This is a genomic window from Collinsella aerofaciens (assembly GCF_015561195.1).
Taxonomy (GTDB): Bacteria; Actinomycetota; Coriobacteriia; order Coriobacteriales; family Coriobacteriaceae; genus Collinsella; species Collinsella aerofaciens_AC.
Map to the genome: position 1 here is coordinate 57672 of NZ_JADMSU010000007.1, position 57671 is coordinate 115342.

The following is a 57671-nucleotide window of genomic DNA, read 5'->3' on the forward strand; positions in this document are numbered from 1 at the left end:
GAACACCTGGAAACCGCCCGAGTCGGTGAGGATAGGACCGTGCCAGTTCATAAACTTGTGCAGGCCGCCCAGCTCGGCGATAGTGTCCTCGCCGGGACGCATGGACAGGTGATAGGTATTGGCAAGCACGATCTGGGCGCCGAGCTGTTTGACGGTCTCGGTAGGAATGCCCTTGACGTTTGCCTTGGTGCCCACGGGCATAAAGATCGGCGTCTCGATGTCGCCGTGCGGGGTGTGCAGCACGCCGGCACGCGCATGCGTCGTCGGGTCCTCGGCGATCAGATCGAATTTAAAAAGGCTCTGGTCCATAAACTGGAACTCCTTGGTTGCGGTTCATACGCAAACCATTATACGGGCAACCCGCAAGGAGCACCGACTCGACAGAAACTGGCGCATTAAACAACTAGTCGTTAGGGACATTCTTAAACGACTAGCCGTCGGGGACACTCTTCAACGCCATCTTACAAAGGAGCGTCCCAATCTGCCGGCACTTAGGAACTGTCCCCAAGTGCCGGCAAGAGTGTCCCTTGTGACTAGTCATTTAAGAACGTCCCCAACGGCTACATCAACAAAGGCAACGCCGATGCTCTGGCACCGACAGCGAAAACCCGCCAGAGCGAACAAGGTGCCCTCAAGCAAAATGGCGCTGCAGGTTGAGCATAAGTCAGCGAGCGGGTCGCATTTGAGACAAGGTGACGTGAAACGAAAGGGCGCTGACCTTTTGGTCGCGCCCTTGAAGTTGAACGTCAGATTGTCCAAATGCGGCCCACGCAGCGTCGGCCCGTTACGGCGTTTGGTAAAACGCCGTAACCCCTAAGGCCGCTGGCCCATGCCACCCTCGAGGGTGACGGTCTCGCCGTTCATGTACTTAAAGTCGGGACCGCAGAGCTGAACGACCACGCGGCCGATCTCCTTCTCGACGTCGCCGTAGTGACCAGCCGGCGGCATGTGGACGTTGGCCTTAAACGCCTCGGGATAGGCATCCTGGAAGTTCTCGAGCGCAGCGGTCCAAGCAAGCGGGCAAACGATATTGACGTTGATGCCGTCCTTGCCCCACTCGTTGGCGGCAACGCGGGTCAGGCCGCGGATGCCCTCCTTGGCGGCAGCATAGCTGCACTGGCCATAGTTGCCAAACAGGCCGGCACCCGAGGCAAAGTTGACCACGGAGCCCTTGGTCTCCTTCAGGTGCGGATAGGCCTTCTGCATGTACAGATAGGTAGCATACAGACCGGAGTAAATGGCCAGATTAAACTGATCCATGGTGTGATCGGCGATGGTCACGCCCGAGGCGCTGGCCTGAGCATTGTTGACGACGGCGTCGATGCGGCCAAACTCCTCAATGGCCTTGTCGATGACGTTCTGGACGACGGCTTCGTTGTCCTGACCGGCTGAAACATCGGCCTGAACAGGCAGAACCTTGACACCGTACTCGGCCTCGAGGGACTCCTTGGCGGCCTCGAGCTTGGCGACGTTGCGGCCGGTGATAACGAGGTTCGCGCCCTCCTTGGCAAAAGCGATATCGATGCCGTAACCGATGGAGCCAGCGGAGCCGTCCTTAAGCGTGGCCTTGCCGCCGCCGGTGACGATCACGGTCTTACCAGTGAAAAGTCCCATATAAAGTCCTTTCAAATCGCGACGGGCGCACCCGCCGACTGCGCGCATCCAAATAAACGCGCCAAAAGCTGAAATGCAACTTTAACGGGTTCAAGTGAAAAATAAAGCCCATGGCAGGCGAACGGCGCAACGTCTTTCGGCGAAGGGAATGTCAAGTAAAAATTGGATAGAGTGGCCGAGTTTTTGCTATCGTCGCGAGCCATCGAACACGTTTTGAAACTTTGCTGCGGCGCGCGGGAAGTCGGCGCGAGACTTTATCATAGGGTGACAAACAACGATGAGGAGCACATGCCTATGACAGACGAGCTGGACCCCCAGACTCAACAGCATATTGATGATCCCGCAGACGTCACCGCAGATACTGACGCTGTGACCTGCGATGGTATCGACATCGACGACCCCATCTTGGACGAAAGCGCTGCGGCGGAAACCCCCGAAACAGAAAACGCCGATGAGCAAAACGACGATGCGCCCGCTCAGGACGACGCCCCTGTACAGGACGACGCCCCGCAAGCAGCGGGCCCCATCGAGGTGTCTTCGGAAGAAGAGCTCGATGCCGTCATGGACTCCATGATGGATGCTGTCAAAGCGATGAAAGACGCCGTCGCCGATGCCGATATCGATGCCGAGGAAGAGGAGGCCGCCGAGGCGGCCTCGACCTTTGTGCCCGGCGAGACTCCGGTTGCCGACCAGGGCAGCACCATGCCCTCGTTTCTGCAGCTCGAGCACCCCACGATTGGCGCCGATGCGGTCGATCCGCACGCAGCAGGCTTTTCTGTGGTTGAGGGCGGTACCGGCAATATCGCCGCGCCGCAGGCTGCCGATGCGGACGCCGCCGACACCGCTCGCCCGACCGCCCCGCACTCCCCCGCCGCGAGCCGCGATCTGGGGACCGCTGTCTCGAACACTGCGAACGCCGTGGGCACCTTTATCGCCCAGGGCGCCTCGGCCATGCGCGAGATGAATGCCGCGAAAAAGGCACTTGCCGATGCCCGCGCCCACCTGGCCGAACTTGAGCAGCGCATTGCCGATCAGGCCGAGGAACTCGAGACGCGCCAGGATATCGCAGGCCGCTACGACCAGATCGTCGCCGACCAGCGCCAGGCGATCGCCACGGCGCAAAAGACCGCTGCGGCAGCCGAGATTGACCGTGATGCCCACGCCGCCAAAGCGACAGAGCTCAAGGGTCAGTTCGAACAAATGAAGACAGAGGATGACGCGACTGAGCTCCGCCTGAAGGCCGCGCTCGATGCCGTGGAGGCCCGCGAGGCGAGCTCGCGCGAGACCGGCAACCGCCTCGTTCGCCGTCTTGAGGATTCCAAGCGCATCCGCGACAAGGTGCAGGCCGAGCGAGACGCCGGCATTGCCGCCGCACAACAAACCGTCGACGCCGCGCGCGCCCAGCTCGAGACACTGCGTCATGAGTATGCCGAGCTGCAACGCAATCCCTCGGCAAATCCCGCCAACTATACGGTGCGCACCAGCGAGCTCTCGATGCAGATCTCCGACACGGCAGATGCCCTGCGAAAAGCCGAAGAAGATGTCCCGCGCATCACCGCCGACCTTGAGCACTCGCTTGCCGCAGCCGAGCAGGCCGTCGAACAGGCGCAGGCCCCCATCGCCGACGCCAAGCGAGCCCATCAGGCCGTGACGGCAGAGGCCGATGCCGCGCGCGACGAGCTGCAGACCGCAAAAACCACCGCCGCGACGCGCCAGCGCGAACTGCGCGAGAAGATCGCCGCCGAGGACAAGGCACGCCGCGACCAAGAGCAGAGCATAGCCAACGCCCAAGCAGATGCCGCGCATGCGCAGTCGATTATCGAACAGGCGACCGAAGTACACGACCACCCAGAGATTACTGAGTCGCTTGCAGGATCCTTGGCCCGAGACAAAGCCGAACACGCCGAGACCGAGCGAGAAGTTGCCCAGCTCGAGGCCACCGAGGACGCGGTGCGCGAGCGTACCCGCGACTCACGCATCAAATTCACCGGCGCCATCGTCTGCATCGTCGCCGCAATCCTGGTGATCATCCTTGTCTGGCTGTTCGCAAGCAAGTAGTCGTTTAAGAACGTCCCCAATGACTACAAAGGGGTCAGGTTAACATGCACCAACCTGGTGCAAAGTAACCTGACCCCTTTGCACCAATCTCTTGACAACCAAAGAAATGCCGATGTTATGGCAGAGTCAGCGAGCGGGTCGCATTTGAGGCAAGGTGACGTGAAACGAAAGGGCGCTGACCTTCTGGTCGCGCCCTTGAAGTTGAACGTCAGATTGTCCAAATGCGGCCCGCGCAGCGTCGACCGGTTACGGCGTTTGTAAAACGCCGTAACCTACAAGATGAGCATGGCGTCACCAAAGCTGAAGAAGCGGTAGCGTTCTTCGATAGCAGCGGCGTAGGCATCCATGATCTGGTCGCGGGTGGCAAGTGCGCTTACGAGCATCATGAGCGTGGAGCGCGGCACGTGGAAGTTCGTGATCAGCGCGTCGACCACGTGATAGGTCGAGCCGGGCATAAGGTAGAGCTGCGTCGTGGCGTTCTCGCGCACCACGATGTCGCCGCGGCCGAGCGTGTCGGCCCCGTCCTCGCGGCCCTCAAAATAGCGCGCCGTCACAGCCGGATCGGACACCGGCGCGTCCGCGTCAAACGCGCTCTCGAGCGAGCGCACTGCGGTAGTGCCGACGGCGATCACACGATGGCCCTCGGCCTTCGCCTTATGCACGGCGTCGACAACCTCCTGCGACACGTGGTAGCGCTCGGTGTGCATCACGTGCTGCGCGGGGTCGTCCTCCTCCACCAGACGGAAGGTATCGATACCCACCTCGAGCTCGACGGCGGCAAACTTGGCACCCTTGGCCTCGATGGCAGCCATGAGCTCGGGAGTAAAATGCAGACCCGCCGTGGGAGCAGCGGCCGAGTGCTCCTCCTTCATGGCGTAGACGGTCTGGTACTTCTCGGGATCGCCCTCGTAATCGGTAATGTAGGGCGGCAGCGGCACGTGGCCGGCAGCATGGATGGCCTCGTCGAGCGTGCGCGGGTCGCCGGCGGCATTGCAACCGGCCGGCTCAAAACGCACCAGACGGCCGCCGCGGCTATCGGTGACAAAGTCGACAACCTCGGCCGTCAGCACCACGGGAGCCCCCTCGGGCGCATGGGCGCCACCGGCGCGATACTCAATATGAGCACCGGGCTTCAGGCGCTTGCCCGGTTTGACCAGGCACTCCCAAACATGGCCCAGCGGATCCACGTCCTCGCGGCGCTTGAGCAGCAGCGTCTCGACCACGCCGCCCGAGCCGGCTTTGCGACCGATCAGGCGAGCCGGCATCACGCGCGTCTTGTTGATGACGAGCACGTCGCCCGGCTCGATATAGTCGATGATGTCGCGGAAGATGCGGTGCTCAACGGTACCGCCGTGCTCCAGCGGCGTTCCCGCCTGGGAGCCCTTGCGATCCACCACCAGCAGGCGGCAGGAGTCGCGCGGCTCGGCAGGAGCCTGGGCAATGAGCTCTTCGGGCAGGTTATAGTCAAAATCATCGGTACGCATCTTTGCCTCTTTCACAAAGCGCGTCAGTCGAAAAAATCGACTGACGCGCGCATCATTCTCCCCTGTATCCTATCAGCTTGTTGAGAGAAATATAGTATGGAAACAGATTTGCGACTGTTTTCTCAACGCCCCGCTACTTAAGCGTTGCGTACATCACCGCCTTAATCGTATGCATGCGATTCTCCGCTTCTTGGAAAACACGAGACTTATCGGACTCAAAAACCTCGTCCGTGACTTCCATTTCGGTAACTCCAAACTTCTCAGCAATTTCGGCACCAACAGTAGTATTAGTATCGTGGAAGCTCGGAAGGCAGTGGAGGAAAATCGCCTCGGGCTTTGCCATAGACATCACCTCAGCGGTCACACGATACGGCGACATGAGCTTAATGCGGCTTTCCCACAGCTCTGCGGGCTGACCCATGCCAACCCAAACATCCGTGTAAATTACATCGGCATCACGAGCGCCTTCCTCAATATCCTCTGTAATGGTAATCGTCGATCCATGCTCGGCCGCAATACGACTACATTCTGCAAGGAGTTCAGGATCATAGGATGTAGCCCCCTCCGAATTTCCCCCGATTGGGCCGCAAGAACAGTAGTTAATGCCGAGCTTAGCGCAAATGACCATGAGCGAATCAGCGACGTTTCCGGCCGCCTTACCAAAAAATGTAAGTTTCCTGCCCTTAATCTCTCCAAACTCTTCACGCATGGTCAAAATATCGGCAAGCACTTGAGTCGGGTGAAATTCAGTAGTCAGCCCATTCCAAACGGGAACCCCAGCTTTTGCAGCAAGCTCCTCAACCTTCGCCTGTTCAAAGCCGCGGTATTCAATTCCGTCATACATGCGGCCAAGGACGCGAGCCGTGTCCTCAATCGACTCCTTTTTGCCCATCTGGGACGAGCCCGGATCCAAATAAGTTACACCCATGCCAAGGTCAAGTGCACCAACTTCGAAGGCGCAACGAGTACGCGTGGAAGTCTTCTCAAATAGCAAAACAATATTCTTACCTTCAAGGTATTTATGCGGAACACCGGCACGCTTCATGCTTTTGAAGTTAGCAGAAAGCTCAAGCAGATACTCAATCTCTTCCGTCGTGTAATCAAGCAGCTTCAGAAAACTGCGCCCAGCGATGTTAACACCCATATTCGCCATCTCCTATCACAGTGGATTTGCAACTAAATATCTTCGCGCCAGAAGGGCATGCTCATGCAGCGCGGGCCGCCACGACCGCGGGACAGCTCCTCGGAGGGAACGACCAAAAGTTCCAAACCGTTCTTGTAGAGCTCATCATTTGTGACAACATTGCGCTCGTAAACACAGACTTTACCAGGAGCAACGGCAAGAGTGTTCGACCCGTCGTTCCACTGCTCGCGAGATGCCTCAACCATATCGCCGGCACCGCACTCAATAAGCTGCACCTTCTCCACGCCAGTAGCCATTTCAAGAATATGTTCAAGCGTGTCATCAATCTCTTGAACAGCGACCATTCCCTCAGAGTCACCACGAGTCAGACGATAAACACGAAGGGTCTCAAAAATACCGGGATAAACTGTGAACTTATCGAAATCCACCATGGTGCAAACGGTGTCAAGATGCATGTAAGCATAGCCGTTGGGGATTTTAATAGCGTAAACGGTATCGATCTCAGAATTCCCAGATCCCCAGAACAAATTCTTTGCAAGCTCCTCAATCGCAGCCGCCTCAGTTCGCTGGCTAATTCCAATAGCCAAGGTATGAGCGTTAATGTTAAGCACATCACCGCCCTCGATATGCCAGGGATTCTTATGGTCGTACCAAATCGGAGTCCCTACATAATCGGGATGGTATTTGAAAATCGCTTCATAGAAGGGCACTTCACGATCTCGCTGTTTCCAATACATATGGTGAAGCAGAACGCCTTTGCCCACGGAAGCAAGAGGATCGCGAGAGAAATACGAGCTCGGAAGAGGCTTCAACACCAAATCATCGGGCTTCGCATCCTCATTATCCATCATACTAAGCGTAGTCGAGACGCGAGGCAGCTCAAGGTCACGATAACGATACCCCCCCATAGCCTCAAGTACAAACTGATACGAATCTGAAATAGCGTCGAGCTTTTCACGAACAGCCTGCTCAAGCAGAGGATTGACAATCCCGCTCTCAGCCATAAATGTATCGGTAAACTCAGCGCGAGCCGAGGGGCATGCATCCAGCGCCTCAGCAACGAGTTTCTCCATATAGAGAACCTCAACACCTTCGCTCCTCAGAAGATCCGCAAAGGCATCATGCTCCTTTTGAGCCACATCAAGATAGAAACAGTCGTGAATCCAGACATCCTCGAACTCTTCCGCCTTTACGTTCACAAGGTCACGACCGGGGCGGTGAAGCACAACTTTCTTGAGCTTACCAATCTCGCTGTGTACATTCAGTCCTTTAGACATTCCTGTTACTCCATTTCAGCCATGAAACCTACAGGGCAATAAGTCCCGAGATTGCTACGAATACGATATTGATGAGCGACACGACCAGGAAGAATTTCCAAACGGTCTTCCACCACTGGCCAAGTTTGATCTTACACACGCCCAAACCCGCTACAAGAATGGCGCTAGTAGGACAGATCAAAGACATCGTCGCGCTACCCATGGAGAGAGCCCACACGGCAGCCTCGGGATTAAGGCCCATGAGTTCGGTCAAAGGTCCAAAAATGGGAGCGGTCAGTGCTGCAAGGCCAGATGAGCTGGGAACCAGAATCGTCAGGAGGTTCTCAACCGCATAAAGAAGCGTAGTAAAGAGAACCGCCGGGATGCCGCCCAGACCAGTAGCGAGCGCATTGAGGATGGTATCAATGATCATGCCGTCAGAGGCAATGACAAGGATGCCACGCGCAAGTCCAACGACAATTGCCGAGAAAGCAAAGTCAGCGATACCCGCAACAAATTCCTGAGCGATGACGTCCTGACTAAAGCCCGCAATAACACCAGCCAACAGGCCCATGGCCAAAAAGACCGCAGAAATCTCGTTCATATACCAGCCCTGGGTCACAAGTCCCCAGATGATAAGGCACATTCCAGCGATAAATACCGCAAGCACGCCTTTTTGACGACCCGTAAATTCCGCGTCAAGGGCAGATTCATCGGCAGCGAACTCGACTTTCTTGGCGATATCATCCTCAAATGTGATCGATGACTCAGGGTTCTTCTTTACCCTTCGTGCATAGAGGACAACCCAAGTAATTGCAACGGCGGTCAAAACAACCCAGGCAATCATACGCAGCCACAGCTGGGGGTTGCCCTGAATACCAAGAATACCTTGCGCAATGAGAACATTAAACGGATTAATCGTTGAGGCGATGTAACCCGTGCGCGCTCCAACGAACACGACCATGAACGCCGTCATCGAGTCGAAGCCCATAGCCATCATAATTGGCATGAAGATCGCAAAGAACGGGAGAGTTTCTTCCGCCATGCCAAAGCTCGTTCCGCCCAATGCAAAGAGAACCATCGCAATAGGAATAATTAGAATGTCTTTGTTCTTAAAGCGGCGAACGACACGGCCCATTCCGCTCGTGATAGCGCCCGTTTTAGTAATAACCTGAAACGAACCGCCCACAATCAAGATGAATGCAACGACCTCAATTGCCTCTTGTATACCGCGCGTTGGAGCCTGAAGAACATCGAAGACGCCTTGTCTGAGATCTACTTCATCCCCGGTTTCCTCGTCAATATATGTCTTTTCACTCTGCTCATACGTACCTGCGACAGTGACTTCACGACCGTTCACCTCCTGACGCTGATAGGACCCAGAGGGAACAATCCACGTGAGAACAGCGAAGATGACCATAAGTGCAAAGATGATCGCATATACGTGCGGGACCTTGAACTGCTTGATGCCTTTCGAACTTTCCGCTGCCATATCTCCTCCTTCATTCCTTTTCCCATCTATCCAGCTGGCACCATAAATGTATGAGGTTGCTCAGCGGTGTCGGCCAATCATCGCCATCGTGTCGCTTTTCACCTATGAACGGCAGCTAAAGTGACGTTATTAATCAATCTGATATTTTAAATTGATGTTATTTATCAATTACATACGTCTTTTAACTTTTCCTCAACACAACAAGGAACCTGCCTTAGCCTTATATAAAAACCAGTAGGACAGGAGACAGACATGCAAGGCATACACATAACAAATGAAATCGGTCATTTAAAAGCCGTACTTGTCCATCGACCAGGAGCTGAAACACAAAACTACCCTGATGCCGACTTCAGCCAAGTTTTCTCCCTGCGAAAATGGAGCGGTCGTTTTGACCTCGACAAAGCAATATATGAGCACGATTCCATGGTTCAATTGCTTGAGAAACATGGCGTAGAAACCATTGAAATTAGGGACCTTCTCGAAGACTCACTTGAAACTGAGCCCCAATCACTTAAATGTTTTATTGATGACTACCTCCGTTGCAGTGGGGCAACAGGCAGAGAGTTCCTCGAGACAATAACCCAGCTGTTTGAGAACGCTAAGAACACCCAGGAATTGGTGAATATAGTACTTAACGGCATTCGCTTTGGAGACACTGAGCTATGTTCAAACCAGTCGGAAACACTACGGGCGCTCGTGCACGAGCAATTTGACCCCGCCTCGCTCTTGGTCAATCCCCTCAACACGCTTTTTTTCACTCGTGATCCTGCTGTGGTAGTCGGAGACGGCATCATCCTAAATCATATGTATTGGCCTGAGCGTGATCGTGAGGTCGCCTTATACCGGCAGATATTCACCCACCACAAGATCATGGGAGAAACCCCGGTATGTGATTTGAACAGGAGTAGTTACCATATCGAAGGCGGAGACGTTCTTGTTATCAGTGCTAAGACATTATTAGTTGGAATCTCTGACCGAACTGAACCCGCCGCCGTCGAGTCACTTGCCAAAGAGCTCCTGACCTCAAATAAATTCCAGACCACCGAGCTAATTGCGATTCGAGTCCCCTCTGACGGGCTGCGTATCCACCTCGATACGTTCATAAGTAGAATTGATCACGACGCGTTCCTCATCGATCGTGAGATATGCAATGCCGTTGATGCATACAGCATTCAACTAAAACGATCCGGAAAGGGCCTTACGATCACTCCTATCGATCGCACGATTCCGGAAATACTCTCTGTAGCCTGTTGCGAACCAATTAAAGTAATTGACTGCGGAGGCGGGAATCAAACCGCCTACGAAAGAGAGCGCCGGAACAACGCAACGTCTATCCTTGCGCTCTCGCCAGGAAAACTATGCGTATATGAAGAAAACGTTTGGACCAACGAAGCGCTTGAGAAAGCAGGAATGGAATTATTCCCGTTATCCATTGACGAGCTCACCAAAGGCTATGGTGGCACAAACTGTCTATGCCTCCCTCTGTGGCGAGAGGATCTATAGCCATGGGCTTCGGGGCAAATATTCGTAAACTCCGCACCATGGAGCATCTTGGTCAGGCGCAACTTGCAGAGATGTTGGGGGTATCTAAAGAGACCGTTTGTCGTTGGGAAAAAAGTCGGTATGCCCCCCGTGAGCGCCATATTGAAAAGTTACAAGCGCTCTTCGGTTGCACCCGCGATGAACTTGTTGGCGAGGAAAACGGTTTGGCCGTAAAGCTCGCAAATAAAAGAATCGTCACCGACGAAAACCCTGCTATCCGCGAAATGGAGGGCGCATTTCCCGTCATCGATATCGAATCGCAAAAGCGCCGCATCACGCACAGCCAACAAAATGCTTGCGCGCCTGTAGACGTAGCCAAGCGTCACCCACATAGCGTTTTCGTTAAAATCAAAGGTGACGAAATGTCCCGCATTTACCCTCCCGGCAGCTTACTACTTGTCGATACCACCGCAAAGCCTTGGAACGGCTGTGCTGTATTGGCGCTCGCAGACGGTAAAACACCGGTAATTAGGCGATTTGCAGAAGGAAACGACATGATTGTGCTGTCGTCCCATTCATATGCAACAGCAAGTCCGGATCTGATGTTTAACAAACGGAGGATTAGAATCATAGGAGTCGTCGTTTGGTATCAAGCGAGCCACGATCACACGCTTAATTAAATCGACTTTCCCAAAAACGACCGTACCGCACAGACAGCTCAAAGCCCCAGCCCAAAAGAACTACTTTTTGGACGCTTTGCGCTCGTCGCGGATGCGGGCGCGGTCCATGGCCGCCTCGACGGCCGAGAAACGGCAGCCGCAGTAGTTCTGCCGATACATGCCCAGCTCGCGCGAACGACGTGTCGCCTCGGGGTAATACGTGCGAAAATCGCGAATCACCGGAGTGAGACCGCGGGCAGCAGCCAGACGCTCCAACACATCATTGCAGGTTTCGAACAACTGGTACGGCGAGACGGCGAGCGTCGTGCCCACAAACTCAAACCCGCGCTCCTGGGCCACACGGCACGCCTCGGCCAGACGCAGGGCATAGCATGCGCGACAGCGACGGGCTCGATCGGCGCCCAGCGGGGCCACGCCGGCCTCCCAGCGCTCCCGGTCCTCCCCCGCCTCGATAAGCTCGATGTCGCCATCGGCACACCACCGGCGCAGCTCGTCCAAACGCCGCTGCCATTCATCGTGCGGCTGAATATTGGGGTTTGTCCAGCAGATTGTGGGCTCAAACCCTTCCTCGCGCAGCAGGCGGACCGGCTCAAGAGAGCACGGCGCACAGCACGCATGCAGCAACAACGGCTTCATCGACATCTCCTCACCCGAAAAAGCGCACGCCAAAGGACGTATCCTCGCAGGCGACAATGCGGCGGTCGCGCAAAATGGTCCGCACGTAATACCAGTCGCCCACACAGCCCGACAAATGCAAGCCGGCCGCCAGGTAGCACAGCAGCGGATAGCCCGAAAACGCAAACCCCAGGGCAAGCGCCGCCGTCACAACAACCGTCGGCGCCAGGCAAACCGCCATGTACCGCCGGCGCGAATACACAACGCCCTCGGCGCAGGCATAGATCATCGCCGTCTCGCGATTCGCCCCAAAGGTCACCTTCGCGCCCGCAGGCGCCAGCAGCTTAAAAAACACACCGTGCACCAGCTCGTGCACGGCGAACGACGCCATTGAGATCGCAGCCAAGCCGACTATCCAGCCCAAGACGGCCATCCAACCGCCCGCGTCAGCCGCGTCCAGATCCGCGGGCCCACCCAGCAGCATAAACACCGGCACCAGGCACACGGCAAATGCACCAAGCACGGCCATCCCCCACACAAAGCAGGCGTGCAGGAAATCCTCGTCTTCAAACGCATGTATGTTGGAAATCTCATTCATAGCATCTTAGGATAGCGCCCCTGCCACGTACCCGTCCGCATGTGCGATAATGTCGAACGATATGCACGAATTGACCACCGCGCCGCCGAGCCCCGCGCCCGGCCGCGCCCTCACCATATGCGAAGGAGTCCCATGGCATCCAAATACTCCATGAATGACCGTCCCAGCTGGCCTCGCCGCGCCATCGTTACCGCCGGCGAGCCCTACGGCAACAAGGGCCTTCACTTTGGCCACGTTGGCGGCGTCTTTGTCCCTGCCGACTTCTTCGCCCGCTTCCTGCGCGACCGCCTGGGCCGTGAGAACGTCATCTTCACCTCGGGCACCGACTGCTATGGCTCGCCCATCATGGAGAGCTACCGCAAGCTCAAGGAGAACGAGGGCTACGACAAGTCCATTAGCGAGTATGTCGAGTCCAATCACTCCCGCCAGGCCGCGACCCTCAACAACTACAACATCAGCTGTGACATCTACGGCGGCTCGGGCCTTGAGCCGGCGGCCCAGATCCACAACGAGGTGACCGCCGAGATTATCGAGCGCCTGCACGAGCAGGGCACCATCTCCAAGCGCTCCACGCTGCAGTTCTACGATGCCAAGGCCGGCACGTTCCTCAACGGCCGTCAGGTGATCGGCCGCTGCCCCATCCAGGGCTGCAAGTCCGAGAAAGCCTATGCCGACGAGTGCGACCTGGGCCACCAGTTTGAGCCCGAGGAGCTCATCGCGCCCAAGAGCCAGCTCACCGGCGAGGTGCCCGAGCTGCGCCCGGTAGACAACCTCTACTTCGACCTGCCGGCCTACCTCGACTTTATGAAGACCTACACCGCCAAGCTCGCCCAGAACCCGCAGGTTCGTTCCGTGGTCTCCAAGACCATGGAGGAGTGGCTGCTGCCGGCTCAGCTCTATATTCAGAACAAGTTCCGCGAGGCCTTCGATGCCGTCGAGGATCAGCTTCCCGAGCACACCGTCCTGGAGCCCGAGGGCAACAAGAGCAGCTTTACCGTCACCTTCCCCAGCTGGAAGGAACGCGACGATGCCCACGCGGTGCTCGCCAACGGTGGCGTGCGTTTCCGCAGCGGCAAGGCACTCGTGCCCTTCCGCATCACTGGCAACATCGACTGGGGCGTTCCGGTGCCCGAGGTCGATGGCGTCTCCGACGTCACCTGCTGGTGCTGGCCCGAGAGCCTGTGGGCGCCCATCAGCTATACGCGTACCGTGCTCGCACGCGATGCCAAGGCCGCCGGCGTAACCGAGGGCGTCGCCGCCCAGGATGCCGCCCTCATGGGCGAGCCCGCTGCCGATTCCACGCAGGTACCCGCTCCCACCTACCAGCACAGCTCGCTCGACTGGCGCGACTGGTGGTGCTCTGACGACGCTCAGATCTACCAGTTCATCGGTCAGGACAACATCTATTTCTACTGCATCGCTCAGACCGCCATGTGGGAGGCCCTGGGTTGGGACCTTACGCAGAGCACCGTCAGCGCCTGCTATCACCTGCTCTACATGGGCAAAAAAGCCAGCTCGTCCTCGCAGACGCCTCCCCCGCCGGCAGACGACCTGCTCAACCACTACACCTGCGAGCAGATGCGCGCGCACTGGCTGTCGCTCGGCCTGTCCGAGAAGCCGGTGAGCTTTAGCCCCAAGGCATACGACACGCGCGTGACCGGCAAGGACAAGGACGGCAACGAGGTGCGCGCCTGCGACGACAAGCGCGTTATCGATCCGGCCCTTAAGGAGAGCGCCCTTTTGACCGGCGTATTCAACCGTCTGGCCCGCAGCTGCTTCTACGGCGTCGCCGTCAAGGAAGGCGACGAGAGCCCCTATCGCAACGGCTGCATCCCCGCCGGTGCCGCCTCTGCCGCCGTGGTCGAGGCTGCCGAGCAGGCAGCTCTTGCCTTTGAGCAGGCCATGTACAAGTTCGAGACGCACCGCGCGCTTGCCGTGTGCGACGACTACCTGCGCGCCGCCAACAAGCGCTGGAGCGATGCCTCCAAGGCCGCCAACAAGCTCGAGGGTAACGAGGCAAACGCCGCAATGACGCAGGCCCTCGTCGACGCCTTTACCGAGCTGCGCGTGGCGACCGTGCTCATGCACGGCATCGTCCCGGCCGGGTGCGAGCTCATCTGCGAGTACTTCGACGTCGATCCGGTCGCTTTCTTTAGCTGGAACAACATCTTTGCCTCCACGGACGAGTTCGTAGAGAGCCTGGGCGAGAAGCCCGGAGACCACCGCGTGAAGCCGCTGCCCCCGCGCTTCGACTTCTTTAGCAAGCACGAGAGCCAGTACTAAGCCAACACCAAGGCAGAGTAGTCAATTTGGGACGGGCTATTTTAGCTACCCCGTCCCAAATTTAACTGCAACGCCTGCCGAAACGGACGGGCAGCTAAAATAGCCCCGTCCCAAATTGACTACTTTTAATGGAATGGGAAGGAAAGACGGATGTCCAAGCCGCGTCGTCGTAAGCAGAAAAAGCAGGTCAAGCCCGAGATCAAGCTCAGGCAGTTTGCCTCCACCGAGCTTTCCGACCAGCTTGCCGCCCAACACTCCGCCGCCGACCTGCCGCGCTTTATGGTCGACACGGTCGCCGGCGCCTATGCGCCCGCCGATGCCGAGCTCATGATCGAGGGCTTCGGCGCCGCGGTCACACGCCCGGTCACACTGCGCGCCAACACGCTCAAGGCAACCGCCGAGGACATCGTTGCGGCGCTCGATGCCGCCGGCATCGCGCACCAAACCGTTACCTGGTATCCGGACGCCTTTATCCTGCCCGAGGCCCAGGTTTCCGACCTATGGGACCTCGACATCTACCGCGACGGCAAGATCTACCTACAGAGCCTGTCGTCCATGATGCCGCCTTTGGTGTTGGGCGCCCAGGCAGGCGAGGACATCCTGGACATGTGCGCAGCCCCTGGCGGCAAGACGACGCAGATCGCCGCCCTCACCCAGGGCCAGGCACACCTCACGGCCTGCGAGATGAGCATTCCCCGCGCCGAAAAGCTTGAGTCCAACCTCCACCGCCAAGGTGCCAAAAACGTACCCGTCATGCGCATCGACGCACGCGAGCTCGACGAGTTCTTCCGCTTTGACCGCATCCTGCTCGACGCTCCCTGCACCGGCACGGGCACCGTCATCAGCGGCAACGAGAAAAGTCTGCGCGGGCTCACCGAGCAGCTGCTTTGCAAGTGCGCCCGCTCGCAGCGCGCGCTTCTGGACCGCGCCATGGGTGCCCTCAAACCGGGCGGCACGCTCGTCTATTCGACTTGTTCGATCTTGCCGCAGGAAAACGAGGACGCCCTGCAAGAGGCCCTCGACAAGCACATGGACTGCGAGCTTATCCCCCTCGACGGCACACCGAGCGAAAGTGAAGCGCGTCGCGCCCAGGATGCCGGCGAGGAGCCGCATATCGAGTGCAACGCCCTCACCGAGGCCATCGCCGCCGGCCATGTCTCGGCCATCGCCAACGGTATGCCCGGCACGCTGACCATTCCGCCTAGCCGCGATTTTGAGGGCTTCTACATTGCCCTGATCCGAAAACGCAGCTAGCGCACGGATCAAAAACTCAACAAGCTATCTCTGTGCGCGTTTGCCCTGCTGGTCGCGATGCTGTTTAAGCATCGCGCGCTCCTTGCGATCGGCCCTTTTGCCCTTAATGGCCGTGACCACAAAGTAGATGACCGCGGCGGCAACGATTGCGCCCACGCACAGGCCAATCGAGCCAAACATTGCTGTCAATTCCATACCGCGTCACCTCTCTTTTAAACGGGACTTTCAAGATAGCACCTCGATCCTCGCCACCACAGCTCCTTCACGTTCTCCCGCCCTTCGGTCTAACGGATGGTGCGGCGGGGAAAAATCAACTCGTCAAACGATTTAGCATTCGCAATTCCGGCTGCATCGCGCCGGCCACCATCGCATAGAATCGAGCCTCCATGGATACCCTCAACGACCTAAACGAACGCGTCGACGCCTTTGTCGGCACCAGCTCCTTCGACACGCCTGCCGCGGCAAACGACCAAGCTCCCATCGATGTACCCGCCGAGGTTCACGAGGACATCGTCGCCTCGGTCGATTTCTCCGAGGTCGAGCTCGCAGACGAGTTCACCGAGCCCCAGGTAGCCGTGACCCCCAACGGACTGCTCCCCATGGAGCCCCTGCCCATCGACGGACGTCTGCGCAAGGCTGCTCTTCGCATGCCCGACGAGATCGAGGAGGCCAGCGGCTTCACGCTCTTCGGCCGCCGCATCAAGTCGCTCATTTACACTACCGATGTCGCGGTTATCCGCAACTCCAACGCCGATGCCGTTTTTGCGGTCTACCCTTTCACGCCGCAGCCCGCCATTACGCAAGCGCTGCTGACCGTCGCCGAGTGCCCGGTCTTTGTAGGCGTGGGCGGCGGAACTACGACCGGTAAGCGCTCCGTGCAGATGGCAGCCGTCTCCGAGATGCAGGGCGCGGCGGGCTGCGTGGTCAACTCCCCCGCTACTGCCGAGATGGTCGAGCACATCACCAACATCGCCGACATCCCCGTCATCGCCACGGTCGTACGTTGCGACGACGATGCGCATGCCAAAGTGCGCGCCGGAGCCAAGATTCTCAACATCGCCGCCGGCAAAAACACGCCCCAGGTCCTGCGTGAACTGCGCGAGCACTATCCCAACCTGCCGCTCATCGCGCCGGGCGGCAAGACGCCCGAGAGCATCCGTGAGACCATCGCCGCCGGCGCCAACGCCATCATCTGGACGCCGCCTTCGGCACAGCAGCTACAGGCCGACATGATGCAGCGTTATCGCAAGATGAAGGAAGACGCCACACCTGTCATCTCGCGCGACGATGTGCCCATTATCGACCAGGTCGCCGCCGCCGAGGTCAGCCAAGTCGAGAACATGAATCCCGATGTGCCGATTCCCGACGAAGTCATCGAGCGCGTCGCTTCGATCCACGAGCGCGTCGAGGAGCATCGCGCCAACCGCGGCCTCAAGCCGTCACTGCACGGCTTTTTCTTCCGCGGAAAGAAACGCTAGCAAAACATCTTGGCCCGCCCCACAAACGTGAGGCGGGCCGTTTTCGTTTGAGCAATCATGCAGCGACGTGATGGGGCAAATTAATCCACGCGCTTGTCGCCCATAAAGAAGAGCGCCACCGTACCAGGTCCAGTATGCGAGCCAATCAGAGTACCGATGTCATTGATCTCAATCTTGCCTTTAAGCTGCGGAACCTGTTCCTCAATCAGCGCCGCGACCGCCTCGGCATCCTCGCGGCACGCCGACTGCGACATGATGCACTTACCCGAATAATCTGCACCGTCCTGTACGTGTGCCATCATGGTCTTAGCCATCTCGGAAATCGCGCGCTTCTTAGTGCGAATCTTCTCACGTGGCGACAGCTTACCTTCGCAATCGACCGTCATAAGCGGGCAAATCTTAAGCGCCGTGCCGATGATCGCGCTCGCGGCCGAAATGCAACCGCCGCGCAGGTAGCTCGACAGATCGGTCGAGAAGAACCAGTGGTGCAGGTTGAGCTTGTGCTCCTCGATCCAGGCAGCCGTCTCGTCGAGTGAAGCCCCACTATCGCGCACATCGGCGGCATATTCCAACAACAGGCCAAAGCCCGAAGACGCCGCCAGCGAATCGATGACGCGCACCTTGCCGCCCTCGGGATAGCGATCCGCAAGCATCTGCGCCGCGACGCAGGCCGATCCATACGTGCCCGAAATACCCGACGACAACGTCAGGTGCAGCACGTCTTTACCCTCGGCAACAAACGGCTCCCAAAACTCCTCGTACTCACCCACGCTCACCTGAGACGTCTTGGGCATGGCGCCCGCGGCAATCTGGGCAAAAAACTCGTCCGGCGTAATCGACTGATACAGATCGTCCGTATAGACAACATCGTCGATCTCGTAATGAAAACACACGACAGGGATATTGCGCGACGCAAAGAACTCACGGGTTCGATCGGCGGCGGATTCACAGGTCAGGACAAAATCACTCATATGAGGCTCCTTACTCATTGCTGCGCAAATTATTGCACAGTGAGCCTACATGCGGTACATATGTCCACTATTTACCAAATCGAACCAAAAATAGTGAACATCTTTACCACCATCGTCTCCACCGACCCGACGCATAAATATCTGAGAAAACACCCTCTGTCGTCTCCACCCGACCAACACATCTACCTTCACTAAATCGATTTACCAAACCGTTCAGCCGACAATTCAGCCGCTGGCGCAAAATCGAAACAAAAGCGGCGCATACTGGTAAACGTTTGACGCTGTTTATCAGTTTTACCAGCCCCATCGGAAGGTGTTTCATGGTCGCATTCGATCGCAACCCGCAAGACTTCAAGTATCTGCGCCTGCTGTCGAGACAGTTCCCCACCGAACAATCCGCGTTTACCGAGATCATCAATCTCTCGGCCATCCTCAACCTGCCCAAAGGCACCGAGCATTTTATGAGCGACGTGCATGGCGAGTACGAAGCCTTTATGCACATCCTCAACAACTGCTCGGGCGTCGTGCGCGAGCATGTCGACGAGATTTTTGGCGACACGCTCACCTTTGACGAAAAGGGCGAGCTGTGCACGCTCATCTACTACCCGCGCGAGAAGATCGAGCTGGTCCGCAGCCAGCGCGAGGACTCGCCCACCTGGTACAAGACGATGCTTGACCAGCTCATCATGGTCGCCCGCTCGCTTTCGAGCCGCTATACGCGCTCCAAGGTGCGTAAGGCCATCCCACGCGATTACGCCTACATCATCGACGAGCTGCTGCACACGCATCCGGACGAGAACAACTATCGCGTGCGCTATCATGAGCGCATCGTGGAGTCCATTCTGGAGACCGCCAGCGCCGACGACTTTATCGAGTCGCTCGCCTCGCTCATCAAGCGCTTGGCCGTCGACCACCTGCACCTGGTGGGCGACGTCTTCGACCGCGGCGGCGGCGCGGCCAAGATTATGGACCGCCTGCTCACCTACCATTCGCTCGACATCCAGTGGGGCAACCACGACCTGCTGTGGATGGGCGCTGCGGCCGGTGAGCCCGCCTGCATCGCCACGGTGCTGCGCAACAACCTACGCTACGACAACTACGAGATCCTGGAGAACGACTACGGCATCTCGCTGCGTGAGCTTGTCGCCTTCGCCGACGCCACCTACACCGCCGGTGAGTCCATCACCCCGCTGATCAAGGCCATCAACGTCCTGCTCTTTAAACTCGAAGGCCAGATTATCCAGCGCCACCCCGAGTTCGATATGACCGACCGCCTGCTACTCGACAAGATCGATCATGACACCGGCACGGTCACGCTCGCCGACGGCAGCGTGTGGCCGCTCACGACCAACGACTTCCCCACCGTCGATCCGGCGGACCCCTACACGCTCACGCCCCAAGAGCAGCACATCATCGACAAGCTCGTGTCCGAGTTTGTCACCGCCGATCACCTGCATCGCCATATCGATTTCCTCTATACCCACGGCTCCATGTACAAGGTCGCCAACGGCAACCTGCTGTTCCACGGCTGCGTGCCACTCAACGAAGACGGCACCTTTAGCAGCATGAACTGCCTGGGCACCTGGCACACTGGCCGCGATTATCTCGATTTTTGCGACCACATCGCCCGCCGCGCCTGGCGCGTGGGCGACCGCGACGCTCTCGACTGGATGTGGTACCTGTGGATCGGCTTTAACTCACCCGCCAGCGGACGCCTGGTGCGTACCTTCGAGCGCGCCTATATCGCCGATAAGAGCACCTGGGTCGAGCCGATGGACCCGTACTTTACGCTTACCAAGTCGCCCTCGGTCTGCGACGACATCATGCGCGAGTTTGGCGTCACGCCCATGGCATGTTCACCGACCGGCCACATCATCAACGGCCACACGCCCGTTAAAACCACCAAGGGCGAGCAGCCCATCCGCGCCAACGGTAAGCTGCTGGTCATCGATGGCGGCTTCTGCCGCGCCTACCATCCCAAGACGGGTATCGCCGGCTATACGCTTATCTCGAGCTCGCGCGGCTGCCGTCTCAAGTCGCACCGGGCCTTTACGACGGTTGCCGAGGCACTCACACGCAACGTGGACATCGAGAGCGAGACCAACCGTTTTGACCAAGCAGACCGCCGCCGCATGGTCAGCGATACCGATACGGGCGCCAAGATTCGCAGCCAAATCCAGGACCTGCGCCAGCTGCTCGATGCATATAGAAACGGTGCTATCGAGGAGCGCGCCTAGCACCACCCGTGGGGATTGGCTAAACTTGCTGAGTTTGTCATCCCCACGGCGCCCCGGCGCCACCATAAGGCAGGTACCATGCAAAAGCTCCTTGCGCAGATCATGAAGTTTGGCGTCGTCGGCGTCATTGCCACGGTCATCGACTTTGGCATTATGAATCTGCTCCACTACGGTCTGGGCCTCAACATCCTAATCGCCAACACCAGCGGCTTTATCATCTCACTCATCTTTAACTACCTCGCCAGCATGAAGTACGTGTTTGCGCACAAGGAGGGCATGAGCCGCCGCCGCGAGTTCATTATCTTTGTCGTGCTGTCCGTGATCGGCCTGGCACTCAACGACGGTATCGTGTTGACACTCAACGCCGGTCTGGGACTCGAGGCCAATATCGCCAAGATCTGCGCCACCGCGCTTGTCATGGTCTACAACTTTGTGACCCGAAAGATCTTCCTGGAAGGCGACGAGACCAAGTAACTCGCAACCTTACAGCCTTACGATGCCCACGGATGACGCGCGTCGAGCGCTGTGTTGTTCGTGGGCTTTGCTCGTTTACGGGCAAATTTTCAACGTTTGCGGATTAGCTCTTGAAAATTTGGCGAGTTCGTATAGTTCTTGGCAAAGACCTTACGTTTCCCTTGCAAAAGCTCTAAAGTATCCTCTGCTCGATTCATCAACGCATTGGATGTGATTACGTGCGCAAGGCACTGGCACAACCTCATACCAAGCAGTTCCTCAAGTTCGCTGTCGTGGGTCTTATCTCCTTTGGCATCGACTGGGGTATGCTCATTGCGCTTGTCGAGCTGTTTCACCTCGACTTTTTGATGAGCACCACGGTCTCGTTTACCACGTCCGTCGTGGTCAACTACTGGCTCAGCATGAAGTACGTGTTCGACCATCGCGAGGGCATGAGCCGCAAGCGCGAGTTCACGATCTTCACCATCCTGTCGGTGATCGGCCTGGGCCTCAACGACCTATACATGTTTGTGGGCGTCACGTTTTTGAGCATCGGCTACCAGGCCATGAAGGCCATCGCCACGTTCCTCGTCACCTGGTACAACTACTTCAGCCGCCGCTTCTTCCTCGAGGGCGCACGGTCGTAGTCAATTCACTATTTGCTTGAATGTATAACCGGTTGGAATTCCCATTCCAACCGGTTTTTTGTTTGCTGAGAGACCCGGCAGCCCAATCCCATTCGCATGAAAAACGGGCGGCCCGGATGTTTGTCCGAACCGCCCGTCTGGCGCGCTATGTCGAGGCCTCTAGCCTGTAACGTAATACCAGACCACGTTGTCGCCGTTGGAGAGAACGTAGTTGCTGCAGGCCGTCATGGGCGTTGTGCCGTTGACGGAGTACATCCAGCCGCTCGTACCGCCGTACTGTTTCTCGGCCAAACCACCAATCGCGGAGACATACGTGCCGTACGACGAGCCATGTGCGTTGACAGAAAGGCCCAGCGCGCACAGGGCATCGTAGACAGTAGCGCCTTCGTTAAAGGTAAAGGTGCCACCAGAAGACACAGGATTACCCACAGCGCTCGATGTGACCGAAACCGTCACTGTTACGTAGCTGGACTCCTGCGAGCCGCTCTGGCCGCCCGAGGAGGCGTTTCCACCATTAGAGGATGAGGCTCCATCGGACGACTGGCCACCGCCCGAAGAAGCACCGCCAGACGCATTGGAAGCATCACCGGCTCCCGTATTTTGGGCAGCGGATTTATCGCCAGACTTCTTGCCGTCCTGGTCCTCGGACTTCTTGTTATCCGAGTTCTTGTTCGATTCCTTGTTTGAAGACTCGGAATCGTCCTTGGACTTGGACTCATCAGAATGCTTGGACTCATCTTTTGCGTCATTCGATGACTTGGAATCCTTGGAACTGGCCTCGCCCGAAGTCGTAGTCGAGCCAGACGCCTTGGCGTCCTTGGTGACGACGCTCTCCCCCGTCACGGTCTGAATGATCCAGTCGATGGACCAGGCGCCGCTCTCGGAAGGATGGACGAAGCCCAGCGAGACGACGATTAGAATGGTGCACGCGGCAGTCAGGACGCCGAGGAGCGCCTTGCGACGAGGGGCGGACGCCGCCGAAGCGGCGCCCTGTTGCTTTGCATCGTCAAGCTGGATAAACGAGGAATCTGGTTGCTTGGGGTCAGCGTCCTTGGATTTATTGGACACAGCCCTCACCTACCGACGTTTGGTGAACACGAACACGCCGACGATGGCGAGACCGATGACGCCGGCGGCAACGCCAACAATGGCGAGTGGGTTGGTGCCAGTCTCCTGCTCGGAAGCACCAGAGGACTTCTTAGCAGTGGTCGTGGAAGCAGCGCCCGTATCGGACTTGGAATCGGACTTCTTGTCGGACTTGTTGTCCTTCTTGTCAGACTTCTTGTCAGACTTCTTCTCGTCCTTCTTATCGGACTTATCGGAGTCCTTCTTGTCGGACTTGTTGTCCTTGGTCTCGGTCTTGGTCGACACCGTCGTCTTGGTCGTCGGCTTATGACCCGGGGCGACAACGCCGCCAGCCTGCTGGCCCTTCGTGCCGGAGCCGGAACCCGTGCCAGTGCCGGCACCAGCACCAGAACCGTTGCCAGCGCCACCGTTACCACCATTAGTGCCAGAACCGCCATTACCGCCAGGGTTAACAGCATTCTTGGTCCACTTGGCATACAGCGTCAGATCGGCCGTCACCGGCGTACTGAAGTCATACGCCTGCGTGCAAGCCTCATCGGTATACCAACCGCCGAAAGTGTAGCCATCGCGCGTCGGATCGGCCGGCTTGACCAGCTTGCCGTCGGCCGTAGCCACAAACTTAGTGTCGCAAGCAGACCCGCCGTTGGAATTAAAGGCAACCGTCCAAGACTCAACAGCCCCGAGCTTGAACAGCGTGCCCGAATCATTGATGTAGTAGAGGTTGCCAGAAGCATCGGCAATGACCGGAGAGTCACAGTATTGGTAATGGCCAGCCGCATCATAAATCTGCGTCGCCTCTGCGTCGCCGAGCGTATAGCGATACACGCCACCACCAGCAGAGTAGTTGACGTAATCCTTGCTATCCGCGCTGTTAACGGTGAAGTACACATAGGTCTTGCCGCCCTGAACACTCACCAGCGGAGTAGCAGCAATACCGTTGAGGCCAGCCGGCAGCGCCTTGCCGTCGGCAGCAGCGACCATCGTGGTCTTACCCGTCTTCAGGTTATAGAGAACCAGAGCAGAGCCAGTAGCCGTCTGTCCGCCGACAATCAGATTGTCACCAGACACCGCAGGGGCGCTCAGATTATTCGTAAGGCCCAGATCAACCGTCTTCTGTTCACTCAGCACGCCCTTCGCCGAAAGCGAAATCACATGGAGCTTTCCATCGTGCGTCATCTGATAGAAGGTCGAACCATTGGACGGATCGGCAATGCAATCGGCATTTGCGACAGTGCCGAGCTTCATGGTCGAAACGACATCGCCCGTCGTCTTATCAATGCACTTAAGCGTGCCCGCGCTCGTAGGAACAATGGCGTACTTATCCGTCAGCGCAGCGCCAGTCCAATAATAGCCCTCGGAGGGGTCAATGTTCTGCCAAGAAACTTCGCCCGTGGCAATCTTGATACGCTTCAGGGAGCCGTTGCCGTAGGTCGCGTTGTAGTTCTCGTCATACGAAATATCGACCGTACCAACATAGACGTACTCGCCGTCCGAAACCACGGTGCAGGAGCTCTGCGTCAAATCCGTCAAACCAGGCGTCAGCCACTTGCAGATCAGCTTGTCTGCAGTAATCGCCTGGACCGCACCGCCGTTGAGCGGAACAATGATAAGGCCATTGGTATAGATCGGACGAGAGGTATAGCTCACCTTGGAGGCAAGCGGCGCAGAGGCAACCTTTTTGCCCGTGGACGAATCGATCTTAATGAGCTCGTTCTCGGTCGCGATGTACACAAAACCGTTAGCAATGACAGGCTCGCTGCAGTTGGCATACTGCTGGCCAGACTCGGCCTTCCAATCGAAGGCCCACTTAAGACCGGCGGCCTGCGCAGGCGTCTTGGCATCCGTTACGGTCGAACCGTTGCCACTGTTGCCGTAGCCGGCCCACTCGGCATCCCAATCAGGAGTCGTCGCACTCGGGTCCACGACAATCTTGTCGGGATCGGGCATGGCCGAATCGTCGGTGGTATAGGCAAGCGTAACCTTATCGCCGCTCTTGAGCGTAATCTGATTGGCGCAGAGTAAGGAGGGCTCTCCATTGATATACAGGTGCCAATATTTATTGGTCGCAGCATCCCAGACATACGGCTTATGATCGAACGGCGAAGTAATGGAATTCAGGAGCCAGTATGCACCGCTCTGGGAGGCGTTGTACTTAACGCCCTTCGCCTTCAGAACCGTCTCAATAAGGTCCTGGGCCGTAGAGCCTTCGGGCAAAGAAACATTGCTTGCCGAGCCCCAGCGAGTATTGTTGCCGTTGACATCGGGACCGATAACATCGACGGACCCAAGAACCTGACCGGGGAGGGCATCGGCGTCAGCACCATACATAAAGGTGACGGTATCGCCCTCTTGGAGCTTGTAGGCACCGGCGCCAACGTCGGCGAACTTGCCATTTACGTAGAAGTGCCAATAGCTTTTGGTCGCAGCGTCCCAGCCATAGGATTTACCATCGAACGGCGAAGTAATGCCGTTGAGGAACCAGCCGCAAGACGATTCGCTAGCATCGAGCTTAAGGCCGGTCTGCTCAAGGAGATCCTTGGCAGTAGAACCCGCCTTGAGACTCGTCTGGCCCGTCGAAGCCCAAACCTGCTGCTTGCCGTCCTTGCCCTTACCGAGGACCTGAACGGAAGCATGGACGGAATCAGAGGGCAACTGGTCGCCCCAGCCACCGTAGAACCACGTAACGGTATCGCCAGCATGAATGGTGACATTGTCTGCCGTGTAGTCGCTCGACTTGCCGTTGATGAACAGCTGCCAATAGGTCGAATAATCGAGCGGCGTACCCAGCTCAACGCCGTTGTACTTAAGGCTCAAAATGATGGAGCCCGCGGCAAAGGCGTCGATGCCATTCGCCTCGAGCGCGACCTTCGTAAGGTCAAGTGCGCTCGAGCCGGACGTCACCACATACTGCGCGTTATCGACCCAAGTCTGAGTCTTGCTCTGGGCATCGCGACCAATGACGGTCACATTTGCGGCAACCTGGTCCTTAACGACAGGGGACGCGCTACCAGCCGTATAGGCAAACTCAATCTTCTGCCCCTGGGTGAGCTTGACGCTGCTCGCGCCAACCGAGGAAGACGCGCCGTCGACGAACAGCTGCCAGTAGGCATAAGTCGCCGGATCGAAGGCAAGCGTGCGGCCATCGCTCGGGGATGTGATGCTTTTGAGGTAGAACCCGTATGCCGTGTTCGGATCGTAGTCCGCCTTGAAGCCCGTCTTCTCCTGCAGCTTAATGAAGGCATCCGCAGCCGTCGCGCCCTCGTCGAGCTTGAGCTGCGTAGGTGCCACCCAGGTCTGAGCCTTGCCGTCGGCATCGGTGCCGATAATCGAGAACGAGACTTCGACTTGCTTCTTGGCGACATCGCCGGTTTCCGTCGGGTTCTCTGCCTGGACGGCGGCCGCGGCGGCAGATCCTGCTTGGCCAGCGGATGCCGTCGAAGACTGCTCGCTCGCGGCAGGGTTCTCCCCCGTCACCGAGCCTTCGTCGCCAGCTGCCGCCCCTGTTGTGGCGGCACTAGCTGCGGGCGCGCTCCCAGAATCCGAAACCTCGGCCTTGCCCTGGTCGGCAGCACCATCCGCAGGCGCTGCACCCTCGTCCAGCGTCGTAGCCTGAGCCACAGCCTCAGCAATGCCCTCGGCACCCTCGGCCCACAGCTGAGCCGGCGTGGTGCCAAAGGCCATCGCGAAGGCCAGGAATGCCACCAGGCCGCGCTTGGCTACGCCGCGCGCAATCGCGCCACGGCGATGCAACGAGGTGCGCTCACGCTCGTCCTCAAACATATCCATTTGTCCCCCATTGTCTGTACTTGGAGCGTTGCCTTGATGCTGCCCCACGTCATCGCGCATGTTGCGCTCGAGTTCCCCCATCGGGGTCCCCCTTCCCTCCAGAGCCCTATGCACACCGGCGGCATACGCCGCCGCCGTATGCAAGATGGGAGGCGATCCGACTTAACCTTAACGACTCGGGCACGTCGTCCGATCTGCGACGCGAACATCCCGAGCCAAGAGGAATTACGGTTACTGGTACAGCCGGGGACTTGCACCCCGATTCTCCCAAACGCGCAGGAAAACCGCGCATTCGTGCGTCTCCGCACCACCATCTAGGCCATCGATTATTACCGTCGATATGGTAGCACGCAAAAGGGCCTCGCACGCAGGCGAAGCCCAAGGTAAAAGCTATTGTTTGCGATAGGAAAATGCGGTGACGGTCGCGGCCTCTAGTGCTTGCCGCCGTGACTGTTGAGCCAGATATTGCGGCCCAGCATAAGCGCCAGCACCAGTGCGCTGACGTAGCCCATAAAGCCAATGACCGGGATACCAAACACAACCGGCTCGATGCGCGCGTAGTACACCACCGACGAACCGATAAACAGGCCGGCGATAACGATAGCCATCGACATGCGGTCGATAATTCCGCCCAGCTGTCGCAGCGCCTTATCGCTGCTCATGATCTGTGTGTTCACCTTAAGCTGGCCGCGCGTGAGCATACGCGAAGCCAAGCCCAGATACTCGGCCGCCTCGAGCGAGCCTTTTGCCGCACGATAGCTGCTCGCGGCAAGATCGCGCCCCATATCGCGCACGCGCGCATAGGTGCTCTTCTCGTTTTTGATGTGCGTCTGGATGATCTGGATCATGTTGACGTTGGGCATGTACTCGGTCAACAGGCCCTCGAGCGTCACCATGCCGCGGGCGAACATCGTCACCACGCTCGGCAGCTCAACGTCGTTTTTGCGCGCCAGGTTTAACAGCGAGGTCAAAAACTCGCCGATATCCAAGTCCTTCAGGTCAAGGCCCGCAAAGTCAGCCACGATAAAGTCCAAATCGGACAAAAAGGCCGAATGATCGAGCTCGGCCGAATCGCCACGCGTCACGGCAAAGCGCATGAGCGAATCCTTGAGCTTTGGCACGTCGCCCTCGGCCACGGCGAAAATCATGTCCTTTACGATACCGCGATCGTGGCTCGACATGCGTCCGACCATGCCCAAGTCGATAAAGTAGACGATGCCGTCCTTGAGAATAATGTTTCCCGCATGCGGGTCGGCATGGAAAAAGCCGTCATCGAGCACCTGCGTCGAGTAATCCTCGACGATTGCGGCACCGATCTTTTCCAAGTCATAGCCCTCGGCCACCAAGCACTCAGGATCGGCGATCGAAATGCCGTCGATGTAGTCCATGACCACAACGTGCTCGGTGCACAGATCCAGATAGGATTTAGGACACGTCACGCCATGAACGCTCTTATGGAACTCGTAGAAGTCGTTGAGGTTTTTGGCCTCGGCCAAAAAGTTGGTCTCCTCGCGAAACGAGGTCCACAGCTCCTCGACTACGCCGTGCAGGTCAACGAATTGATCGGTGTTGACGAACTTGGAAACGATACGCACCACCGAGCGGATGATATCGATGTCCTGTGCCATAACCTGCTGCGCACCGGGGCGCTGCACCTTGACGGCCACGTCCTCGCCCGTCACCAGACGAGCGCGGTGCACCTGCGCGAGCGACGCGCTACCAAGCGGATTGGGGTCGATCGCATCGAACATCTCCCCCAGGCGCAGGCCGTATTCTTCTTCCAGACAACTGAGTACGACCTCGTACGGCACCGGCTCCACGTCGGAGCGCAGACGACGCAGCTCGTCGCAAAAGCGTTGCGGCAAAATCTCGGACCGGTTGGCCAGAATCTGCCCCATCTTGACGAACATGGGGCCGAGTTCCTCGAGCAGGCGGCGCAAACGAACCGGCGTGAGGTTATCCCACACGCGGTACTTTTTGACCAAGCGAACAATTTGCCCAATGCGTTCGCGACGACCCGCCGGCGTGAGCTGGTATTCCTCATCCGGCGCCATCGCTTCGGGCTCCTCGGGCACCATATCGACAGCGCGCGGCTTCTTGCGAGCGCCCGAGACGGCGGCGTCGACCTCATCGACAACCGCCGCCTCGTCACCCAAGGGATCTAGATTGTTGTATTCGGTGGTGGAATCTGCCATCTGCGCTGCTACTCGGCCTCTTCGGTATCCTTCGCATCGTCGGGCTCAACGGACTCGACGGGCACCGAGGTCACGTTGTCCTCGACCGAATCGACGATGTCGCGCACATGGGCCAGGAAGGCCGTGCGCTCGGGGGCGGTCATGACGCGGACGCGAGCCAAAATGAGCTCGTCGAGCACGCGCTGGGCCGCGGTCTCGCCCTGCATGCCCAAGCGCTCGGTCAGATCGGAGATGGTGCCACCGGCCTGTTCGAACATGTCGGACACACTGCGGGCGATATCGGGAGCACCTGCGTCCTTGCGCACCTGCTCGCCCTTGGTATTGAGGTCGTCGAGAACCTTCTTGCCGCCCTCGACGGCAACAGCGGCGGCGCCGAAGCCCACGTTGATGGCGCCGTTAACAAGCTGATCGAGTTTCATAACCATGGTTGTCTCCAATCACAAACAACTGCATTGGCGTTCTTGTACCCAAGATTGAGTGAAAGCGACAAAGCGTTTTAGCGCTATTCGATCGACGGGAAATCCCTACCTCACGTTGTCGTTCATCGCGAAAGAGTTCTTCATGGCGCAGCTCGTAGTGTAGAGCACCTTGCCCAGTAGAGCATCGGTCTCTACGCGAACACGCTCGGCAAACCCCTCGTTGGCGCGTGCAAGCTCGGTGGGCACCTCGGCCTCGGGCAGCGCGGCTACGGCAGCGTCAACGTCGTGAATCTGCTTGTGGCCCATGCCGCCGACTTTCTCCTGGTAGTCCTCGACGGCGCGACCGCACTCGTGGAAACGGACATCGGCCAGGGCGCCGATCAGGCGGTTGGCCCAGTAGAAGTTTTCGGACGTCACGCGAGCCTGCGTGTCGGCATAGTACTCGGGCATGGTCTCGACGTTGGCGTACAGCGGAACCAGCGCGTTAAACGAGTTGGAGCCAAAGGCCATCCACTGCACGGCGCGGTAGGCCGGCTGCGCATAGGGGCGCAGCTGCAGCACGGCGAGCTGGCTGTTGCGGTTGATGCCGATGGGACGATAGGCGCCGCGTGTGGCGGGCGTACCCTTGCTGCCGTAGCAGTCGTACTCCGTGCCCTGGTAGTGGCTCGAAAGCACGTACTTGATGTCCTCGATGGTCACCTTGCGCTCGGGCACGCGGCTCCAGGGAATATCGTCGCTCTCGGGCGTGTAGTCGGCCTCGGGACCGTCCCACACATCGCTGGGGTTAAGGCAGCGCTGCATGTACCAAGCGCGCGGCGTGTTGTAAACGTGGTCGCTGTCACTGTGCGAGCCAAAGGCCTCGCGCGGGTTAAAGACCGCGGCCGGACCGTCGCCCTCGACGCCCAGCGTCAGGTCCAGATGCCACTCGGCCATCCAGGAGCGCAGGTCGGCGGAGCACATGTGGTCGGCCTGGGCGCCCTCGGCGTCATCCAGGTCAAAGCTGTCGATACCCAGCTGGTTGGGCATGGTCACATAGGCGTCATCGGGCACGCGCTTGGCGATCCAGTGGTGGCCGCCGATGGTCTCGAGCCACCAGATCTCGTTCACGTCGCTAAAGGCGATGCCATTGTTCTCGTAGGTGCCGTAGCGCTCGAGCAGGTCACCCAGAATGCGTACGCCGTCGCGGGCGGATTTGGCATATGGCAGCACCAGGGTCACCATGTCCTCCTCGCCCAGACCGCCGGGCTGCGCCGGAACATAGCCGTCCTCGCCCTCGTTGCCCTTGGCGGGCACGTAGTCCACGAGCGGGTCGGCGCCGCGAACGCGCTCGTTGGTGGTGAGCGTCTCGGTTGCGGACATGCCCACATTGAGCTCGTTGAAACCGGCCTCGGCCCAGATGCCGTGGCCCGGAACAACATCGGGGACGCTCGTGTAACGCATGGGGTTATCGGGCAGTTCAACGGTCAGGTGACTCAGGACGCTCGTGTAGACGCGCGGCTGCTCGTCGGGATGCACCACGCGCATACGCTTGGGCTCAAACACCCCGTTGGACGAGTCCTCGTTGCGGGCAACCAACGTCGACCCGTCGTAGCTCGCGTTCTTACCAACCAAAATCGTTGTGCACGGCATGCGCATCCTCCTTGAGCGAAGAAATCAAACGATAACAGTGTATCGCTTCGGCGCAGAAAGGGCGAAACCGCGGCGTTGGCAACCCCCGTGGTCAAAAAATGCCAAATATGAGTACTGTAACCAATTTAGTAACAGCAATTTTGCTACGCATGGATGTCAAAAATCTACATTTGTTCAGAAATTAGATGATGTAATTCCTCATAGGTCCAATAAAATAGGCTTTCTATCGATAATAAATATCGTTAGAGAGCCTATTTGACCTAAAATATATGTGACTATCTTGGCAACAGTACTCATATTTGGCATTTTTTGTCCACGGGGTATAGAACTAACCCCTCAAACAGCCCAAAACGCCTATTTCGATGCGCGCTCGGCCGCCTCGATCACGTGTTTGGCGAGGATCGCCGTCGTCACAGCGCCCACGCCGCCCGGCACGGGCGTGATGGCGTTAACGACCGGCTCCGCAGCATCAGAATCGACGTCACCCACCAGCTTGCCAGCGGCCTCGTCCCAATTAATGCCAACATCGATGATCGTCTGGCCCTCGCGAACCGCATCCACGCCAATCGTACGCGCGCGTCCAACGGCGGCAACCACAATGTCGGCAGCACGGCACTCGGCAGCAAGGTCGCGCGTATGCGTATGGCACGTCGTCACGGTCGCATTGCGCGCCGTAAGCATGGCGGCAACAGGACGCCCGATCACCAGCGAGCGCCCGACCACAGCAACCTTAGCTCCATCCAGCTCAACGCCGTAATGATCCAGCAAAGCAAGCACGGCTTCGGCTGTGCAGGGGGCAAAACCCTCGCCGCGCCCCGAAAGCGTGGTGAGCAGCGAAACCGGCGTCATGGAGTCAACGTCCTTAGCAGGATCGAGTGCCGCGGCAACCGCGTCCTCGTCAAGGCCGGCGGGCAGCGGGCGGAACATCAGGCAGCCATGAACAGACGAATCGGTATTGATGTCCTCGATGGCCGCCAACAGCTCGTCCTGCGAGACGTCGGCAGGCAGCAACACGCGACGAGCTTCGATGCCCACCTTTTCGCAGCGCTTGAGTGCACCGCGCTCGTAGGATAGGTCGTCCTCGCGCTCGCCCACGCGCACGATAGCAAGCGTCGGAGCAACGCCGCGCTCGCGCAAAGCCGCGCAGCGAGCGACGAGCTCCTCGGTCAAAGCACGGGCAACGGGAGCCCCTTTGAGCAGCTCAGCCATGGCTATCCCCTCTTCCTTGCGGCATCGGCAGCGCGGCGCGCCAGCGCATCGGCGCGCGGCAACCACGTATCCAGCAGCTCATCGCACGCCGCCTCGAGCTCCTCAGCGCGCACCCGGTCTTTCATAGACGTGGTATTGGCAAAGAGCGTCAGGCTCGCGCCCTGCATGGCGGCGCGGCAGAATACGGCGCCGCAGGCCACATCGGACAGCAGCTGTCGGGAGCCCTTGTCCGCCATGTCCTCGAGCAGCGCCAGCGCGCGCCCGCAGGCGTCCATGATCCGATACGGTGGCATGGCGGCCACGTGTAACGCGTCCTGAATCGCAGCCGGTCGAGCCGGATCCTCGCGCGAAATACCGTACGCCGCCGACACCTGCCCGTAGGCTCGAACGTCCTCGGCAACCAAGTCGACAAGCTCCTGAGACAGCTCATCTGCCTGGGCAAACGCGTGCGTCAGATCGTCCGCGCGATCGGCAAGCGCGGGATTGGTCGCGCCGTAACGCGCGACCATCCCGCAAAGCGAGGCGCCCAGCGCGCCCACAAAGGCGCTCGCGCTGCCGCCGCCGGGCACCGGCTCGCGCGCGGCAAGCGCCTCGGCAAATCCGCGGCAGGTCTTATCCATCATCTCTTGGCTCATACGCACGCACCTTCAAGTCATATACATCGGTCGGGCGGCGACCGCCGACCGACCGCATCGATCACATAATGGTGCTAAGTCTAGCCCATAAGTACTCGAGCGTCAGCGCACCTGGCCATCGCGGATTTCTATGGCACACGATAGGCGGCAACAACACAAACATGGGACACATGGCCCACCTTTCGAGACTCCCGGGCAGCGGCAACTGGGGCATACATATAGGTAAGGAAACCTATGTTGGGGCAATGCTTAACACGGCACCGGACGACGAATGGAGGAACAACAGCACAGCAAACAAAGCCATCGTGTGCGCGCAACCGCCGCCCCAGCGATCCGCGGCACACGATGTCCCTGGCAGACAAGGAGGACGCCACCATGAAGAAAAAGACCCTATCGATTCTTTCCCTTTGCATCGCCCTCTTTGCCGCGTTTGCCCTTGTCGGCTGCGGCGGGAGCGCATCGGGCGGAGGCGGCAGCACCGCCAAGAGCGAGAGCAAGGAAAAGGCCCCCGTCGCCAAGAAGACCGACTTCATCTGGTTTAAGGTCGAGATGCCCGAGGGCGTCGAGATCACCGACGTCGCAGGCGACACCGCCGACAGGGCCCAGTTTAAGTTCACCGAGAGCGAGCACGCCAGCGATCGCTTCATCCCCGTCTTCGATCCTGACAAGAACGCCGATGAACTGTTCGACTATGAGGCAAAGTGGAAGGCCAACTCCGGATGGACCGAGAGCGATCCCGTTAAGTACAACGGCAAGACCTGGCGCAGTGCCTACTTTACGCACTCGGGCGGCGTGACGACCGAGTACTTCACCGACGTTGACGGTGGCAGCGTGTATGTGCGCATCGACAACGTCGAGGAGCACAAGGACGCCGTCGAGACCATGATGAAGTCCCTGGAATTTGCCGATGATATCGCCAAAGCCAAGACCGAGGCCATGGACGTCAAGCTCGACGATATCGAGATCAAGCGCTAAACGACTGGCGAGCGCAGCGGGAAACACGGGCACAGTGCAAACAAGCGACGATACCCCAGCGCTTTGCACCAAGGGAGGATCGGCTCGCCGGCCCCCCCTTCTTATGCCGATAGCCGGCGAACGCGAGGGTGCCGGGCGGCAAAACCACCCCCAGCGCGGTAGCAGCACAAATAGACAAGCGCCCCAACGCGTCCACCCACCGATTTATTGCGCCGCGCAGACAATTAAACCAGCATCTTTAAACATCTGGGCAGTATAGTGACCAAAACTATCGCATAACCGCACTCTGCGAATGGAGGAGTCATGGCCGAACATCATGCCATCAGTCGCCGAGCGTTTACGCTGGGCCTTGGACTTGCAGCGTTGTCGCCGCTGACAAGCCTGCCCGAAACCGTCACGCTGGGCATTAGCCCGCGGACAGCCTTTGCGGACGGCACGGCCGAGCCAGCGGCCAACCTCAACAATTTCGTCATTCGCCTTCGCCCCGCGGGCTACTTTCGCACCGCGAGCGTCAACGAAGATGGCAACGTCATCGGCAACGTCTGCCACCTGTTTAATGACGGCACGTCCAGCAAGCTCATCCTTGAGCACGTAGGGACCGATGCGGACGGCACAAACTGGTATGCCATCCGCACCCTGCTCAATTTCGAAGAGCACAAGAAGACGGGCTACAGCATTTGGTCGGTCGATGGCGACTCGGACAAAGATGGAAAGGTCATCCACGTATGGAGTGGCGAGTACGACCATAAGGACAGCCGCGCCTATACGTTCGACCACCAGTTCGACGGAACTTATATTATTCGAGACCGCATATACACGAAAAACGGTATTAACTACCTGGCCATAGAATCGAAAGGTAAAGACCAAGACAACAACAAGATTTGCCAAAAGAAATATTCCATTCCGTGGGAGCTCGAGCTTGTCGGCTACAGCATGGACAAGACCAATGCCACAGTTAGCAGCATCGACTGGACCACGTATAGCAGCTACGTCGACGGACCATGTTGGATGAGCCACGTCGAAGGCAACAAGTACCTCGACGAGCTGAGCATCCCGGGCACGCACGATTCGGGAACTTGCAGCGTGGACAACGACACCGAACCCCAATCCTCGCAAGCAAAGTGCCAGCAGGACTACATCCCCACGCAGTTGCTCGAAGGCATTCGCTATTTTGATATCCGACTCGGAAAAGGCAACGACCCCGGCATCGACCATGGAAGTTGCTACCTGCTCAAAAAAGACGGGCACTTCATGCATCTCTCCGATGTCGTTGGCTACTTCAAAAAGTTTTTGAACGAAAATCCGTCAGAAGCGCTCATCATGCTTGTATCCCGAGGCAACAACGAGGCTACTGACGAGAGCCTTACGACGGCTTTCGCCAAGGTTTTAGACGACAACCCCAAACTGTTCTATACGTCGAGCCGCGTTCCCACACTGAACGAGGTGCGCGGAAAGATCGTCCTGCTGCGCCGATTTGGACTCGCCGGCGACAGCGTAAGCGGCCACACGTGGGGCCTCGACCTAACCGAATGGGACAACAAAATCGCAGCACACCCCAGCAGCTCCTCTATGTGTCTCGTCCAAAACGCGCAAGGCTTTGAAGCCGCAGGGGAAACCGGCGACAAAAAAGCCTATTGCACCAAGGTATATGCCCAGGACCATTACGAATGCACCGGAACCGACAAGATCAGCTGGGTCGATATGGCCCTGCAGGAGACGGCTAAGCTCACCCGCAACGAGGTAGATGTCGAGGACGATAACGGGGCCAAGGAGCAAGTCCTGGAGCGCTGCTGGTCTATCAACTACACCAGCTGCACGAATCACAAGCAAGGAAGCAACCCATTTACCGCAGCGCGAGTAGTCAACGAGCATCTGTACAAGAGCCCGTACATCAACCCCAGCGACAACGAGGAAACAAAGTCAGATTACCTCAAGCACATTGGCATCATCGCATCCGACTTTGTTGATGCGGCGCTGGCCCGGAGCATCTACCAGCGCAATTACGATTACGATACACAGCACAAGCAGACAGCTTCGTACTACCTCCCGACCCGCATGCGCATGACGTACGGCGACTCGCTGAGCGATGCCTCGCTCCAGGATGGCAAGACCGTTGGCGAGGGCCATTTCCGCCTTGTCGACAGCAGCAACGTACTCAACGTGGCGGCTTCGGGCCATGCGTTTACCATCGAATATGTGGATGTCGACGCCTTGGGCAACGAGACCGTTACGGAGCTGCGGGGTCATGTGCCCATCGATATCGATCCGCGCGCGTTGACGCCCCATTTTGAGGGGCTCGAAGGCCTTAAGGCCGGCGAAGACGTGCGCGCCAAGATTGCGGCATCACTCGAGGGCAAGCTCGAAACCGATGCCTGCACGGCCCAGCTCGAGTTTGTGCACGACGCGAACGGCGCTCCGGGCACGGCAATGGCCGAGGGCGAAACATTTGCCGCAGGGACGTACTGGGTGCGCGCGAAAGGCCTTTTGGGCGACGCGGCACAGAACTACACGCTCGTCAGCGATGGAGCCGCAAGCTTTACCGTAGCGGCCTCGGGCAGTGCAGGCGGCACCGGCAGCGGCACGGGTTCCAACGCAGACAGCGCTGATAAGAATGGTAAGGGCAACAAGGGCAAGGGCTCGGGCGGAAAGCTCGCCAACACGGGCGACGGTTCCGGCATTGCCGCCGGGCTCGCCGCTGCCGCCATGGCGACGACAGTCGCCGGCGCAGCAATGCTTGCCAGTGACCGCGAAAACGCTGGGGACGGTAGCGAATAGGCCAGCCGGCCTTTTGGGCGCATCAACTCGATGAGGGGCGCAGAACACCGTTCTGTGCCCCTGATTTTTACCTTGGTCCGAACGCCGCTATCGGCTACATCACCATGTTCAGCGCTTTCACAAATTCCTGGGCCTTCGCACGGCTACTCAGGCTAAAGACGCAAGCGGTCAACAGCCTGTTACGCAGGAAAACGTCGCGACCCTTGATCCTGTTGACCCCCGTGATGTCCTTAAGGTAGACAATCTCGGTGTGCTTGCCGCCGAAAGTGCCCTTCTTGAGCACCTCGATACGATTGGGGTAGATCTTAACGTCTTTAAACCCACCCGAACCTTTGTCCTGGAATAGCAGCGTGTTGTTGTCCATACGCGTCACTCCCGTGGGGTTCGCTAAAACTGTCTCTATTGCCACATTTTAGTCACCGCAAGGCTCCCATGCGAAGGTGCCAGACAGCAAAGCAATTCGTGTCCGCGCGAGGCTTTAAACTAAATGCGATAAAGATGCATTCCACAAGAGGAAAGTGGGGCGACAGTGATGGGCGAACTGGTAAACCGTGGAGAATCGGCAATCGTGCCCGAAGGTTTTTACAAGCAGGTCTCCTCAATTCTCAACGCCGCTCGCGACAAGGCCTATACCGCCGTTAACTTTGCGATGGTTGAGGCGTATTGGGAGATCGGCAAGAGCATTGTTGACGAGCAGGGCGGAGAGGAGCGCGCAGCATATGGGGAGGCATTGATTGCAGGCCTCTCCAGAAGGCTTACCGCGGATTTCGGAAGAGGCTTTGGCATCGCAAACCTTCGCAATATGCGTCAGTTCTTTCTTGCGTTTCCAATTCGCGACGCACTGCGTAGCGAATTGAGCTGGACTCATTACCGCAGGTTGATGCGCATTCCCGACCCTGATGCTCGCGCCTGGTACATGAACGAATGCGCCGATTCTCGTTGGAGCACGCGTCAGCTCGAGCGCCAGATCAACACCATGTTCCGCGAGCGCCTACTTGCCAGCAAGGACAAAGAGGCCGTCACCTAGGAAATCCAAAAGAGCGCCCCGGCTCGTCGCCCCGAGGATATCATCCGCGACCCATATGTACTGGAGTTTTTAGGTTTCTCGGACGATGCTACGTTTCGTGAGAGCGATCTAGAGCAGGCGCTCATCACGCATCTTCAGAAGTTCCTGCTGGAGCTTGGCCGTGGCTTCGCTTTCGAGGCGCGCCAAAAGCGCATCACCTTTGATGGGCGCCATTTCTATATTGACCTTGTTTTTTACAACTATCTGATGCGCTGCTTCGTGCTCATCGACCTTAAGACCGATGACCTTACGCATCAGGACCTGGGCCAGATGCAAATGTATGTGAACTACTACACGCGCGAACTCATGAACGAAGGCGACAATCCGCCCATAGGCATCGTGCTCTGCGCGGACAAAAGCGATTCGATCGTCGAGTACACGCTGCCCGAAGACAACGACCAAGTGTTTGCCGCCAAATACCTGCCATATCTTCCAAGCAAGGAAGAGCTGGCGCGCGAGCTGAGTGCCGAGTACCGCGCCATCAACGAAGCGACCAATGGCGAAACGCAAGGGTAGCAGCACATTGCGACCGAAACCACCGCAGCCGTCGCAGGCGCACTCGCGGTTGCGATGCACGCTACAAAACAATACCGGTCATGGACGCCGGCAACGACATTCTAGCCGTGGCTGGCGAGCGTGACCTGACAGGCAAAGACGCGGCCTTCGTCTGATGTGGGCCCATTGGCTGCCACAGAAAAGGACCGGTTGCAGCCGGCCCTCAAGACACTTGCACCTGCGTTGCCCACGCTTCCGAAGTGCGACTAACTGAGGAGCGGGTTCCGTGGCACAACCTGATCTTGCCCAGCGAGGCGGCCCTTTTGCAGCCGGTCCACCGTTTATTTACATCTACCCCCTGCCAAACTACCGGATGGCAGCCCCATGCCTGCGAGCCGTCCCGTGCTGCGCTTCCCTACTTCCCAAATATCGCAGCGAACAATCCCTTGCGTTTGGGCTTTTCTTCTCGGTAGGAACCCTCGACGGCGGCTGCAACCTGGCGCGGTTGCTCGCCATCTCCACGGCGCACGATCTGGTATAGGAACGGAGATTTAACATATTTGACCTCGACGGGCGCGGCATGTACGGTGCTCTCCCCGGACAGATGCAGGCTCGGGCTGAGCGGCGCCACGATATGCGTTTCGCGCTTGTCGCTAAACACCACCGCGGCCGCGCGGCCCGTCTGGCCGTTTACGGCAATGCGCACCTGCTCGCCGTCGCGGCTGTCCGTTGCCGGACGGTCGACAAAGTAAACCGGCACCATCACCAGGCCGTCCTTATGCTTGCGGGCCTTGCGCGCCCAGGTGCGGATGCTCTTTTTATTGAGCCCCAGCACCGCCTCGGCATCGTTGCCCGCAACGTCGAGCGCCAGCTTATCAATGACCACCTGGTCCTTGGTAGATGCATCGACGGAGACAACGCGAAAGTCGCCTTCCTGCATGGCGGGATCGAACGGACCGACCTTGGCAAAGTCCCACGGCTCCAAAATGCCCATGAGGCGAACGTCCAGGTAGTTTGCCCTGGGGTATGCCCAGTCGAGCACCTCGTAGTACACCAGGGTTTCCTTGCTCAGGCCCTTGCCCGGGAAGCTCGCCATCATGCGCAGGTCCGCCAGCGCCATGGGGAAATAGAAGAGCATCATGTCGTTCTGGATCGCATCTTCCACGTCGTGCCCGGCAAAGGCATCCAGGTACTGGCGCACCAGCTGCAGCGCGTTGGCACGTGCCTGCTGCGGCGTTATCTCGCAGGGAATACCCTGCTCGAGCACATATTCCGCACCAACGCCCATGGTCAGGCGCTTGCTAAACGTCCCCGGCTTGAGCAGGTCGGCGACACCGATCTTGTTGCCGCAGGACGGGCACTCAAACACGCGCTGGGTCGACTCGCCCTCAAAGGACGCTCCGCAGAAGGGACAGGGGATGCTCACGTGCGTGGCCTCTTGGAACTCCTGGGCCGTGCCGCGGTCTTCCCACAGCAGATGCTCCAGAACCGACTGATTGCGCCAGTGCTCATTAAAGAAATACCAGTCCGGGTCCTCCGGGCGCTCGAGTTGCGACACATGCGTGAGCTTGAGCAGTCCATCCACCACCGTCAACGGCGTATGGCGAATGCCCAAAGCGCTCTTGGGCTCTCCGGCGTCCGCCTGCCACGGAACCACCGTGCCGCAATAGGCGCACTCAAAGCTGCGCTTAGTCTGGTGCGAGTACATAGGGCCGCCGCAGTTTTGACATTTAATGGCAAACATCTCGTCCATGGAAACGTCCTCCTTTGCACAGGGACTGTCGACATTAAGTATGTCGAGCAAACAGACACATGCCCATACCCATGTGGCCCAAAATGGACCACCCAGGCAGACGAGAAGGCTCGCTCGTTAGCACCGGCAGACCATTGCTGCATTTTCTGAGCATCGGTGCACGGCGCCTCCGCGCGAGCTACACTATCCCCTTAAACATGATTGTGAGGACGACCGCTATGCTATTTGTAAATCGGCTGGTACATACGCTTGTTCCCGGCAGCGAGGGCGAGCCGGTCGATACCTCCTGCCGCACCAACGCGGGTTTCGCCGCAAGCCTCATCTGCATTGGCCTCAACATCACCCTGTGCCTGGCCAAGGGCATCGCGGGCCTGCTCGCCGGCTCTGTCTCGCTCATCGCCGACGCCTTCAACAACCTCTCCGACGCCTCGAGCAACATCGTGAGCCTGCTCGGGTTCCGCCTTGCCAGCCGCCCGGCAGACGAAGGCCACCCCTATGGCCACGGCCGCTACGAGTACCTAGCCGGTCTGTTCGTCGCCGTCCTGGTTTGCGCCGTCGGCATCAACCTGATCCTCGAGTCGGTCACCAAAATCATCAAGCCCTCCCCCACTGCATATTCGGTGCTCTCCTTAGCCGCCCTCGTCTTGTCCATGCTCGTTAAGCTCTGGATGGCCGCGTTCAACCGCACGTTGGGCGACCGCATCGACTCGGAGACGCTCATCGCCACAGCACAGGACTCCAAAAACGACGTCATCACCTCGGGCTCGGTCTTGGTGGCGGCGCTTATTTCGCAGACGACCGGCTTTGACCTCGATGGCTGGGCAGGCCTGGGTGTGGGCATCTTCATCTGCATCAGCGGCATGGGCCTAGTGCGCGACGCCATCAGCCCGTTGCTGGGACAAGCGCCCGACCCCAAGCTCGTCCAGGCAATCCGCGACAAGATCATGTCCTATCCGCAGGTCTTGGGCACACACGACCTCATGGTGCACGACTACGGCCCCGGTCGTCAGTTTGCCAGCGCCCACGTGGAGATGCCCGGCGAGGGCGACGCATTTGAGCACCACGAGATTTTGGACACCATCGAGCACGACATCAAGCGCCAAATGGGCATCGATATCACGCTGCACTGCGACCCTATCGCCACCACCGGCGACGACCTGCGCGGCTGGGTCAAGCGCGGCGTCATGCAGATCGACCCCGCGCTTTCCATCCACGACCTTCACGAACACGATGGCTTTGTGTCATTTGACCTTGTGCGCCCCGACGGCTTTGACATATCCGACGAGGAGCTGCTGGAGCTCGTCACGCGCATCGTGCACGAGCGCCGGCCCAATGCCTCGTGCGTCGTCACATTTGACTCAGGCTTTAGCTCGCCCGAGCGTCCGGCCGAGCAGCTGTAGCCCGCTTAACAGCTAGTTTCCCTGAGCGCCCGAAATGCCGTTTTGCAGGGCATCCCAGGCGTTCGTTACCATATCACCCAGGTTCTGCGCGGTATCGCCGAGATTCTGAGCCGTGTCACCCAGCTCTTGGGCCTTATCCCCAAGCTCCTGTGCCTTGTTGCTCAGGTCCTCCAGCGTATTAGAGCTCGAGCTGTCGGTACCGCTTTGGCCGCCGGACGAGTTGCCCGAGCTGTTCTTGTGCGTGAGTTGAATTTCGAGATTGCCGCTGTCGTTATAGTAAGCAGAAGTAACGACCCAGTTGGCATCGATGACGGGCGTTGAGCCATCATCAGTCAGGACCACGGCATTCGAAAGATTGGCACCGCGCGACTTGAGAAGTTTCTTGGCGTTGGACCAGTACTGCCCCGGGATATCGCTCAGATCGACGGTGCTAGACGAGGCGGACTCGGTTTGCTCGGCAGCGGTATCGGCCGTTGAACTCCCTCGTTTGTTAAGCATGCCCGACACGATGGCAAACACAACCGACAGCGCAAAGAAGATCGCCAGTACGATGAGGATCTTCTTGATCACGCTCGACGAACGCGACGGCGTCTCTTCCTCGTCCTCACCATACTGCGGGATCGATTTGGGGTACTCGCGATACGGCTCGCGCGACTCGTAGCGAGACTGCGCCGTGCGAGGCATATACGTCGTCTGCTGAGGCTGCGGAATGGGATTCTGCGGCACGTAATCAAACGGGTCCGGAGCTGCGTTACCATAGGGGCCTTGCGAAGATGCAGCGTAAGAATCCTGCGCCGTGTCGCCATAGCCCATAACCCGGGTGGGCTCGGCCGAAGGCTGCGTCGCGGCGGGGTCGGTATAACCGGGATTGGGAACAACGCGGGTCGCATCGGCGCTATCGCCAGCCTGCGCGGAACCGTAGCCGCCCATCACGGTTGTCTTGTCCTGATCCATGCAACGATTCCTTTCCGTCGCCCTTAAGCATCAAGTTATCCATGCATTCTACCCGCGCAAAAGCCCGTGACGGACAGAGCCCGTCCATATCTACAAGACAAGCGCGGCTAGAAAACAAAAGCCCCGCCGGGCCTTGGGGGCACGGCGGGGCGGGCAGGTAGCTAGGAACAACAGGCCTAGAACAGGCCAGTGATGTTTCCGTCGTTATCGACGTCGATGTTTTCGGCCGCGGGCACCTTGGGCAGGCCCGGCATGGTCAGAACGCTGCCAGTCAACGCGACCACAAAGTGGGCGCCGGCAGAAACCTTAAGCTCGCGCACGGTGATGCGGAAGTTCTCGGGAGCGCCCAGAGCCTTGGCGTTGTCGCTAAAGCTGTACTGCGTCTTGGCGACGCACACCGGCAGGTTACCAAAGCCGTTCTCGCGCAGCTCGACGAGCTGGCGCTTGGCGGCCGGCGTAAAGTCAACGCCATCGGCACGGTAGACCTTGGTGGCAATGGCCTCGAGAGCATCGACCACATCGGCGCCGTCCTCATAGGCAAACTTGAGCTCGCTCGGTTGCTCAATCAGACGCATGACCTCATCGGCCAGCTCGAGCGCGCCCTCGCCGCCCTTGGCCCAGACCTCGGAAAGCTTAACGTTGACGCCGAGCTTCTGGCACTCGGACTCGATGAGCGCAAGCTCGGCCTCGGTGTCCGTCGGGAAGCGGTTGATGGCGACTACGCAGGGCAGACCATAAACGTTCTGGATGTTGTCGACGTGACGCAGCAGATTGGGCATACCGGCCTTGAGAGCCTCGAGGTTCTCCTCGTTGAGGTCGGCCTTGGCAACGCCGCCGTTGTACTTAAGCGCGCGGGCGGTAGCGACAATCACGACGGCGCTGGGGCGAACGCCCGTCATGCGGCACTTAATGTCGAGGAACTTCTCGGCACCCAGATCGGCACCGAAGCCGGCCTCGGTAATAGCGACATCGCCAAAGCGCATCGCCATACGCGTAGCCATGATAGAGTTGCAGCCGTGGGCAATGTTGGCGAAGGGACCGCCGTGGACAAACGCGGGCGTACCCTCGAGCGTTTGCACCAGGTTGGGCTTGAGCGCGTCCTTAAGCAACGCGGCCATGGCACCCTGGGCCTTAAGGTCGCGGGCACGGACGGGCTCGCCGGCAAAGCTGTAGCCGACGACGATCTCGCCCAGGCGCTCCTTGAGGTCATTGATGCTCGTGGACAGGCACAGGATTGCCATGACCTCGGAGGCAACAGTGATGTCGAAGCCATCCTCGCGCGGCACGCCCTGAGCCTTACCGCCAATACCATCGATGACGTGGCGCAGCTGACGGTCGTTCATATCGACGACGCGCTTCCAAGTGATGCGCTTAACGTCAATACCGAGCTGATTGCCCTGCTGAATATGGTTGTCGAGCATGGCGGCCAGCAGGTTATTGGCGGCGCCGATAGCATGGAAGTCACCGGTAAAGTGCAGGTTGATATCCTCCATAGGGATGACCTGAGCCCAGCCGCCGCCGGCAGCGCCGCCCTTAACGCCAAAGACGGGGCCGAGCGAAGGCTCGCGCAGGGCCACGGCACTCTTGACGCCGCGTCGGCGCAAGCCATCGGCCAGACCGATGGTCGTGGTGGTCTTACCCTCGCCAGCGGGTGTGGGGTTGATGGCAGTCACGAGGACGAGCTTGGCCTGGTGGTCAGTCGGCTCGTTGAGCAGTGAATAGTCGACCTTAGCCTTGTCGAAGCCGTACGGAATAAGGTGCTTAACGTCGACGCCGGCGTTCTTGGCCACCTCGGTAATAGGCAGCGGCGTGACAGAACGTGCGATTTCGATGTCAGTAGGCATGGGCGGTCCTTTCGTTACCGAATGAGAAAAAGACCAATTCAGCATAGCACGGGCGCGCAATAGTAAAACACCCATAACCGATGAACGGCGATATGTTTACCCGATGCCCAGCGATAGCCCAACAGCCCGCCAAAACAAAGCGCCCTAAACGGTAGGTTCAATCCCCAGGTGCTCAAAGGTGCGAAGGGTTGCCTGACGGCCCTGCGGCGTACGAATCATCAACCCGCACTGCAGCAGATAGGGCTCATAGACATCCTCGAGCGTGCCCGGGTCCTCGCCCACCGCGCTGGCAAGCGTTGTCAGGCCCACGGCACGTCCGGAGAACGTCTTAGCGAGTGTCTCCAAAATGCGAATATCCATCCAGTCCAGACCAAGCTCATCGATCTCGAAGAACTCGAGCGCCTGACGGCAAATATCAAGCTCAATGGGACCGTTGCCACGCACCTGCGCATAGTCGCGCACGCGCTTGAGCAAACGGTTAGCCAAGCGCGGCGTGCCACGCGAGCGTGAGCCGATCTCGAGCGCGCTCGGATGGTCTATTGTCACACCCAGGATGGACGCCGAGCGTGTCACAATCTGCGCGAGTTCTTCGACCGTGTAGTAATCCAAGCGATATGAAATGCCAAAGCGGTCGCGCAGCGGGCCAGTCAGCATACCCGAGCGGGTCGTTGCCGCCACCAGCGTAAACTTGGGGATATCCAGGCGAATCGATCGTGCGGCCGGGCCTTTACCGATCACGATATCGAGGGCAAAGTCCTCCATCGCGGGGTACAGGACCTCCTCGACCGAGCGGTTGAGGCGGTGGATCTCGTCGATAAACAGCACGTCACCCGGCTGCAAGTTAGTAAGAATGGCTGCCAGGTCGCCGGTGCGCGCGATGGCAGGGCCACTCGTGGTCTTGATCTGAGCGCCCAGCTCGTTGGCGATAACCGTAGCCAGCGTGGTCTTGCCCAGACCCGGAGGGCCCGAGAAGATCACGTGGTCGAGCGTCTCGCCACGGCTCTGCGCCGCTTCGATCAACACGCGCAGGCTCTGCTTGATATGCTCCTGGCCGCAGTAATCGTCCAGGCGCTGGGGGCGCAAAGTGCGATCGACATCGAGGTCCTCGGCCGTCAGCTCCGAGCCCACCATGCGTTCACCGTGCGCCATGGATGCCGCCGGCGAGTTGCCAGGCGTCGCCCACAGGTCCTGAGAGTCATCGGCTTCCCACATCACGCATCCATTCCGAGTCGCTTAAGCGCCGCGCCGAGCAGATCCTCGACACGCATATCCTGCCCATCATACCCGCTCAGGGCAACATCGGTCTCCTGCGGGCTAAAGCCCATGGAAAGGAGTGCCGCACGGGCGTCATCGATCGCCGAGGGAGCAGCAGCGGGCACGGGCATCGCAACCTGGCCGGGAATCACGTCGGCCGGGACAAAGCCCTTGTCCTTGGCAAAGGTGCTCTTGAGCTCCAGGATCAGACGCTGAGCTGTCTTTTTGCCCACACCGGGCACCTTGGCCATGCCCTTGTCGTCCTCGGCCATCACCAGCGAATACAGCTGCCCCACGGTATAGGTGGAAAGCACGGCGAGCGCCAGGCGCGGGCCAACGCCCGAAACGGACACGAGCCGGTCGAACATCGTGCGCTCATCCTTAGAGGAAAAACCGAAAAGTGTCATGGCGTCCTCGCGCACCTGCATGCGCGTGTAGAGGCGGACCTCGCCGCCGGGCGTCGGCAACGTGGCCGCAGTGCTGCCCGAGATGCCGAGTTCAAAGCCAACGCCCGACACGTCGACGACAGCAGAGCTCATCGTGGCCTCGACAAGCGTTCCGTGGAGCTGGGAAATCATCAGTATCCGGTTCCTCTCTGTTGATAGAACTCGCCGCCGGTAAGCGCCCGGGTGCGGCTGAGGTTAACGTGGCAGATGGCGCAGGCCAGGGCATCGGCGGCATGGTCGGGATGCGGGTCGTGATCGAGCTGCGTGAGCGTGCGCACCATGTAGGCGACCTGCCGCTTATCTGCGGCACCGGTACCCACCACAGCCTGCTTAATCTGCATAGGCGTGTACTCGCCGATCTCGAGTGCGCATTCCGAAAGAGCCACGAGCGCAGCGCCGCGGGCATGCGCCGTAGGGATGGCCGAGCGAACGTTGGCGCCAAAGTAGATGCTCTCGATGGCAGCGGTATCGGGTCGATAACGCTCCACGACACCCTTGAGGTCGCGGGCGATATGCGACAGGCGCACCGCGAGCGGACTACCCGCGCTGGTCTCGATACAACCGTAGGCACGGCAGCGAACCTCACCGCGCCGCTCCTCGATAATCCCCCAACCCGTATGAGCCAAACCGGGGTCGATGCCCAAAATGACCAAGCCAACCTCCCCTCGCCTTTTACCAAGCGCAAGGCAAGGCCCCGCGCACTACTCACGAACGTCTGTTCTAGAATAACACAACGGGGCCGAGATGCTTAGTTGAAGTGTCGGGGTTGGAAGCGAATCCTATCCCATAGTTAGTTCTGCGAGAAGAACGGGAACTGCCTCGGATCCACCGGCGGATGCGGCATCGGCGTGCCCTGGGGTCCACCCTGCGGGCCACCCTGGCCGCCCATCATCTTATCGATGGCGTCCTGGACCTCGCCCTCAAACTTCTTTATACCCTCGTGCAGGCGGCGCTGGCCGTCCTCGGAGCGCAGCTCCTCCATCTGCTCGGGCGAAATACCCAGCAGCTCACCCAAAATGCCCATCATCTCACCGCGCATACGGTCACTCGTATCGTCGTCGGCAAAGCGACGCACCTCGGCGCGCGCCAGCGAATCAACCGTCATGCGCTCCTTGCCGTTAAGCCCCAGATCGGACCACGCGAGCATGTACGGCCAGGCGCGCTCGACAAACGAACGGGCCGAGACGATCGGCGTCGTCGGCAGCATGCGGCGGGCGGCCTCGCCCTGACGCACGAGCATCAGCAGCAGCGAGCAGGCCTCGGGCTTGCCGGCGGCCATCGGGATGTCGTCGAAGGGTCGGTTGCGGTCCACGTGCGACTCGAGCGCGCCATCGACCTCACCCGGCTCAAGCCCGCCGAGCAGCTGTGCCGCGCGGTCGAGCATATCGACCGGACCGTCGAGCGTCGAGAGCGCCTGCGCCAGCACTCGCTCCATACAATCTTCCACCGCGTTGAGCGTCACGAGCTCTTGGGGCACCACGGCAGACGTGCGGTTGCGCACACGCGCCACAAACTCAAGCGTTGACAGGTACACATCGCCAAAGGGCGCGTAATCGCCCTGGTAGCCGCCGCAAAGCGCCGGCGCCGCCAGCGCGTACTCGGTTTTGGACAGCGGGCTCAGCGCCATCGCACCCAACTCGAGCGCCGTGTCCTCCAGCATGAGGCCCAGCGTACGCGAGCGCAGACGCTCGGCATCGCCCGCCGACACGTCGCGATCGAGCACACGCGCCGCATCCGGCGCATCGCGCTCGACGATGCGAATGTGCAGACGCTCAGCGATGGCGCGGACGGCGGCACAGCGGGCAGCCTCGGCCTCTTCCTGCGCCGGCGTAAAGATACGGTTACGCCCCAGCACCAGGCCAATCACATTACGCGGGCCCAGAGCGTCGACGGCCAGCGCCGCCAGCAGGGACGACGGCAAGTCGCCCTCGAGTGCCACCACAGCACGCGACGCACCGTGGGCTCGGGCGTTGTCGCGCACGGCGAGCACCAGCGCCTGCCACAGCCACTCCTCGGAACGGAACTCGGGCAGTTCGTGATCTTCCAGGGCATCGAGCATCACGCCGCGCTGAATCTCCTGAACCAGCAGGCTCTCCTCAAAACACGGCGCCTGGGCCACCACGCGACCACAGTCGTCGAGCACAAACGAACCGCCGGTATACACCGACTCGTCATAGGCACCGACCGGCGCCATGCAGGCAAACCACACGCTGCGCTTGGATGCGATCTTGCGGTAGGCGCCGCTGCGTACGGCGGCAATGGCAGCAGTCTCGCGGTCGGTCATGTCAAACGCGTTGAATTGGAAATACGCAATGAGGTCAACACCGGTCGGCAACATCTCGAGTTCGCGGTCCAAGTCAAAAATCACGGCGATGCGCACGCCGTCCACGTCGAACACCGGCGGCGCCCAACGCGTGTCGTTGTTCTCACCACGCTGCAGGGCAATGCTCGAACGCGCCGGCACCACATGACCGTCCCTGAGCATCATGTAGTCGAGCAGCGGCTGGCCCTCAAACGAAACCGCCGCGGGCACGATGCAGATCATGTCAAGCTCCTGGATACGCTCGGCGACACCAGTCAAGCCGGCAAGCATGTCGTGCTCAAAGTCGGCAGTGCCCACCAGGCCCCCGGGCATGGCGCCCATAAAGAGCGGAGCCGGAACGCACAGCACGCGCGCCCCGCGCTCGTGGGCCAGACGAGCCTGGTCCTCGATGCGGCCGCAAATGCCCTCAATATCACCCAGGCGCATATCGATCTGTGCAAGCGCGAGCTTCATGGCTCAGCCCTTTCCGTCGTAAACCATCGTTGTCGTAGTAAAAGCGCCGGCCGCATAATGCAGTCGGCGCTCGCATGTGCATATGCTAGCTATGATACCCCGAGCGGGGGCGCGCTCCTAGAACGTCGCGGACCACAGCCCGTGCAGGTTGCAGTAGGCATAGACGGTACCGGTCTTGGAACCGCCGGCAAAAAACGTCGCGGGCTTCATGCCGGGCTCAAGGTAATGGACCTCTAAGCGGCCCTCGGCCTCAAGGGCGATCCACTCAATATAGTGCTCGGGCAGGCTGGGGTGCTCGACCGAGCCAACGCGTGCGCGAATCACGTGACCGTCGCGCTCGGTCTCGACAACAGGCACGTGCTTCTCGTGCGCCGCGTCCTCAGTGTTCGCGGTCAGCTCCGTGCAGCCGGCAGGGGTTGCAACGTCGTTGCCAAGGGCGGCAATGAGCTTACCGTCGGGGTCCTTAAAGAATTTCGCCATGATGTTCTCCTTTGCTGATGTGCCAATGTTCTTGATGGTTCTTATGCCCAAAGGCAGACAAACCATCCACGGCATTGCAAATGAACACATAACGGGCAGGGACGATGGGGCAGCGTGTGCCATCCGCCCTGGCGACCCCACCCGAGCGGGTTAGCGCCCGTCGCCGCCCAGCAGTGCCAGAACATCTTCGCGGGTAAACAGCGCCGACGAGATGCCGTCGCCGCCGAGCACGCTGTTGACCAGGTCGCGCTTGGACTCCTGCATCTGCATAATGCGTTCCTCGATCGTGTCCTTGGCGATGAGCTTGTACACGGTCACGGTATGTTGCTGGCCAATACGATGCGCGCGGTCGGTCGCTTGGTCCTGCGCCGCCACGTTCCACCACGGGTCATAGTGGATGACCACGTCGGCCGCCGTCAGGTTGAGGCCCACGCCGCCCGCCTTGAGCGAAATCAAAAAGACCGGAACCTCGCCCGCTTGGAACTGCGCGACCATCTTGGCGCGGCTCTCCTTAGACGAAGCGCCCGTGAGCTTAAGGAAGGCGATGTCCTCCTTGGCCAAGCGCTTACCGATGATATCGAGCATGCCCGTAAACTGGCTGAACAACAGGATGCGATGCCCACCGTCGAGTGCGCCGTGTACGAGCTCCATACACGTATCGAGCTTGGCGCTCCCCGCCTTGTAATCCTCGTAGTGTAGACGCGGGTCGCAGCAGATCTGGCGCAGCTTGGTGAGCTCGGCGAGCACCTTGAGCTTGTCTTTCTTAAACTCCCCAGCCTCGCGGTGCTGCACCTGCTGGGCGATACGGTCCTGGTTTGCCAGGTAAAGCTTGCGCTGCTCACCGGTGAGCTGAGCCACGACAGTGTCCTCGATCTTTTCGGGCAGGTCGGCCACCACGTCTTCCTTAACACGGCGCAGCACAAACGGCGACACGAGCGCCTGCAGGCGAGCGGCGCCATCGCCCTCGGCATGCTCGACGGGACTCTCAAAGCGCTTGGCAAACGACTCGCGCGTGCCCAGCAGGCCCGGCATCAAAAAGTCGAAGATGCTCCAAAGCTCGGACAAGCGGTTTTCGATGGGCGTGCCCGTCAGGGCAAAGCGCGCGCCGGCAGGCAGGCGCTTTGCGGCGCGCGCCACCTGCGTGAGCGGGTTTTTAATGTACTGGGCCTCATCGAGCACCACGCGGGCAAAATCCTGCTCGACGTACTCGTCGATATCGCGCCGCATAAGGTCATACGACGTTACGACCACGTTATGCTCGGCCACGCCGGCAATCTGTACACGACGTTGAGCCTTGGCGCCCACGATAGCGCACACATCGAGCGACGGGGCAAAGCGCTCCAGCTCGGCAGTCCAGTTGTACACAAGCGACGCAGGGCACACCACAAGCGTGGGCTTAGCGTCCCCCGCCTCCACGCGCGCCAGGATATGCGCGATCATCTGGAGCGTTTTGCCCAGGCCCATGTCGTCGGCCAAGATGCCGCCAAGGCCCAGGTGTTCGAGCGAGCCGAGCCACTGGTATCCGTCGACCTGGTAGCCACGCAGCGTGGCCTTGAGCGAGGCGGGTACCGTAAAGTCCATCTTGCCGAGCGTGTCCAGGCGCTCGACGGTGCGGCGGAACGCGGCGTCGCGATCGGCCTCGAGCGCCGGCGTGCGCGCGAGCATGCTATCGACAAAAAGGGTGCTCGACGCGGGAAGCGACACGCCGTCGAGCAGGTCGACGGCATCGACACCCAGATCTTCGGCAAGGCCAAACGCGGCGCGCGCTCCCTCATCCAGGCGCACGATGTCGCCGGACGTCAGGCGCGCAAACGTCTGGTGGCGCTTGTACGAGTCCAGATAGATGGCAAGATCTGCCGCCGAAAGCCCGCTCGCGCCCAGCTCGACATCGAGCAGATTGCTCTTGACGGTCGCACGAACCGAGAGTTTGGGCGCGGGACGCACCGAAATCTGGCGCAGACGGTCGCTGAGCATGACCTCACCCAGCTCGGACAGGGCGGACAGACCCTCGGTCAGCAGGCAGAACAAGCTCTCATCATCGCGCTCCTCAAACGCCAGGCCGCCCTCGTAGAAATCGAAGTACAGAGCCGCTGTATCCATAACGCGAAACTCCGCTATCTCGTCGCGGGGCGGCACGCCGGGGCGTTGCTCTTCGAAGGGACTGCCCGGAGCGCCCAGGCTAAAGAGATCCGCCGACCAATCGCCGTAGGTAACCGTAATCTTGCAGGTCACGAGCCCATCGTCGACGCCGATCGCCATAGCAAAGCTCGGCTCGGGTGCCACGGTATCGAGCGCGGCGGGCGCGGTGAGGTCGGTGTAGTCGCGCAAAATGGGCAGCGCCATACGGCAAAACTCCCCCACCTGCTCGGCGGCAATATGGGCGGGCGTGCGGCACGGCAGCAAGCGTGACAAAAAAGGTGCGGCATGCTGAGCAAATGCAGCGTCGGTACGGCGCGCGCGGCGCGTATCAACCAAGTAGGCGGCATCGCCCGACGCAAAGCAGTACATATCGGCGGGCAGGCGCAGGTCATAGCTACCACCAGCCGCCGGCGCGATTTTGGCGGCAAGGAGCGGCGGGCGCTTAGCGGACGCCTCGTCCTCCCCTTGCGGAGACAGCTCAACCGCCACGTCGTAGGTGCGATGCGTCGTCATCCCGCGCGACCAGGCGGGCTCAAAGGAGATGGTCTGGCCGCGCAGCAGGTCCAGCACATATACGATGCTATGCTCGGACAGCGGCAACTGACGCTCGGCAACAAAACCGCTGCGGGCAAAGTCGTACGACGCCGAACGCGAGCTTGTGATGTCATCGAGATAGGCAACTGTCGTCACAACAAGGTTGAGCAGCTTTGCCGATGTTTCGTCAAAGGCCTCAGGTGAATGGACAAACGTGAGCTTCTTGCCATAGGAGAACGTGCCGCCGCGCACGTAGGCATCAGCCATGCCGTCGATGTCCTTGACCACGTAGGACACCGAGCCGCAGCGAATGCGGAACTCGAGCGCCCAGCTAAAGCGGTCGGCGAACAGCGGATTGTAGTACGGCACCAACGAGGGCTCCAACACCGCTTTGGGGGCGTCGGGATCAACGGCACTGGCAAGCTTGCGGCGCATGCTCGCCAGCTCATCCATGCGCGCGTCCGAAAGATCGGAGAGCGCTGCCACAAGGCTCGGGCTCGTGGGGACGGGCGCCGGAAAGGGAAAGTTGGGGTTGACGGCCGGCGCTTTGGGTGCGGTGCGCGCGGGCTGTTTCGACTGCGCCGTAAACGTGCGAACCGGCGTGCGCAGCCCCTCAACAGGCTCAATGCCGCTGGTGTCCAGGTACGCCAGCGCTGTGGCGATGGCGTGCTTGCACATACCGGGATAGCGGTATGCGGCGGGGCAGTCGCAGTCGTAGTCGATAACCTCGTGCTCGTCCATGTCGAGCGCCACGTGCGTCTTGTACAGGTCACCGCGCGAGCCGCGCACCGTGCCCTCGACCGTCACGTTTTTGGAGAAGCGCGAGCCGCTGTCCTCGATCGACAGCACGGCACCGTTGAGCATGAGCGAACGCCCCTTCATAAAGGTGCCGCTCAGCGCCGCCTCTTTCCGGAGCGCCTGCACAAACGTCCCCTGCGCCATCACTTCCTCCAATCTCACCCCGGGTAGCTTAGATAACCGTCACGCGGCCCTGGTTACCCACGATGGCCTTGGCCTCGGCCAGCAGCGGAATCGAGCGCGCGTTGACCTTGGCCGGCACCTCGGCACGCAGCACGCGCCCGTCCACCTGCTCGATAAAGATCTCCACGCGGTCGCCGCCCGGGTTGGCGGTAAGCACCGTGGCAAGACGCGCCATATTGCCCTGGCTAAAGCGGCTGTTGGGCACCATGACCTCAAACACCTTGGGCTTGTTGTTCTCCTCGTTAAGCTCCAGCGGCACAATCTCCTGCGCGATGATCTGGTCGCCGCGGTCCGAGCGCTCGAGCTTGCCCTTAATGCGCACAAAGGCATCGGACAGCTGCGCGCCGGTCTCGGGATCGACCTCGCCGTACAGGTACCCCTCGGCCTCTTTATAGGTCTTGGGGAACACGACGACGGTGGCCTCGCCTTCCATGTCCTCGAGCTGCACGATGCCCATGGGGTCACCGTTTTTGGTCACGCGCTTGGACACGCTCGAGACCATGCCGGCCCACCACAGCGCCTTGCCCTCGGGAATCTCCTGGTTGATGGTGCCGCCCGTAGGATTCTGAACTTCGTAGCCGGTGTCGATCTGCGAGAACGAGAAGTCACGCGCCTTGGCTAGTGCATACTCAAACGGGCGCAGCGGATGGTCCGAGACATAGATGCCCAGAACCTCCTTCTCCTGACTCAGCTTGAGGTGTCGGTCCCATTCCTGGCCGTCCGGATCGGGCACGCTGACCTCGAAGCCCGAGCCCTCAACGTCGCCAAACATATCGAAGAACGAGGTCTGGCCGCTCGCGCGGTCCTTCTGGCGCTTTATCGCGGCGTCGATGATGTTCTCGGGGTTGTTCTTGTCCACAAAGTGCATCATCTGACGACGCGGATACCCCGTGGAGTCGAAGGCGCCCGCCTTGATGAGCGATTCGATTACGCGACGGTTGGCCTGGCTCGAGTCCACGCGCTCGACAAAGTCGTGCAGTGTCTTAAACGGACCGCCCGCCTCGCGCTCGGCGATAATCGCCTGCGCCACGCCGGTGCCCACGCCGCGGATGCCGGCCAGACCAAAGCGCACGCCCTCCTTGGTAGCCGTGAACTCGGTACCGGACTCGTTGACATCTGGCGACAGCACGGGGATGCCGTCGTGACGGCACGCCGAGACGTAGTGCACGATCTTGTCGGTCTTGCCCGTATAGGACGTCAGAACGGCCGCCATGTACTCGTGCGGATAGTGCGCCTTGAGCCACGCCGTCTGCATAACCAGGATGGCGTAGCCGGCGGAGTGCGACTTGTTGAAGGCGTAGGACGCGAACTCGAGAACATCGTCCCAAATCTTCTGGGCGACCTCGCGCGTATAGTTGTTCTTGATGGCGCCGTTCATCCAGTGGTCGTAGGTGGTCTCGTCGGAGCCATCCTCCCAGTGGAGCACCGTCGACGTGAGCAGCTTGATTTTCTTCTTAGCCACGGGCTTACGGATACGCGAGTCCGATTCGCCCTTGGAGAAGCCGCACATCTCGACGGAGATGAGCATAACCTGCTCCTGGTAGACCATGGTGCCGTAGGTTTCGCCCAGGATGTCGTCCAGGCGGTCGTCGTAGGAGACGGCCGGCTCCTTGCCGTTCATACGGTTGATGTAGGACGAAACCATGCCGGCGCCCAGCGGGCCCGGGCGGTACAGAGCGATCAATGCCACGACGTGCTTGTACTCGGTGGGCTTCATGTTCTTGATCGTGGCCGTCATGCCGGCGGACTCGACCTGGAAGACGCCGGCGGTGTGGCCGGAACCCATGAGCTTAAAGATCTCGGGATCGTCAAAGGGGATCTCTTCCTCTTTGATGTCGATGCCGAAGTTCTTTTTGATGTTTGCCTTGGCCTTGGAGATAACCGTCAGCGTGCGCAGGCCCAAGAAGTCCATCTTGAGCAGGCCCATGTCGGCAACGGTATGGCCCTCGTACTGGGTAATCTCGACGCCGCCCTTGGTGTCGAGCTTGGTGGGCACATGCTCGTTGACGGGGTCGCGGCAGATCAGAACGGCGCACGCGTGCACGCCCTCGCCACGGGTGAGGCCCTCAATCGAGAGCGCCGTGTCGATGATGCGGCGGGCGTCGTCATCCTTTTTATAGGCCTCGGCAAAGTCGGGGTTAAACAGGTCCTCTTTGCCGGGTTGCTTTTCGAGCACCTGCTTGAGCTTGAGCTTGGGGTCGCTCGAGACCATCTTGGACAGACGCTGGCCCATGTAGACCGGGTAGTCCAGGACGCGAGCGGCGTCGTTGATGGCCTGCTTGGCCTTAATGGTCGAGTAGGTGATGACGTGGGTGACCTTCTCGGGGCCGTAGAGCTGGCGAACGTGCTCCACGACCTCGAGGCGCCGCTCATCGTCGAAGTCCATATCGATATCGGGCATCTCGGTACGCTGCGGGGACAGGAACCTCTCGAACATCAGGCCGTTCTCGAGCGGGTCGAACGCGGTGATGTTCATGGCGTAGGCGACGATAGCGCCGGCAGCCGAGCCACGGCCGGGGCCGACGCCGATGCCGTTGTCCTTGGCCCATTGCACGTACTCGGCAACAATCAAAAAGTAGGCGGCAAAGCCCTTGTCGCAGATGACTTTGTATTCGTACTCAAAGCGCTCTTTGATGTTGACGCCACCGATCTCGCGCGTGGCCCAGTCGTCACCATAGTGCTGGCGCAGGCCCTTCTCGCACTCGCGGCGGAACTGGCTCTCGTGTGTCTCGCCGGGGTCGAGCAGCGGGAAGCGCGGCAGGATGATGGAGTCCCAGTCCAGCTCTACGTAGCACTTGTCGGCGATCTCGAGCGTGTTGTCGCAGGCCTCGGGGCAATACGGGAACATCGCCCGCATCTCCTCCTCGGTCTTCATATAAAACTCCGATCCGGTCATGCGCATGCGGTTGGGGTCGTCGACCTTGGCGTTCATGCCAATGCACATGATGACGTCCTGCACGGGAGCGTCCTCGCGGCGCAGGTAGTGAAAGTCGTTAGTGGCAATGACCTTGACGCCCACCTGCTTGGCGATATCGATGAGCGTGCGATCCATCTGCTCGTCGGTCAGGCCGTTGTCGGTGGTGATGCCGTGTTCCTGAATCTCGATGTAAAAGTCGCCGGGGTCAAAGGTATCGCGGAAGGTCTCGGCCCACTTGATGGCGCCTTCCATGTCGCCGCGGTCGATGTATTTGGGGATGATGCCCGCGATGCAGGCGCTCGTGCAGATCATGCCCTTGGCGTGGCGGCGCAGGTTGTCGAGCGTCACGCGCGGCTTGTAGTAAAAGCCCTGCACGGCTGCCTCGGAAACCGTCTGCATCAGGTTGACGTAGCCCTCCTGGTCCTTGGCCAGAAGGATCATGTGGTAGAGCTCGGGCTTGTGGTCGCGGGCGAGCGTCTCGTCCGGCGTAAAGTAGACCTCGCAGCCAAAGATGGGTTTGATGACCAGGGGCGGCTTGAGCTCGTCGATGTTGCCCTTCTCGTCCCACATGGCCATGTCCTTCACATACTGGGCATGCTCGCGCGGGTTTGCCTCGGGATCGGGCTCCACCAGCTCGTCGCGGCGATCCTTTTCCAAGAAGGCCTTGTCGTGGCTCCATGTCTTGTACTCGGGCGTGTTGTGGTTGACGGCGTCGCAGGCCAGCGCCAGGTCGGGCACGCCGTACATGTAGCCGTGGTCGGTAATGGCCACGGCGGGCATGCCAAGCTCAACGGCACGATTGACCATATCCTGGATACGGGTTGCGCCGTCGAGCATGGAGAAAACAGTGTGATTGTGCAGATGGACAAATGCCATGTGATGAGCTCCGATGCGGGTTCGTGTTCTGACTGAACGATTTTACCCCACGGCACGGACAGCACCCGAACCTAGCCAAACCAACACGGGTAGTCAATTTGGGACCTTCAAAAAGGGGAATGAGGGCATCCAGATATATCGAGTATTACTGGAACCCCGGCGATGCGCGGAATGATTTGTGACGAATAGTCATGTCCATCAAGAAGGCTCGACGCTTCGGATAGCTCGTCAATCGATATATCAATTCTTGGAGACCTGTATTCCAACCATTTTTAATGAAACAACGGCGGTAATTGCTATCGCGATTGCACCAATAATACCGAGCGCTATCTGAATGGGATATAACCCCAACACATGTCCAAATATGGAGAAAAACACTGCAGAAAAGAGAGCCCTTACCAGAGACGCGACGGAAAGGATCGTCGCGCGGAGATCGTCCGCTATCGCGTCTTGGATTAAGTTTTCCGAAGTGATGTACACCACTTCTGGGAGAAAACAAAGCACCATGCTAAGGCCAAACAAACACAGCGGATTTGAAGCGAACCACGGAAGAATCATGAAAAGGCCAGCCTCGATTAGCATCGAGCCGAGCATGGTATTTCTTTTCCCGAAACGCAATGAGAAGAAATCTGCTGCAATGTAGGCCGTCGCATTTACTGCATAGGATGCACCGAAAAAGATTCCTATTATGGAGACGGGAGCATCAAATGCGTCGAATACCAACTGATTCAAGTTGTAATAACTCCCATAGAATCCATCGAGCATGCTTGTGCCGATTAGAAGAAGCAATACCGCAAAAGCGGATTCTCCAACACGCCAGGTTTCGCGTCTGAACATCTTGGCCGCGTCAAACCTTCCCTTTTCAGAGCTTTCAGAACGGGTCGCTTCCGTCCTCTCAATGGGATACAGAAGGAAAAGCTGCAGGAGATAGAAAACGGAGACACATACGTAGAGGGCGCTCCAAGATACTTGGGCAATGAAAGATCCGAGCACAATCGCCATTCCCGTCGCGATTGATTGCGCGGCAAGCAGCCGAGCGTTGATGGTGAGGAAACGCTCTCCTTGACCGGCATTCCGGGCAATTTCATATAAAAGTGCTTGTTCGGATCCCGATTGAAGGGAGTAGGCGAGTGCCTCAACAAGGGAAAGCACGACAAGAAAGGGACCTGAGAGCAACAGCATGCCAGCCGTATGGAAGAAAAGCAGCAGCACGCCCACTTGAATCGAAAACTTCTTTCCAAAGAAATCGCCTATCAGCCCTGTTGGCAGCTCGAGGACGACCGTTGTAATGTTAAACAGGG

At 59.3% G+C, this 57671-nt stretch carries 43 protein-coding genes (2 of these 43 cut by a window edge); 14 read left to right on the plus strand and 29 right to left on the minus strand.

The features are described from left to right. On the minus strand, positions 1-309 hold the 5' end (the start) of the coding sequence (gene tgt / locus I2H81_RS07670; RefSeq protein WP_055285790.1) for a tRNA guanosine(34) transglycosylase Tgt. It extends 831 nt beyond the left edge of the window; the window shows 309 of its 1140 coding nt (coding positions 1-309); it begins with the start codon at positions 307-309; the stop codon falls past the left edge of the window. A 504-nt stretch (positions 310-813) separates the two neighbouring features. Continuing rightward, positions 814-1614 carry an SDR family NAD(P)-dependent oxidoreductase gene (locus I2H81_RS07675; protein ID WP_006235414.1) on the minus strand — a complete coding sequence of 267 codons (801 nt, stop codon included), beginning with the start codon at positions 1612-1614 and terminating at the stop codon, positions 814-816. Between the two features lie 294 nt (positions 1615-1908). Here I2H81_RS07675 and I2H81_RS07680 point away from each other — a divergent pair, with 294 nt between their 5' ends. Next, entirely contained in the window at positions 1909-3672 is a 1764-nt protein-coding gene (locus I2H81_RS07680) for a coiled-coil domain-containing protein (RefSeq protein ID WP_195645141.1), read from the plus strand. Between the two features lie 272 nt (positions 3673-3944). Here the strand turns inward: I2H81_RS07680 and queA are convergent, their stop codons facing one another. The 4 genes from queA to I2H81_RS07700 form a co-directional block, all read right to left on the minus strand. Continuing rightward, a complete protein-coding gene (queA, locus tag I2H81_RS07685; RefSeq protein ID WP_195645142.1) occupies positions 3945-5156 on the minus strand; it encodes a tRNA preQ1(34) S-adenosylmethionine ribosyltransferase-isomerase QueA in 1212 nt (403 codons plus the stop codon). Between the two features lie 133 nt (positions 5157-5289). Further along, the gene (argF, locus tag I2H81_RS07690) at positions 5290-6300 is read right to left on the minus strand and encodes an ornithine carbamoyltransferase (protein ID WP_055285784.1); all 1011 of its coding nucleotides are present in this window, start codon (positions 6298-6300) and stop codon (positions 5290-5292) included. Positions 6301-6332: 32 nt separating this feature from the next. Next, positions 6333-7577: an arginine deiminase gene (locus I2H81_RS07695; protein ID WP_138112878.1), complete on the minus strand. Its 1245-nt coding sequence runs from the start codon at positions 7575-7577 to the stop codon at positions 6333-6335. Positions 7578-7605: 28 nt separating this feature from the next. Beyond that, complete coding sequence (locus I2H81_RS07700; protein WP_195645143.1) at positions 7606-9048, minus strand: YfcC family protein; 1443 nt, start codon at positions 9046-9048, stop codon at positions 7606-7608. A 252-nt stretch (positions 9049-9300) separates the two neighbouring features. Here I2H81_RS07700 and I2H81_RS07705 point away from each other — a divergent pair, with 252 nt between their 5' ends. Further along, on the plus strand, positions 9301-10551 hold the full coding sequence (locus tag I2H81_RS07705) for an arginine deiminase (protein WP_195645144.1): 1251 nt from the start codon (positions 9301-9303) through the stop codon (positions 10549-10551). Between the two features lie 2 nt (positions 10552-10553). Next, entirely contained in the window at positions 10554-11210 is a 657-nt protein-coding gene (locus I2H81_RS07710; protein WP_195645145.1) for an XRE family transcriptional regulator, read from the plus strand. 60 nt (positions 11211-11270) lie between these two features. Here the strand turns inward: I2H81_RS07710 and I2H81_RS07715 are convergent, their stop codons facing one another. Both I2H81_RS07715 and I2H81_RS07720 read right to left on the minus strand, forming a co-directional pair. Then, a complete protein-coding gene (locus I2H81_RS07715) occupies positions 11271-11846 on the minus strand; it encodes an epoxyqueuosine reductase QueH (RefSeq protein WP_195645146.1) in 576 nt (191 codons plus the stop codon). Positions 11847-11856: 10 nt separating this feature from the next. Continuing rightward, positions 11857-12423: a DUF3267 domain-containing protein gene (locus I2H81_RS07720; protein ID WP_195520709.1), complete on the minus strand. Its 567-nt coding sequence runs from the start codon at positions 12421-12423 to the stop codon at positions 11857-11859. 132 nt (positions 12424-12555) lie between these two features. On the opposite strand from I2H81_RS07720, the gene I2H81_RS07725 reads away from it, so the two are divergent. Together I2H81_RS07725 and I2H81_RS07730 are read left to right on the plus strand one after the other, a co-directional pair. Further along, a complete protein-coding gene (locus I2H81_RS07725; RefSeq protein ID WP_195645147.1) occupies positions 12556-14706 on the plus strand; it encodes a class I tRNA ligase family protein in 2151 nt (716 codons plus the stop codon). Between the two features lie 150 nt (positions 14707-14856). Then, complete coding sequence (locus tag I2H81_RS07730; protein WP_195645148.1) at positions 14857-15960, plus strand: RsmB/NOP family class I SAM-dependent RNA methyltransferase; 1104 nt, start codon at positions 14857-14859, stop codon at positions 15958-15960. 24 nt (positions 15961-15984) lie between these two features. On the opposite strand, the gene I2H81_RS07735 is transcribed toward I2H81_RS07730, so the two are convergent. Then, positions 15985-16155 (minus strand): hypothetical protein, encoded by a 171-nt coding sequence (locus I2H81_RS07735; protein ID WP_195645149.1) that lies wholly within the window; start codon positions 16153-16155, stop codon positions 15985-15987. A gap of 191 nt (positions 16156-16346) precedes the next feature. Between I2H81_RS07735 and I2H81_RS07740 the strand changes: the two genes are divergently transcribed. Beyond that, positions 16347-17438: a beta/alpha barrel domain-containing protein gene (locus I2H81_RS07740; protein WP_148332085.1), complete on the plus strand. Its 1092-nt coding sequence runs from the start codon at positions 16347-16349 to the stop codon at positions 17436-17438. Between the two features lie 80 nt (positions 17439-17518). Here I2H81_RS07740 and I2H81_RS07745 read toward each other — a convergent pair whose 3' ends face one another. Continuing rightward, entirely contained in the window at positions 17519-18409 is an 891-nt protein-coding gene (locus I2H81_RS07745; protein ID WP_195645150.1) for a DegV family protein, read from the minus strand. A gap of 320 nt (positions 18410-18729) precedes the next feature. Between I2H81_RS07745 and I2H81_RS07750 the strand changes: the two genes are divergently transcribed. The 3 genes from I2H81_RS07750 (at position 18730) to I2H81_RS07760 (ending at position 21746) form a co-directional block, all read left to right on the plus strand. Then, complete coding sequence (locus I2H81_RS07750; protein ID WP_195645151.1) at positions 18730-20646, plus strand: fructose-1,6-bisphosphatase; 1917 nt, start codon at positions 18730-18732, stop codon at positions 20644-20646. 78 nt (positions 20647-20724) lie between these two features. Then, a complete protein-coding gene (locus tag I2H81_RS07755; protein WP_006235398.1) occupies positions 20725-21120 on the plus strand; it encodes a GtrA family protein in 396 nt (131 codons plus the stop codon). 218 nt (positions 21121-21338) lie between these two features. Beyond that, a complete protein-coding gene (locus I2H81_RS07760) occupies positions 21339-21746 on the plus strand; it encodes a GtrA family protein (RefSeq protein ID WP_055250894.1) in 408 nt (135 codons plus the stop codon). A gap of 159 nt (positions 21747-21905) precedes the next feature. Here the strand turns inward: I2H81_RS07760 and I2H81_RS07765 are convergent, their stop codons facing one another. The 7 genes from I2H81_RS07765 to I2H81_RS07795 all read right to left on the minus strand — a co-directional run bounded on the left by I2H81_RS07765 (position 21906) and on the right by I2H81_RS07795 (position 32705). Beyond that, positions 21906-22814: a DUF4430 domain-containing protein gene (locus tag I2H81_RS07765; protein WP_271817489.1), complete on the minus strand. Its 909-nt coding sequence runs from the start codon at positions 22812-22814 to the stop codon at positions 21906-21908. A 9-nt stretch (positions 22815-22823) separates the two neighbouring features. Next, a complete protein-coding gene (locus I2H81_RS07770) occupies positions 22824-26618 on the minus strand; it encodes a DUF4430 domain-containing protein (protein ID WP_195645152.1) in 3795 nt (1264 codons plus the stop codon). 431 nt (positions 26619-27049) lie between these two features. Beyond that, positions 27050-28813 carry an ABC1 kinase family protein gene (locus tag I2H81_RS07775; RefSeq protein ID WP_195645153.1) on the minus strand — a complete coding sequence of 588 codons (1764 nt, stop codon included), beginning with the start codon at positions 28811-28813 and terminating at the stop codon, positions 27050-27052. A gap of 8 nt (positions 28814-28821) precedes the next feature. Beyond that, positions 28822-29238 carry a hypothetical protein gene (locus I2H81_RS07780; protein WP_118206541.1) on the minus strand — a complete coding sequence of 139 codons (417 nt, stop codon included), beginning with the start codon at positions 29236-29238 and terminating at the stop codon, positions 28822-28824. Between the two features lie 99 nt (positions 29239-29337). Then, positions 29338-30861, minus strand: a complete 1524-nt coding sequence (locus I2H81_RS07785) for a C69 family dipeptidase (RefSeq protein WP_195645154.1) — start codon at positions 30859-30861, stop codon at positions 29338-29340. 354 nt (positions 30862-31215) lie between these two features. Beyond that, complete coding sequence (locus I2H81_RS07790; protein WP_195645155.1) at positions 31216-32070, minus strand: bifunctional 5,10-methylenetetrahydrofolate dehydrogenase/5,10-methenyltetrahydrofolate cyclohydrolase; 855 nt, start codon at positions 32068-32070, stop codon at positions 31216-31218. A 2-nt stretch (positions 32071-32072) separates the two neighbouring features. Next, positions 32073-32705 (minus strand): cyclodeaminase/cyclohydrolase family protein, encoded by a 633-nt coding sequence (locus tag I2H81_RS07795; protein WP_195645156.1) that lies wholly within the window; start codon positions 32703-32705, stop codon positions 32073-32075. 375 nt (positions 32706-33080) lie between these two features. On the opposite strand from I2H81_RS07795, the gene I2H81_RS07800 reads away from it, so the two are divergent. Both I2H81_RS07800 and I2H81_RS07805 read left to right on the plus strand, forming a co-directional pair. Further along, on the plus strand, positions 33081-33680 hold the full coding sequence (locus I2H81_RS07800; protein ID WP_195645157.1) for a hypothetical protein: 600 nt from the start codon (positions 33081-33083) through the stop codon (positions 33678-33680). A gap of 303 nt (positions 33681-33983) precedes the next feature. After that, positions 33984-36455: a phosphatidylinositol-specific phospholipase C gene (locus tag I2H81_RS07805; RefSeq protein WP_195645158.1), complete on the plus strand. Its 2472-nt coding sequence runs from the start codon at positions 33984-33986 to the stop codon at positions 36453-36455. 94 nt (positions 36456-36549) lie between these two features. On the opposite strand, the gene I2H81_RS07810 is transcribed toward I2H81_RS07805, so the two are convergent. Further along, positions 36550-36819, minus strand: a complete 270-nt coding sequence (locus I2H81_RS07810; protein WP_195645159.1) for a hypothetical protein — start codon at positions 36817-36819, stop codon at positions 36550-36552. Between the two features lie 168 nt (positions 36820-36987). Here I2H81_RS07810 and I2H81_RS10415 point away from each other — a divergent pair, with 168 nt between their 5' ends. Next, complete coding sequence (locus I2H81_RS10415) at positions 36988-37482, plus strand: DUF1016 N-terminal domain-containing protein (RefSeq protein ID WP_229108126.1); 495 nt, start codon at positions 36988-36990, stop codon at positions 37480-37482. 60 nt (positions 37483-37542) lie between these two features. Further along, positions 37543-38037: a PDDEXK nuclease domain-containing protein gene (locus I2H81_RS10420; RefSeq protein WP_229108132.1), complete on the plus strand. Its 495-nt coding sequence runs from the start codon at positions 37543-37545 to the stop codon at positions 38035-38037. Positions 38038-38431: 394 nt separating this feature from the next. Here the strand turns inward: I2H81_RS10420 and I2H81_RS07820 are convergent, their stop codons facing one another. Continuing rightward, positions 38432-39769 (minus strand): TFIIB-type zinc ribbon-containing protein, encoded by a 1338-nt coding sequence (locus tag I2H81_RS07820; protein WP_195645160.1) that lies wholly within the window; start codon positions 39767-39769, stop codon positions 38432-38434. Between the two features lie 218 nt (positions 39770-39987). On the opposite strand from I2H81_RS07820, the gene I2H81_RS07825 reads away from it, so the two are divergent. Then, on the plus strand, positions 39988-41169 hold the full coding sequence (locus tag I2H81_RS07825; protein WP_195645161.1) for a cation diffusion facilitator family transporter: 1182 nt from the start codon (positions 39988-39990) through the stop codon (positions 41167-41169). Between the two features lie 12 nt (positions 41170-41181). On the opposite strand, the gene I2H81_RS07830 is transcribed toward I2H81_RS07825, so the two are convergent. The 10 genes from I2H81_RS07830 to I2H81_RS07875 all read right to left on the minus strand — a co-directional run. Next, positions 41182-42123 (minus strand): hypothetical protein, encoded by a 942-nt coding sequence (locus tag I2H81_RS07830; RefSeq protein WP_195645162.1) that lies wholly within the window; start codon positions 42121-42123, stop codon positions 41182-41184. Positions 42124-42299: 176 nt separating this feature from the next. Continuing rightward, positions 42300-43967 (minus strand): formate--tetrahydrofolate ligase, encoded by a 1668-nt coding sequence (locus I2H81_RS07835; protein ID WP_195645163.1) that lies wholly within the window; start codon positions 43965-43967, stop codon positions 42300-42302. 144 nt (positions 43968-44111) lie between these two features. Further along, positions 44112-45179, minus strand: a complete 1068-nt coding sequence (gene ruvB, locus I2H81_RS07840) for a Holliday junction branch migration DNA helicase RuvB (protein WP_117776913.1) — start codon at positions 45177-45179, stop codon at positions 44112-44114. Next, complete coding sequence (ruvA, locus tag I2H81_RS07845; RefSeq protein WP_195645164.1) at positions 45179-45799, minus strand: Holliday junction branch migration protein RuvA; 621 nt, start codon at positions 45797-45799, stop codon at positions 45179-45181. The genes ruvB and ruvA overlap by 1 nt, the downstream gene beginning before the upstream one ends. After that, positions 45799-46320: a crossover junction endodeoxyribonuclease RuvC gene (gene ruvC / locus I2H81_RS07850; RefSeq protein WP_035137351.1), complete on the minus strand. Its 522-nt coding sequence runs from the start codon at positions 46318-46320 to the stop codon at positions 45799-45801. The genes ruvA and ruvC overlap by 1 nt, the downstream gene beginning before the upstream one ends. A gap of 137 nt (positions 46321-46457) precedes the next feature. Continuing rightward, positions 46458-48443, minus strand: coding sequence for an NAD(+) synthetase (locus I2H81_RS07855; RefSeq protein WP_195645165.1), 1986 nt, complete (start codon positions 48441-48443; stop codon positions 46458-46460). Between the two features lie 117 nt (positions 48444-48560). Next, a complete protein-coding gene (locus I2H81_RS07860; RefSeq protein ID WP_089572163.1) occupies positions 48561-48923 on the minus strand; it encodes a desulfoferrodoxin family protein in 363 nt (120 codons plus the stop codon). Between the two features lie 150 nt (positions 48924-49073). Further along, the gene (locus I2H81_RS07865) at positions 49074-52538 is read right to left on the minus strand and encodes a DEAD/DEAH box helicase (RefSeq protein ID WP_195645166.1); all 3465 of its coding nucleotides are present in this window, start codon (positions 52536-52538) and stop codon (positions 49074-49076) included. Positions 52539-52566: 28 nt separating this feature from the next. Next, positions 52567-56370 carry a DNA polymerase III subunit alpha gene (gene dnaE, locus I2H81_RS07870; RefSeq protein WP_195645167.1) on the minus strand — a complete coding sequence of 1268 codons (3804 nt, stop codon included), beginning with the start codon at positions 56368-56370 and terminating at the stop codon, positions 52567-52569. A 240-nt stretch (positions 56371-56610) separates the two neighbouring features. Then, on the minus strand, positions 56611-57671 hold the 3' portion of the coding sequence (locus I2H81_RS07875; RefSeq protein ID WP_195645168.1) for an MFS transporter. 139 nt of this gene lie beyond the right edge of the window; 1061 of the gene's 1200 nt are visible here — the last part of the coding sequence; its start codon lies beyond the right edge, outside the window; its stop codon occupies positions 56611-56613.

What these genes read in the sequence shown, in the direction of transcription:
- I2H81_RS07675 (WP_006235414.1), bottom strand. Translation starts at nt 1,614, where the DNA reads ATGGGACTTTTCACTGGTAAGACCGTGATCGTCACCGGCGGCGGCAAG.
- I2H81_RS07680 (WP_195645141.1), top strand. Translation starts at nt 1,909, where the DNA reads ATGACAGACGAGCTGGACCCCCAGACTCAACAGCATATTGATGATCCC.
- queA (WP_195645142.1), bottom strand. Translation starts at nt 5,156, where the DNA reads ATGCGTACCGATGATTTTGACTATAACCTGCCCGAAGAGCTCATTGCC.
- argF (WP_055285784.1), bottom strand. Translation starts at nt 6,300, where the DNA reads ATGGGTGTTAACATCGCTGGGCGCAGTTTTCTGAAGCTGCTTGATTAC.
- I2H81_RS07695 (WP_138112878.1), bottom strand. Translation starts at nt 7,577, where the DNA reads ATGTCTAAAGGACTGAATGTACACAGCGAGATTGGTAAGCTCAAGAAA.
- I2H81_RS07700 (WP_195645143.1), bottom strand. Translation starts at nt 9,048, where the DNA reads ATGGCAGCGGAAAGTTCGAAAGGCATCAAGCAGTTCAAGGTCCCGCAC.
- I2H81_RS07705 (WP_195645144.1), top strand. Translation starts at nt 9,301, where the DNA reads ATGCAAGGCATACACATAACAAATGAAATCGGTCATTTAAAAGCCGTA.
- I2H81_RS07710 (WP_195645145.1), top strand. Translation starts at nt 10,554, where the DNA reads ATGGGCTTCGGGGCAAATATTCGTAAACTCCGCACCATGGAGCATCTT.
- I2H81_RS07715 (WP_195645146.1), bottom strand. Translation starts at nt 11,846, where the DNA reads ATGAAGCCGTTGTTGCTGCATGCGTGCTGTGCGCCGTGCTCTCTTGAG.
- I2H81_RS07720 (WP_195520709.1), bottom strand. Translation starts at nt 12,423, where the DNA reads ATGAATGAGATTTCCAACATACATGCGTTTGAAGACGAGGATTTCCTG.
- I2H81_RS07725 (WP_195645147.1), top strand. Translation starts at nt 12,556, where the DNA reads ATGGCATCCAAATACTCCATGAATGACCGTCCCAGCTGGCCTCGCCGC.
- I2H81_RS07730 (WP_195645148.1), top strand. Translation starts at nt 14,857, where the DNA reads ATGTCCAAGCCGCGTCGTCGTAAGCAGAAAAAGCAGGTCAAGCCCGAG.
- I2H81_RS07735 (WP_195645149.1), bottom strand. Translation starts at nt 16,155, where the DNA reads ATGGAATTGACAGCAATGTTTGGCTCGATTGGCCTGTGCGTGGGCGCA.
- I2H81_RS07740 (WP_148332085.1), top strand. Translation starts at nt 16,347, where the DNA reads ATGGATACCCTCAACGACCTAAACGAACGCGTCGACGCCTTTGTCGGC.
- I2H81_RS07745 (WP_195645150.1), bottom strand. Translation starts at nt 18,409, where the DNA reads ATGAGTGATTTTGTCCTGACCTGTGAATCCGCCGCCGATCGAACCCGT.
- I2H81_RS07750 (WP_195645151.1), top strand. Translation starts at nt 18,730, where the DNA reads ATGGTCGCATTCGATCGCAACCCGCAAGACTTCAAGTATCTGCGCCTG.
- I2H81_RS07755 (WP_006235398.1), top strand. Translation starts at nt 20,725, where the DNA reads ATGCAAAAGCTCCTTGCGCAGATCATGAAGTTTGGCGTCGTCGGCGTC.
- I2H81_RS07770 (WP_195645152.1), bottom strand. Translation starts at nt 26,618, where the DNA reads ATGGATATGTTTGAGGACGAGCGTGAGCGCACCTCGTTGCATCGCCGT.
- I2H81_RS07775 (WP_195645153.1), bottom strand. Translation starts at nt 28,813, where the DNA reads ATGGCAGATTCCACCACCGAATACAACAATCTAGATCCCTTGGGTGAC.
- I2H81_RS07780 (WP_118206541.1), bottom strand. Translation starts at nt 29,238, where the DNA reads ATGGTTATGAAACTCGATCAGCTTGTTAACGGCGCCATCAACGTGGGC.
- I2H81_RS07785 (WP_195645154.1), bottom strand. Translation starts at nt 30,861, where the DNA reads ATGCCGTGCACAACGATTTTGGTTGGTAAGAACGCGAGCTACGACGGG.
- I2H81_RS07790 (WP_195645155.1), bottom strand. Translation starts at nt 32,070, where the DNA reads ATGGCTGAGCTGCTCAAAGGGGCTCCCGTTGCCCGTGCTTTGACCGAG.
- I2H81_RS07795 (WP_195645156.1), bottom strand. Translation starts at nt 32,705, where the DNA reads ATGAGCCAAGAGATGATGGATAAGACCTGCCGCGGATTTGCCGAGGCG.
- I2H81_RS07800 (WP_195645157.1), top strand. Translation starts at nt 33,081, where the DNA reads ATGAAGAAAAAGACCCTATCGATTCTTTCCCTTTGCATCGCCCTCTTT.
- I2H81_RS07805 (WP_195645158.1), top strand. Translation starts at nt 33,984, where the DNA reads ATGGCCGAACATCATGCCATCAGTCGCCGAGCGTTTACGCTGGGCCTT.
- I2H81_RS07810 (WP_195645159.1), bottom strand. Translation starts at nt 36,819, where the DNA reads ATGGACAACAACACGCTGCTATTCCAGGACAAAGGTTCGGGTGGGTTT.
- I2H81_RS10415 (WP_229108126.1), top strand. Translation starts at nt 36,988, where the DNA reads ATGGGCGAACTGGTAAACCGTGGAGAATCGGCAATCGTGCCCGAAGGT.
- I2H81_RS07820 (WP_195645160.1), bottom strand. Translation starts at nt 39,769, where the DNA reads ATGGACGAGATGTTTGCCATTAAATGTCAAAACTGCGGCGGCCCTATG.
- I2H81_RS07825 (WP_195645161.1), top strand. Translation starts at nt 39,988, where the DNA reads ATGCTATTTGTAAATCGGCTGGTACATACGCTTGTTCCCGGCAGCGAG.
- I2H81_RS07830 (WP_195645162.1), bottom strand. Translation starts at nt 42,123, where the DNA reads ATGGATCAGGACAAGACAACCGTGATGGGCGGCTACGGTTCCGCGCAG.
- I2H81_RS07835 (WP_195645163.1), bottom strand. Translation starts at nt 43,967, where the DNA reads ATGCCTACTGACATCGAAATCGCACGTTCTGTCACGCCGCTGCCTATT.
- ruvB (WP_117776913.1), bottom strand. Translation starts at nt 45,179, where the DNA reads ATGTGGGAAGCCGATGACTCTCAGGACCTGTGGGCGACGCCTGGCAAC.
- ruvA (WP_195645164.1), bottom strand. Translation starts at nt 45,799, where the DNA reads ATGATTTCCCAGCTCCACGGAACGCTTGTCGAGGCCACGATGAGCTCT.
- I2H81_RS07855 (WP_195645165.1), bottom strand. Translation starts at nt 48,443, where the DNA reads ATGAAGCTCGCGCTTGCACAGATCGATATGCGCCTGGGTGATATTGAG.
- I2H81_RS07860 (WP_089572163.1), bottom strand. Translation starts at nt 48,923, where the DNA reads ATGGCGAAATTCTTTAAGGACCCCGACGGTAAGCTCATTGCCGCCCTT.
- I2H81_RS07865 (WP_195645166.1), bottom strand. Translation starts at nt 52,538, where the DNA reads ATGGCGCAGGGGACGTTTGTGCAGGCGCTCCGGAAAGAGGCGGCGCTG.
- dnaE (WP_195645167.1), bottom strand. Translation starts at nt 56,370, where the DNA reads ATGGCATTTGTCCATCTGCACAATCACACTGTTTTCTCCATGCTCGAC.